Below are 55,402 nucleotides of genomic sequence, written 5' to 3' on the forward strand. Positions count from 1 at the left end.
GCCGGCCCCGCGTCCCGCGCCCCCGCCGCCCGAACCGTCGGGTGGCGGCAGCGAGATTTCGCAGGCCGACATCGACGCGCTGTTCGCCTGAGGCGCCGATGGCGAACGACGGCTCCCACAAGTCCCGGATACGCTTGAGCCAGGAGCAGCTGGACCGGGTGTGCGAGCGCCATGTCCGCTTCACCGAGGGGCGGCCCAACGGCGCCCGCGCCAACCTGCCTTTCTTCGACCTGACCGGACTCGACCTTTCGGGCCGCAACCTGACCGGCGCGCATCTGTCCGGCGCCATCCTGCGCGACGCCCGGATGCGCGGCACCATCCTCGACCACGCCGACCTCTACGGCGCGGACCTGCGCGGCGCCGACCTGTCGGAGGCGCGGCTCTACCGCACCGACATGCGCGGCGCCAACGTGCGCGGCGCCATCCTGGACGGCGCGGTGATGGTGGAGGTCGACCTGCGCGACGGCAGCGTCGCCAACCGCAGCGCGTCGGGCGAGCTGAAGGTGATCGGGTTCGAGCCGGGACCGGCGGACATGGCCTCGGCCAAGCTGACCAACGCCGACATGGCGCGGGCCAAGCTGTCGGGCAGCTTCGCGCGGGCGGCCGACTTCACCAACTCCCGCCTGTCCGGCGCGCGGCTCCAGCGCACCGACCTGCGCGACTGCAACTTCTCCGGCGCCGACCTCCAGGGGGCGGACCTGAACGGCGCCGACCTGCGCGGCGCCATCCTGGACGGCGCCAAGGTGTCGGAGCTGGACCTCGTCACCTCCATCCGCACCGACGAGGAGGCCGTGGCCGCCGCCCAGGCGCCGCAGCCTTCCCCGGAACCGGACGAGGAGCCGGCGGCCGAGCCCGCCCGCCCGGCGATCGCGGCGGCGGAGATCGAGGTTCTGCTGCACCAGCACCTGCTGTGGCTCGGCACCAGCGGCCAGCAGGGTCGCCAGCTCGACCTGACCGGCCTGAACCTCGACGGGGTGGACCTGTCGGGCAAGGTGCTGACGCTCGCCAAGGGCTCGGGCGTGCGGCTCCGCCACGCCCGGCTGACCGGCGCGCAGCTCCAGGCGGCCCAGTTCGACGGCGCCGATCTGCGCTCCGCCGATCTGCGCGGCGCCGACCTGCGCGGCGCGAAGCTCGACCGCGCGATCCTCATCGACGGTTGCCTGGACGGGGCCAATCTGGGGATGCTGCTGATCAGCGCCGGGGCGAAGATGATGCGCGCCTCGCTGGTGCGCGCCCGCATGGCCGGCGCCTCGCTCAGCGCCACGAACATGAAGGGCTGCGACCTGACGCTGGCCGACCTGACCGGCTGCGACCGCAGCGGCGCGATCTTCGACGAGGCCATCCTGGACGGCGCCCGGCTGGGCAACGCCTAAGGGTTTCCCCTTTCCGCAAAAGAAAAAGCCCCTTCCCGGCGGACCGGGAAGGGGCTTTCGGCGTGATGCGACCGGCCTGGGGCTCAGGTCGCTCCCTGGGGGGCGATCTGTCCTCCGGGAGCGACGCCCGGCTGGCCGGTGACCGGCTCCGTCGCGTGGTGGGCGATGGCCGTCGGGGCCGACTCCGGGCTCATCAGCGACATGCTGACGGTCGGGGTCTTCCATTCCAGGCTGTCGAAGGCGCCGCAATGGCCGCACAGGCCGCCCCAGCTCGGGCTGACCGCGTTGCAGGCGGTGCAGGTCCAGGCCGCGTCCGCCGGGGCGTTGGCCGCCTGGGCCAGCCAGGCGCGCGCCGCCTCCTCGTCCTGCCGCTCCGCCCGCTCCAGCTCGGCCAGGAGCTGGAAGACGCGGCGCGACGGCCGCATCTCCAGCGCCTTGGTCAGATGGGCGCGGGCCTCGCCCCACAGCTGGGCGTCGAGGGCGGCGCGGGCCACGGCGAGCAGCGACTCGACGTCGTTGGGGGCGTGGTTGCGCAGCTTCTCGAACATCTTGACCCGGGTCATCGGGTCGTAGCTCGACACCACCTCGCGGTAGGCCGAGGTCAGGTCCGGGTGCGGGTTGACGCGCCAGCAGCGCTCGATGGTCTTGGCGGCGTTCCGGTGCTTGCCGATGGCCATCTGCAGCCGCGCCGCGCGGGCCGCCGCCGGGACGAAGCCGGACAGCAGGTCGTGCGCCGCCTGGGCGTGCGACAGGGCCGAGTCGGACCGGCCGCGGCGCTCCGCCTCGAAGCTGCGCTCCAGAAGCAGGGTGGCGCGGTGGCGGCGGCCGTCGTCGGGGTTGATGGCGCCGGCCTGGACGGCCTGCTGCAGCGTGCCTTCCGCCGCCGCCCATTCGCCCGAGCGGGCTTCCAGGTCGTACAGCGTGCCGAGCAGCCAGGGCGTGTTGGGCTGGAGCGACTGGGCGCGGCGGGCGAGCTGCAGCGCCTCCACCCGGTCACCGGCCTTCAGCGACTGCGTCAACAGGCCGCGCAGGCCGAGGAAGGCGGTCTCCGGCCGGTCGAGCATCGCGGTGAAGTATTCCTTCGCCGCGCGGTCGTCGCCCTGGAGCTGGGCGGCCTGGGCCGACAGCAGCATGGTCAGCGGCGGCTCGTTGAGCAGCCCGTCGGCCTTGCGCGCCATCTTGCGGGCGGTCGTGGCGTCGCCGGCGGCGACGGCGACCATGCCGCGGGTCAGCGCCTGATAGCCACGCTCGCGCCGGCGCGACCGGCGGTAGCGGCCGAAGTTGCGCGGCGCGCCGAGGATGGCGCGGCCCAGCCGGTAGAGGACGATGCCGGCCGCCAGGGCCGCCACGCCGATCAGGATGGCGATGCCGATGCCGGTCTCGACGACGTAGCCCTGCCAGTTGATGGCGAGGGTTCCGGGATGGTTGGCCAGCCAGACCGCGATCGCGACGACGATGGCGACCTTGATGATGAACCAGATGGCGCGTGTCATTGGGCCGCTCCCTTGACCCCGGCGGACTGCGAGAGCAGGCCGATGGCGCGGTTGGTGAGCTGCTGGCCGGCCTCGTTGGCGGCCAGACGGGCCTTGGCGTCGGCGATCCACGGGGCGGCGACCTGCGCCGCCGGGCCCTTCAGGGCCGCCAGCTCCTTGACCGCGCCGCCGAGGTTGCCGGCCTGCAGCGCGGCCTCGGCGCGGGCGACCACCGCCGAGGCGCCGTCGCCGACCGCGTCGCCGCCCGAGCGGCGCACGGTGACCAGCGTGGCGATCTTGCCGGTGACCTGCTCCACCCAGTCGTTGCCCTCGCCCTGGTTGTCGGCGCGCACGATGTCTGAGGCCATGGCGGAGAAGCGGTCGGTGAGCTGCGGCTGCGTCGGCACGCCCTTGGCGGCGTAGCCGGCCACGGCCTCCAGCGGCTGCGTCACCTGGGCGTCGCCCGACGCCACGGCGCGGACGGCCTGGAGTTCCTGCTGGAACGGCTGCCCGGCGGCCAGGGCGGAGCGGAGCTGCCCGGCGGCGAGCACCAGCGTCTGGGCGGCGGTGGCGGCGTCGCGGCGGGTTTCCACCGCCTGGTTGACGGTGGACAGCTCCTGCTTCAGCGCGTCCACGTCCTGGCGGATCTGCCCGGCGGCCTGGACCTCGCTGCCGACCGCGTCGACGCGCTGCTGGACCTGGCCGAGCTGCTCGGTCAGCTGGGCGATGCGCGGGTCGGGCTCGGCCGGAGCGGCGGCTGCGGCGGCCTGAGGACGTTCCTCAAGCTGCTGGATGCGGGCGGCGAGCTGGCCGACGGCGTTGTCCAGCGTCTGCTGGTCGATGCCGGAAGCGGCCGCGTTGCCCTCGGCCGGGGCGGCGGCGGGGCGCTGCTCCAGCTTGGCGAGGCGCTCGGTCAGTTGTTGGATCTGGTTGCGCAGGGCCGGATCGGGCTGCGCCGCCGGGGCGGCCGCGGACGGGGCGGCGGGACCGCCGGCGGTGGGCCAGCCGGGAACGCGCGGGCCCCACCAGGGCTGCGACAGGGCGGCGGCGCCGACCAGCAGGGCGATCAGCGACACGGCGGTGGCGAAGCCGGCGCCCGACTTGCGCTCCTCGCGCGGCGCCTCGTAACGCGGCGGCTCGTAGGAGGAGGTCGTGTAGGCGGAAGCGGGGGGCTCCACCGGCGGCGGCGTCTCGCTCTTGACCTCGTCCGACGTGAAGGGGGCGGCCTTGAAGGGATCGGCCTTGGCCTCTTCCTTGCTCTCTTCGGAGCGGATCTCCTCGCCCTTGATCGTCTCGGCCTTCACGTCGCCGCCGGGCAGGGTGTCGGCGGCGCCCGGAAGAGTGTCCGCGGCGGGCGGCAGGGTGGCGGGCGGCAGGTCCGTGGCCGGCACCGGGCCACCGCCCGGCAGCGTGTCGGCGCCCGGCAGGGTGTCCTCGGCCTTGACGGACTCAACCTTGGTGGGCTCGGCCTTGAACGGCTCTGCGCCTTCGGAAAGGGGAGCGATCGGCGTGATGACGGGAGCGTCCGGCGGCGGCAGCGGCATCACCGAGCCGGCGGCGTCGGGAGCGTTGCGGTCCTCGCTCGGCGTGGCGGCTTCCAGGTCGGCTTCGCTCAGCTTGATCCGGTGCTTGGCGGCGGAGGCGCGGAGGTCGGCGTGGCGGGCCAGCGGAATGGCGCCGCGCTTCTTCCAGCCCTGCACCGTGGTGACCGGGATGTCCAGCTTGTGGGCCATGGGGCGGATGCCGCCGAAGCGTTCGATGATGCGTTCGACGGCGGGGCCGCCGGGCACCTGGTTCTGGTCGGCCAACGGGGTCTGGTTGGGCGTCTGGTTCTGGTCGGACGGCGTGTGGCCGTTCGGGTCAGCCTCGTGTTCGGAGCCTGGGCGAGAGGTCATTGGGTGCCTTCTGGTCGCAGTTGTTCTCAACGAACGCCACACAAGCCCCCAAGCGGATGCGCTCAAGCCCGGCCCGTGCCGCCGGACGGGTCCGGCAGCAGGCCGAGCAGAGAGTCCTGCTCCGGCCGTGGCGCCACCCGTACGTTCTGCCACGGTGTCACTCCCAGCTCACCGTACGCGCGGGCAGCCTCCGCGACCGCGGGGCTGAGGCAGAGCGCGTCCACTGTACGACAGCGGTCGATGAGCCCGGCCTCGGCGACAAGCCTAACAAACGAACGGGCGGTACGGGGAGAGAAAAACAACACGGCGTCCAGTGTTCCCGTACGCAGCAGCGCCGCCGTGCCGTCCGACAGCCGCGCGCTCGGAACGGCGTCGTACAGCGTTTCCCGCAGGATGGAAAATCCGGCCTCGCCCAGCATGGCCGACAGGTCGCCGGCGAGCTTGGTTCCTGCGACATGAAGTAGCGGACCCGCAGCCGCGCTACAGCGCCGGCGCACCAGATCGGCCAGCGCGTACACGTCGCCGGACGCGCTTTCAACCCGCGTGAAACCGGCCGCGCGGGCGGCGGTCGCGGTGGCGTCGCCGACCGCATAGACCGGACGGTCAAGCCGGCTCGTACGTCTGGTGTAGCCCCGTACGCCGTTTGCGCTGGTGAAGAGGAGGGCCTGTACGTTTCCGACGTCCGGCTCCGGCCCGTCCAGCCAGCGGATCTCCAGCATCGGCTCCGCCGACACGATGAAGCCCTGCGCGCGCAGACGGGCCGACAGAGGCTCGGAATCCTCCGCCGGACGGGTGACCAGGAGGTGGGGGGCCGCCATCGCCGGCCGCCGTCAGCTCTTGAAGAAGTCGGGCGGCAGGACCGCCTTGATCTCCGCCCCGGCGTCGGCGCCTATCGCCGCGGCGTCGGCGGCGCTGCCGCTGCGCTCGGCCCGGAAAACCTGCCGGCCGTCGTTGGACAGCACCTTTGCCTTCAGGTGGAGCCGGTCGCCGTCCAGCGTGGCCAGCCCGGCGATGGGGGTGCGGCAGGAGCCGTCGAGCATGGCGAGCAGCGCGCGCTCGGCCGTCACGCGGGCCGTGGTGGCGGCGCAGTTCAGCGGGGCGAGCAGGGCGCGGGTGGCGTCGTCGGCGCTGCGGATCTCGATGCCGATGGCGCCCTGGGCGACGGCGGGCAGCATCTCCTCATGCTCCAGCACGGCGGTGATGCGGTCGGTCAGGCCGAGGCGGCGCAGCCCGGCGAGCGCCAGCAGGGTGGCGTCGACCTCCCCGGCCTCCAGCTTGGCGAGGCGGCTCTGCACGTTGCCGCGGAAGGGCACGACGGTCAGGTCGGGCCGCCGCTCCAGGATCTGGGCCTGACGGCGCAAGCCCGCGGTGCCGACGACGGAGCCGGCGGGCAGCGTGTCCACCGTGTGGCCGCCGCGCGAGAAGAAGGCGTCGCGCGTGTCCTCGCGCGGCAGGAGCGTGGAAATCTCCAGCCCGTCCGGCATCCAGGTCGGCACGTCCTTCATCGAATGGACGGCGAGGTCGGCGCGGCCGTCGAGCAGCGCGTCCTCCAGTTCCTTGGTGAACAGGCCCTTGCCGCCGGCCTCGGCCAGCGTGCGGTCCAGGATGCGGTCGCCGGTCGTCTTGAAGACGACGATCTCGATGGCGCCGGGGGCGGCCAGATGCGGGTGCGCCGCGATCAGCCGGTCGCGGGTCTCGTGGGCCTGCGCCAGCGCCAGCGGGCTGCCGCGCGTGCCGATGCGGAGCGGTTGGGTCATGGGGCCAGTGTTCTAGGCGATCCACCGCGCTTTGCAAGCCCTGGTGACGCGCGCGCTACTCTTTGGTGAGGGGGGAGGCGCGGCGCGCCGTGACCACCATGCGGCGGCTGTCCACCGTCCAGGGGGCATCCTCGAAGTCGCCGGCCAGCCGTTCGATGGCGAATCCGGCGCCCTCCAGCATCAACTCCAGCTCGTAGCGGAAGATCATCCGCCAGGTGAAGCCGTACTCGGTCACCACGATCTTGCCGTCCGGCAACAGCTCGTCGTACCAGCCGTAAATGCGCTGGCACTGCCCCTCGTCCAGGCGGGTGGCCAGGCTGTTGCGGATGTAGCGGTTGCCGCTGTGCGGGCTGCGCCGCGGCTCCGACGGGCTGGGCTTGGTCTCGGCGTCCATCGGCATGGTCAGCGGGTTCATCACATCCAGCGCCAACACGCCGCCCGGGGCCAGATGGGCGGCGGCGGCGGCCAGGACGCGGCGCTCCGCCGTCAGGTCGGGGATCAGCATCAGCACGTTGAAGGGAATGATGGCCAGCCGGAAATCCCGCACCGGCAGGTCCAGCGCCGCGGCGTCCTGCCGCACCATGTGGACGCGGTCCCGCACCTCCGGCGCCTCGCGCGCCAGCTTGGCGCGAAGCTGGTCGAGCATGGCGTCGGAGACGTCCACCGCCCACACCGCGTGTCCGGCGCGGGCCAGCGGGATGGTCAGGCGGCCGGTGCCGCAGCCGATCTCCAGGATCGGACCGCCGGTCTCCGCCGCGCGCTCCGTGTAGAAGGGCACGTCGCCCAGCATGCCGAGCCGGGCGAGCGTCGCGGCGTTTTCCGCACGCGCCTCGCCGATCTCCAGCGACGGGTAATCGCCGTCGTAATAGACGATGCTGGCGTCGTGGTCGGGGACGTCCTTGTTCATGGAAGGGGAAAGTCCTGAAGAATCCGGGTCAAGACCCTATACCAGAGCGGTGGAGACGGCTAGTTTGACGGCCATCATGATCGTTCTTGGAATCGAAACGAGCTGCGACGAGACGGCGGCGGCCATCGTGACCGACGCGCGGGAGATCCGCGCCGACGTGGTGCTCTCGCAGCTGGACGACCACACGCCCTATGGCGGGGTGGTGCCGGAAATCGCCGCGCGCGCCCATCTGGAGCATCTGGACGGGCTGATCCGCCGCGCCATGGCGGAGTCCGGGCTGGGCTTCGCCGACATCGACGCCGTGGCGGCGACCGGTGGGCCGGGGCTGATCGGCGGGGTGATCGTCGGGGTGATGACCGCCAAGGCCATCGCCGCGGCGCGCGGGCTGCCCTTCGTCGCGGTGAACCATCTGGAAGGCCACGCGCTGACCGCCCGGCTGACCGACGATGTGCCCTTCCCCTACCTGCTGCTGCTGGTGTCCGGCGGGCACTGCCAGCTTCTGGTGGTCGAGGGGGTGGGCCAATACCGGCGGCTCGGCACCACCATCGACGACGCGGTGGGCGAAGCGTTCGACAAGACGGCCAAGCTGCTCGGCCTCGGCTATCCCGGCGGGCCGCTGCTGGAGAAGGCGGCGGCGCTGGCGACCAATCCGGGCCGCTTCGACCTGCCGCGCCCGATGGTCGGACGCCCCGGCTGCGATTTCTCCTTCTCCGGCCTGAAGACCGCGGTGCGGCGCCATGTCGAGGAGCTGGGAACGCCCCTCTCGGCGGAGGATCAGGCCGACCTCGCCGCCGCCTTCCAGACCACGGTGGCCGAGGTGATGGCCGACCGCTGCGCCCGCGCCATGCGCCGGTTCAAGGAGATGCACCCGCAGGGCGGCGCCCTGGTGGTGGCCGGCGGCGTGGCGGCCAACAAGACGCTGCGCGCCCGCCTGCAAAAGCTCGCCGACCGCGAGGCCATGCCCTTCGTGGCGCCGCCGCTGCGGCTGTGCACCGACAACGCGGCGATGATCGCCTGGGCGGGGATCGAGCGCTTCCGGCTGGGCCAGACCGACCCGCTGGACTTCGCGCCGCGCCCGCGCTGGCCGCTCGATCCGACCGCCAAGCCGGCCATCGGCAAGGCCGGGGTCGGCTCCGGCGTGAAGGCCTGAGGATGATCCTGCCATGGCCCTGACCTTCCGCACCGCCCGGCGCGAGGACGTGCCGGCGATCGTCCGGCTGACCGCCGACGATGCCCTGTCCACCGGCGGCGACGTCTACAGCGAACCGCTCGACCCGCTCTATTGGGACGCCTTCGACCGCATGGCGGCGCAGCCGGGCAATTCCATCGTGCTGGCGGAGTTGGACGGGCGCATCGTCGGCTGCTTCCAGTTCACCGTCACGCACGGGCTGGCCCGCCGGGGCGCGGCGCGGGCGACGGTGGAAGCGGTGAAGGTGGACGGCGCGCTGCGCGGCCAGGGGATCGGCAGCGCCATGATGCGGCACGCCATCGCGCTGGCCCGCGCCGAGGGCTGCGTGATGGTGCAGCTGACCAGCCAGACCCGGCGCACCGACGCCCACCGCTTCTACGAGCGGCTGGGCTTCCGGGCGAGCCATGTCGGGATGAAGCTCATGCTGACGCCGGAGGCGTGACCGTCCGGGTTGCGGACCGGGAACGCTCCGCCTAAACAGGCGGGCAAACTCTTCAAGACACATCCAAAAATCGGGGGGCATCCATGGCGGCAACGGACTTCCGGCGCATCGGCGTAATCGGTGGCGGGGCCTGGGGCACGGCGCTGGCTCTGGCCGCCCTGCGCGCCGGGCAGGAGGCCCTGCTGTGGGCGCGCGAGCCGGCGGTGGTCGAGTCGGTCAACGCCGGGCGGGAGAACCGCGATTATCTGCCCGGCGTCACCTTGCCCGCCGAACTGCGCGCGACCGGCGATCTGGCCGGGGTTGCCGCCTGCGACGCCATCCTCCTCGTCACCCCGGCCCAGCATCTGCGCAGCGCCTGCGCCGGCCTCGCCGCCCATCTGCGGCCGGGCACCCCGCTGGTCATCTGCGCCAAGGGGATCGAGCTGGACAGCCATGCCCTGATGAGCGAGGCGGCGGAGGCCGCGCTGCCGGCGGGGACGCCGCTGGCCGTGCTGTCCGGCCCGACCTTCGCGGCGGAGGTGGCGCGCGGCCTGCCGACCGCGGTGACGCTGGCCTGCGCCGACGCCGCGCTGGGCGGCCGGCTGGTCGAGGCGCTGGGCAGCCGCACCTTCCGCCCCTACCTGTCCGACGACGTGGTCGGCTCGCAGATCGGCGGAGCGGTGAAGAACGTGCTGGCCATCGCCTGCGGCGTGGTGGAAGGCCGCAAGCTGGGCGACAACGCGCGGGCGGCGCTGATCACCCGCGGACTGGCCGAGATCACCCGGCTGGCCTTGGCGCTCGGCGGGCGGCCGGAGACGCTGATGGGGCTGTCGGGGCTGGGCGACCTGACGCTGACCTGCTCCAGCCTGCAATCGCGCAACATGTCGCTGGGCGCCGCCCTCGGCGCCGGCCGGACGCTGGCCGAGGTGCTGGCGGAGCGCCGCTCCGTCGCCGAGGGCGTCTACACCGCCGCCGCGGTGGTCGGGCTGGCCGGGAGGAAGGGCGTGGACATGCCGCTGTGCGCCGCCGTGGACGCGATCCTGAACCGCGGCGCCGGGCTGGACGCGACGATCGACGGGCTGCTGTCGCGGCCCTTCCGCGAAGAGGGGCGCTGAGAGGCGGGCGGTTCGGCCGAATTCGGAATGGTTGCAAGATCGGATGGGTTGTGCGAGGCTTCGCGCCTTCACATTCGGAGTCCGTTCCATGTTCGCCCCGCCGCACCCGTTCGCCCTGCTGGCGCTTCGCGCCGCCGCATTGCTGGATGCCGGGCGGATGATCGCCGCCCGACGGAGCGGGGACGGGCGAAAACAGCGCGGCGCCTGAGCGAAGCCGCCGCGACACCGACCCTGCGCGTCCCAGGCGCCCGCCGCCGCTGCGCGCGCCCTTCCTCTGGCTGCACCGCTGACTCCTCCCCGTCCGTGGAAGGCCGCGCGTCGCGGCACCTTCCGCGGCGGTCGCGGCTGCGCTAGGCTCCCGCCCGACCGAACGGAAGGGGTTCCCCATGCTGTACATGTTCCATTGCACCGACAAGGCCGGCGCCGCCCAGGTGCGGGCCGACAACCGCCCGGCCCATCTGGCCTATCTGGAAGCGCACGCCGACCGTCTGTTCGCCGCCGGCCCGCTGCTGTCCGACGACGGCCAGGGCATGGCCGGCAGCCTGCTGATCGTGGAGTGCGCCGACGAGGCCGCCGCGAAGGACTTCGCCGCCAACGACCCCTACGCCCAGGCCGGGCTGTTCGAGAATGTGGAGATCCGGGCGTGGCGCCGGGTCTACCCGAAGTCCTGACCGGGGGCGGACGGCGATGGCCCGCTGGCTTCTGAAGTCGGAGCCCTTCAAATATTCGTGGGAGCGCATGGTTGCCGACGGCACCACCCATTGGGACGGCGTGCGCAACCATCAGGCGTCGAACAACCTGAAGGCCATGAAGGTCGGCGACCGCGCCTTCTTCTACCACTCGAACGAGGGGCTGGAGGTGGTCGGCGTCGTCGAGATCGCGCGGGAATACTACCCGGACCCGAGCGACGAGGCGGGCCGCTTCGGCATGGTCGACGTGCGGGCGCTGCTGCCCGTGAAGACGCCGGTCACGCTGAAGACGATGAAGGCCGACCCGCTGCTTCAGGGCATGGCCCTGGTCAAGCAGTCGCGCCTGTCGGTCTGCCCGGTGTCGGACGCCGAATGGGCGCATGTCTGCGCACTGGCCGGGATCGAGGCGTGAGGGTCGGTTCGATCGGCTGAAAGCGCGGCCGTCCGCGGCGGCGGATCACTCCGCCGGTTCGTGGATGGCCGCCTGGAAATCCTGCGTGGCCTGAAGCATTCGGCGGGCCAGCGCCTGCATCTCCGCCGCGGCTCCGGCGAAGCCCGCGTCTTCCCCGAACGGCGCCAGAGCGGCCGAGCCGGACGCATCCAGTTCGGCCAGAGACGCCGTGCGCAGGGCGGCGTCGATCACCATCAGGCTGGTGCGGCTGCCCATCTCCGACAGGCGTCCGGCCAGCTCCAGGCCCTGTCCGGCACCGCCGCCAGTCGTGCCGTCTCCGGTGGTGCCGTTTCCGGTGGTGCCGTCCGCGCTGGTCGTGCTGGCCATGCCGGTGCCCTGCTGTTGGGTGAACGCCATGCACGCTAACGATGCGCCGGTTAAGACCGGGTTAAGCGGCTTGCCGAAGGGCGTCATCATGCTTTCGTATTATGCGCGACAAATAGTCGCGCTGTCGTGTCGTCGCGGATGCCGGTGAATTCAAAAGAACGGGCGGTGCGCTGCAACAAAGTGGAACCGAAAGCCCCGATGGAGAGGACGGACAATCAGCCGTTCTGCTTGTGGTGACGGGAACTTGTGTGGATAATGTCCCGCAACAGGGGCGGCAGGAAGCCGCTCCCCAACAGCCCTTCAGGGCGTAACCAGAAGCACTACGGGGGAATCGCGAGCCAATGTCCGACAATTCGTTTTTTCCTGTTAAGCCGGAAATCGCCAAGACCGCTTACGTGGACGAAGCCGCCTACGCCCGCCTGTACGAGCAATCGATCAACGATCCGGAAGCCTTCTGGGGCGAGCAGGGCAAGCGCATCGACTGGATCAAGCCGTACACCAAGGTGAAGGACGTCAGCTACACCGGCGACGTCCACATCAAGTGGTTCTACGACGGCACGCTGAACGTCTCCGCCAACTGCGTCGACCGCCACCTCGCGACGCGCGGCGACCAGACCGCCATCATCTTCGAAGGCGACGATCCGGGCGTTTCCAGGCACATCACCTACAAGGAACTGCACGAGCAGGTCTGCCGCCTCGCAAACGTTCTGAAGAAGAACGGCGTCAAGAAGGGCGACCGCGTCACCATCTACCTGCCGATGATCCCCGAGGCCGCCTACGCCATGCTGGCCTGCGCGCGCGTCGGCGCCATCCACTCCATCGTGTTCGGCGGCTTCTCGCCGGACAGCCTGAAGGACCGCATCGTCGACTGCGACAGCCACTTCGTCATCACCTCCGACGAGGGTCTGCGCGGCGGCCGCAAGGTTCCGCTGAAGGCGAACGCCGACAAGGCTGTCGCCGCGGCGCCGGGCGTCAAGCATGTGCTGGTCGTCAAGCACACCGGCGGCAACGTCGCCTGGACCGAGGGCCGCGACCTCTGGTACCACGAGGAGATCGCGTCGGTCTCCGCCGATTGCCCGCCGGAGGAGATGAGCGCGGAGGACCCGCTGTTCATCCTCTACACCTCGGGCTCGACCGGCAAGCCGAAGGGCGTGCTGCACACCACCGGCGGCTATCTCGTCTACGCGTCGATGACCCACCAGTACGTCTTCGACTACAAGGACGGCGAGGTCTACTGGTGCACGGCGGACGTGGGCTGGGTCACCGGCCACAGCTACATCGTCTACGGCCCGCTGGCCAACGGCGCGACCACGCTGATGTTCGAAGGCGTGCCGACCTACCCGGACATCTCCCGCTTCTGGCAGGTGGTGGACAAGCACAAGGTCAACATCTTCTACACCGCCCCGACCGCCATCCGCTCGCTGATGCGCGAGGGCGAGGGGCCGGTGAAGAGCACCTCCCGCTCCTCGCTGCGCATCCTGGGGTCGGTGGGCGAGCCGATCAATCCGGAAGCCTGGCTGTGGTACTACAACGTGGTCGGCGAGGGCCGTTGCCCGATCGTCGACACTTGGTGGCAGACCGAGACCGGCGGCATCCTGATCACCCCGCTGCCGGGCGCCATCGGCCAGAAGCCGGGTTCGGCGACCAAGCCGTTCTTCGGTGTCAAGCCGGTCGTCGTGGACAACGACGGCAAGGAGCTGGAGGGCGAGACGGAAGGCAACCTCTGCATCGCCGACAGCTGGCCGGGCCAGATGCGCACGGTGTTCGGCGACCACGAGCGCTTCGTCCAGACCTACTTCTCGACCTTCGCGGGCTACTACTTCACCGGTGACGGCTGCCGCCGCGACGCGGACGGCTACTACTGGATCACCGGCCGCGTCGACGACGTGATCAACGTGTCGGGCCACCGCATGGGCACGGCGGAAGTGGAGAGCGCTCTGGTCGCCCACCCGAAGGTCGCCGAGGCCGCCGTCGTCGGCTACCCGCACGACCTCAAGGGCCAGGGCATCTACGCCTACGTCACGCTCAACGCCGGGGAAAGCCCGACGGAAGAGCTGCGCAAGGAGCTGGTGGCCTGGGTGCGCAAGGAGATCGGCCCGATCGCCTCGCCGGACCTGATCCAGTGGTCGCCAGGCCTGCCGAAGACCCGTTCGGGCAAGATCATGCGCCGCATCCTGCGCAAGATCGCCGCGAACGAGCACGACAGCCTGGGCGACACCTCGACGCTGGCCGATCCGACCGTCGTGACCGACCTGATCGAGAACCGCATGAACAACGCCTGACCGCGGCGTTCATCGGATCCTGTCACCGGACCGGGGGCCTTCGCGGCCCCCGGTTTCGTTTTGGGGCCGTTATTTGGGAGCGGTGTCCGATCCGCCGGAGGCGCCGCTGCCGGATTGGGTCTTCACGGACTCGGCGGTGCCGGGTTTCAGGCCGGACTCGCCGCTCGCCGCGTCGGGGACGGAGCCGATGCGCCCCTGCGCGCGGGTCTCCGCCGCGTTCTTCTGCTTCTCGGTGCGGCGCTCGCCCAGAGTCGGGTCCTGGGCGCCGGTCGATTCCATCCAGGCTTCGCCCTGGGACGGCGGGGCGGCGCCGAGTCCGCCCTCCATCGTCTTGGCGTCCTGCGCCACGGCGGCGCCGGACAGGGCGAGGCTGGCGGCCAGCAAGGCGATGGCGCCGGGGACGTAAGACGAGGCCTGGGTCGTCATGGTTCGCTCTCCTCCTTGGTGGGAGGGGCAACAGCGGAGCGAGACGGCGGGTTCCCGACTCACCCGTTGGTGGAGCCGGGTTAGCCCATGCCCGTCCCGTCGCACCAGGGCTGGCGCCGTTCGCCGTGATAGGGGCGGGCGAGCCCCGCCGCGATCAGCGCGGCCGACAGGTCGGCGCCTCCGCCGGTCAGCACGCGGGCGTGCACCCGTCCGCCGTACTTGTCGGGCTGGACGTCGAGCAGCCGCACCGGGGCGGTCCCGATCAGGCGGCGCGCGTGGTCGCGGGCGGTCTCCGCCAGTTCCCGCTCACGGGGGCAGCGGGCGCGCATCTCCGGCGCGTCCAGCCCATCCACCCGGACGTGGGTTTCCACCACCTGACCCAACCAGATGGTGGCGCGCACCAGCAACGTGTCGCCGTCCAGAACCTCCAGCACCTCCGCCGGGATCGGGCCGGGGAGGGCGGGCAGAGCAGCCTGGACGGTGCCGGCCAGCAACGTGGAAAGAAGCGCCAGCCAGAGCCCGGCGGAGCGGGGTGGGCATGGGGTGATGGTCTTGGGTGATCCCATGGCGGGCGATCCCATGGCGCGGCCTCTCCGGGCACCGGTCCGCGAAGGGGCGAACCGGTCACAGAGTAGCGCGCGAACCAGAACACATCAAGCACAACCTAGGTATTGTGTCCTGAATGTATATGTGTTCAATTCGCCGACGGGATTATAAAGGTAGGCTGTCCTAAGGGGTGCCGGCTTAGAAATCCGAGCATCGGCCCTTGAACTCCCAATCGCCGAAGCGGGTCGGCTCCGGCCCCTGCGGGCCGCCGATCTCGCCGGGCATCTGCTCGGGTCCCTTGGCGCCTTCCCCGGCCTTGGCGTCCGGGGTCCGGGCCTCGTCGGTCTTCGTCGCCTCGGAGGCGGGCTTCGCGGCGTCCTGCGGTCCCGGTCCGGTGGTCTTCGTCTCGGTCATGGCCGTCCTCTGGGGTCGGGTGCGGTGCTTGGCCATCTTGAACGATGCCTTCCGCCAAGCCCATATCACCAGACAGGTCCGGCGGAAAGCCCCGCCGGGCCGTCTCGTCCAACCAACAGTGACACCGTCCAGAAGATTGCCCGGAACATCGCCATGACCAGCTATGTGAAGACCACCATCCTCCTCGCCGGCCTGACCGCCCTGTTCATGGGCATCGGCTATCTGATCGGCGGCAAGGGCGGCATGATGATCGCCTTCGTCATGGCGCTGGGCATGAATCTGTTCAGCTACTGGAACTCCGGCGACATGGTGCTGTCCATGTACGGCGCGCGGGAGGTCGACGCCTACACCGCCCCCGAATATTACGGCATCGTCCAGCAGCTGGCCGAGCGCGCCGGCCTGCCGATGCCGCGCGTCTACATCATGGAGAACGACCAGCCCAACGCCTTCGCCACCGGGCGCAACCCGGAGAACGCCGCGGTCGCCGCCACCACCGGCCTGCTGCGCCTGCTCAGCCCGGAGGAGGTCGCCGGCGTCATGGCCCACGAGCTGGCCCATGTGAAGAACCGCGACACGCTGATCATGACGATCACCGCGACCATCGCCGGCGCCATCTCCATGCTCGCCAACTTCGGCATGTTCTTCGGCGCGTCGCAGGGCAACAGCCAGAACGGCCAGGGCGGCAACCCGCTGGGGCTGATCGGCGGCATCCTGATCGCCATCCTGGCCCCCTTCGCCGCGATGATCGTCCAGATGGCGATCAGCCGTACCCGCGAGTACGAGGCCGACCGCATCGGCGCGGAGATCTGCGGTCGCCCGCTGTGGCTGGCCGACGCGCTGACCCGCATCCACAACTACGCCCACCAGATCCCGAACTACGCGGCGGAATCCAACCCGGCCACGGCGCATCTGTTCATCGCCAACCCGCTGCACGGCCGCAGCCTCGACAGCCTGTTCTCGACCCATCCGAACATGGAGGAACGGGTCCGCCGCCTGCGCGGCATGGCCGGCCCCTCCTTCATGCCGCGCAGCCCCTGGGGGTGAGCCCGCCACGTCCATCGCCCGATCGGATGGGTGGTGAAGCCGGGGGCAAGATCGACGCGGATTTCACGGATTTGGGCACGGATTTCACGGAATTCCTGATCCGTGCCTCATATCAGCCGCAACCGGACCAGCCGCACTGGTTCGAGCAATTCCGTGAAATCCTGTTGTGATCCGTGAAATCCGTGTCGATCTTGCCCGCCTTCGCCGGACGCCGCGTTCAGACGGGCGTTTCCGGGCCGGACGGTTCGCGGTTGCACGCCGAAAGGTGCAAGTCTACTTTCCCTCCGCTTGCCGATTGTGGGGCGCTCAGGGGGAACACCGCATGTCCGACGTCACGAAATACCGCCTCGTCACCCGGTCCGACTTCGACGGGCTGGTCTGCGCCGTGCTCCTGAAGGAGCTGGGCATCCTCGACGAGATCAAGTTCGTGCATCCCAAGGACATGCAGGACGGCAAGGTCGAGATTTCCGACCGCGACATCACCACCAACCTGCCCTATGTGCCCGGCGTCCACCTCGCCTTCGACCATCATCTGTCGGAGACGATCCGCGTCGGCAAGCGCGACAACCACGTCATCGAGGCCGACGCTCCCTCTGCCGCCCGCGTCGTCTACAATTACTACGGCGGCAAGGAGCGTTTCCCGACCATCTCCGACGCGATGATGGCCGCGGTCGATCAGGCCGACTCCGCCCAGTACGGCATCGAGGACATCCTGAAGCCGCAGGGCTGGGCCCTGCTGAACTTCATCATGGACGCGCGCACCGGCCTGGGGCGCTTCCGCGATTTCCGCATCTCCAACTATCAGCTGATGATGGAGCTGATCGACTATTGCCGCAGCCATGGCATCGACGAGATCCTCGCCCTGCCCGACGTGAAGGAGCGGGTGGACCTCTACACCGAGCATGAGGCGAAGTTCTCCGACCAGCTCGCCCGCTGCAGCACGATCCGCGGCAACGTCGTGGTCATCGACCTGCGGCGGGAGGAGACCATCTACGCCGGCAACCGCTTCATGATCTACGCCATGTATCCGGAAGCGAACGTGTCGATCCATGTGCTGTGGGGGCTGAAGCAGCAGAACACGGTGCTGGCCTGCGGCAAGTCGATCATCAACCGCAGCTCCAGGACCAACATCGGCCCGCTGATGCTGGAGTACGGCGGTGGCGGACACGAGGCCGCGGGCACCTGCCAGGTGGACAACGACAAGGCCGAAACGGTGCTGGAGGAGATCGTCGGGCGCATGCGCGCCGACGGCTGACGGGAATCGTGCCGGACCTGTTTCTCGACAAGACCCCGCTGTTCGAGGCGGGGTGGCTGAGCGTTTCCACCGCCACCAGCCGGGATGACGTGCTCCTGCGCATCGCCGAGGCCGAACGCCGTGCCGAGGCGGCGCTGGAGCAACTCGGGCGGACGCTGACCCAGGGCATTGCCGCGCCGGACCGCGACCGGCGCATCGACGCCCTGCTGGCGCTGGAGACGCGCGGCATTCCCGCCTCCGGCGTTGCCGCGGACGGGGCGGTGGAGCGCGTCATGATGGAGGTCGGCTTCCGCAAGCGCGACCTGATGCCCCGTTTCCACGAACTGGCCGAGCATTGCCGCGCTGTCCACCGCCGCGCCCTGGCGATGGCGCGGGACGCCCGCTGGGCGCTGATGCTGGAGCGCGCCGCCGCCGACCCGGGCGGGCCGTCCAGCCCGATCCAGGGAGCCGGGACCCGCTACGTCAAGAGCGACCGCTACGACGCCCGCGCGGCGCGCAGCCTGCCGCCGGACGACCGCGTCCGCGCCGACCGTTTCCTCAAGCGGCTGGGCGAGGCCCCGGTGCCGCCGGAGCTGGAGCTGAGTCCGCTGGCGGGAACGGGGCTGGAGGGGACGGCGCTGTGGGCGATGAAGGCCGGCAACGGCAACCGTTTCATCCTGCGCCGGGGCGAGCTGCGCGGCGTCGCCTGCTTCTTCGTCGAGGACGTCGGCCCCTATCCCGACCACGAGGGCGGACGGCGGGGCGCGCTCGCCCGCTGAGGCGCCCCGCTGAGGGAGCCGGAATCCGTTCGGCCCGGCGCTGCGGCTACTCGACACCCGCCGTCCGGCGCGCTACATCCAGCGGCATGTCCGACGCCTCCCTTGCCGCGCGCTCCGCCGCGCTCGATCTTCTGCGCGACGTGCTGCGCAAATCCATTCCCTTCGACGATGCGTTCGACGCGCATCCGGAGTTGCGCGGGCTCGACCCGCGCGACCGCGGCTTCGTGCGGCTGCTGACCGCCACCGTGCTGCGCCGGCTCGGCCAGATCGACGCGCTGATCCAGGGCAGTCTCGCCAAGCCGGGCCTGCCCAAGGCCACCGTGCACGACATCCTGCGGCTGGGCGCGGCCCAGCTCGTCTTCCTCGGCACGCCCGCCCACGCCGCCGTCGACACGGCGGTGGAGCTGGCCGCGGCCAAGGGGGCGGAACCCTACAAGGGCCTGATCAACGCCGTCCTGCGCCGCATCGGCCGCGAGGGGGCGGAGCTGGCCGCCCAACAGGACGCCGGGCGCCTGAACACGCCGGACTGGCTGTGGCTGGCCTGGCGGCAGGCCTACGGCATCGGCCGCACCCGCGGCATCGTCGAGGCGCATCTGCACGAGGCGCCGCTGGACATCACCGTCAAGGCCGATCCCGCGGTGTGGGCCGAGCGGCTGGAGGCCCGGCTGCTGCCCACCGGCACGCTGCGCCGCGCCGCCGGCGGCAACCTGACGGAACTGCCGGGCTTCGCCGAGGGCGCCTGGTGGGTTCAGGACCTCGCCGCCTCGCTGCCGGCCAAGCTGTTCGGCGATCTGGCGGGCAAGAGCGTCTACGACCTGTGCGCCGCCCCCGGCGGCAAGACCGCGCAGCTCGTCGCGCAGGGCGCGCGGGTGACGGCGGTCGACCGCTCCGCCAAGCGGCTGGAGCGGGTGCGGGAGAATCTGGCCCGGCTGAACCTGTCGGCGGAGGTGCTGGCGACCGACGCCGCCACCTGGATCCCCGACCAGCCCGCCGACGCGGTGCTGCTCGACGCCCCCTGCTCGGCCACTGGGGCGATCCGACGCCATCCCGACATCCTGCGCGTCAAGACTCCGGAGGACATCGGCAAGCTGGCCAAGGCGCAGAGCCGCCTGCTGGCCCACGCCGTCGATCTGGTGAAGCCGGGCGGAACGCTGGTCTACTGCACCTGTTCCATCCAGCCGGAGGAGGGCGAGGCGCAGATCGACCGCATCCTGGCCCGCGACAAGCGGGTCGAGCGCCTGCCCATCACGCCGGCCGATCTGGGTGCCGATCTGGGTGGCGGCCATGCGGGGGATGGCAATTTGGCCGAGTTGATCAACGAGCGCGGTGAGGTACGATCCCTGCCGGGCATGCTCGGGGACCTCGGCGGCATCGACGGGTTCTTCGTGGCACGGCTGCGACGGCTGCACGATTAGGGCACCACCGGCTTGCGGGGGTCGAGGCGAATTTGATACGACAACAGGATGCATCCCCCCGATCGCCCGAATGCCTTCAGCGAAGCGCCGGCCATCGCCTCTCCCCGCCGTGTGACGGGGTGAGCCGATGAGCGCCGGGCGTGGGAAAATGGGCCGCTTGCGGGACGGCGTCGCGCAGATCGCCTTCGGCAACCCGATCTACAAGCTGACGCTGGGCGGCCGCGCGCCGACCGCCCTGTCCGCCGTGCCGCCGGACCCCTGGCCGGGCGACTCCGGGGACGGCTCGGCGATCCTGGCCGGCGTCTTCCGCTTCGGCGGGCAGGCCGGGGCGGCCGACGCCCACGGCGCGCCGAACTGGCGGGCGGGCAGCGCCGTCTGGCAGGACGCCCTGCACGGCTTCGAATGGCTGCGCGACCTGCGGGCGGTGGGGGGCGACACGGCGCGGCGGCGCGCCCGCGCGCTGGTGCTGTCCTGGCTGGACCACAACGGGAGCTGGAACGCCCAGACCTGGGCGCCGGAGGTGCTGGGCGGCCGCATCGCCGCCTGGATCGGCCTGCACGACTTCTACTGCGCCTCCGCCGACGACGAGTTCCGCGCCGCGGTCTTCGACAGCCTCGCCCGGCAGGTCAAGCATCTGACCCGCGTGGTGCCCGGCGCGCTGGACGGCAAGGCGCTGGTCACCGCGGCCAAGGGCCTCGTCTATGGCGGCTTCTGCCTGCCGGAGCATGAGCGGATCGGCCAGGACGCGCTGAAGCTGCTGGAGCGGGAATTGCCGCGCCAGATCCTGCCGGACGGCGGCCATGTCGAGCGCTGCCCCTCGGTGCAGCTGCGCATCCTGCGCGACCTGATCGACATGCGGTCGGTCCTGCGCACCGCCCGCGCCGACGTGCCGGAGGCGCTGCAGCACGCCATCGACCGCATGACTCCGGCCCTGCGCTTCTTCCGCCACGGCGACGGTGGCCTCGCCCTGTTCAACGGCGGGCGGGAGGAGGACGCGGCGCTGGTCGACACGGTGCTGGCCCAGGCCGACGCCCGCGGGCGCCCGCTGAAGAGCGCGCCGCACACCGGCTTCGAACGGCTGATCGCCGGGCGCACCATGGTGTTGATGGACACCGGCGTGCCGCCGGTCACCGGGCTGGACGCCACCGCCCACGCCGGCACCCTGTCGCTGGAGATGTCGGTCGGCAAGGAGCGGCTGATCGTCAATTGCGGCGCCCATCCGGTGAAGACCGGCCCGTGGCGCGCCGCGCTGGCCGGCACCGCCGCCCATTCCACCGTCGTGCTGGCCGAGACCAACTCGTCGGAGGTGATCGAGGCGGGCGGGCTGGGCCGCCGCCCTTCGCACGTCGGCTGCGAGCGGCAGGAGAACGACGGGGCGGTGCTGGTCGTCGCCACCCACAACGGCTACAGCCGCAACTTCGGCTATTTGCACCGCCGCCGCGTCTATCTGGCGGAGAACGGCGAGGATCTGCGCGGCGAGGACATGCTGGAGCCGGTGATCGGCGCCACGCCGGAGCCACGGCCCTTCACCATCCGCTTCCACCTGCATCCCGCGGTCCAGGCGAGCCTCGTCCAGGGCGGTCAGGTGCAGCTCAAGCTGCCGAGCGGCGCCGCCTGGCGGCTGCGCGCGTCGGGCGCCACGCTGGAGCTGGAGGAGAGCATTTATCTGGGCAGCGGCGACGAGCCGCGGCGGACCACCCAGATCGCCGTCTCCGGACATACCGGCCCCGCCATCAAGACGGTGAAATGGGCCTTGCGCCGCGAGCGCAAGGGGGGGTAAACCGCGCGCATCCGCGGCGGACAGGCCGTGGGAATACGGATCGGTGCCTGTTTCGAGAGTCTGTGGAGTGTTCGCCCTGCGACCGTGATCCCCGCCCGGGCGGGGGTGGCGAAGCGGGGTGTTTCGCTTTTCCGGCTTTCCGGGTCCCGTCTTCTCAGGCCCCGTCTTCCCATGCCCGGTTCGCCGCAGCCGGTTCCATGACAGCCAGGATGCCCCGATGAGCCCGCCGAACGTCGCCCACTCGCCCGCCCCCGATCTGGTCCGCATCACGCGCGCGCTGATCTCCGTGTCCGACAAGACGGGCCTCGTCGCGCTCGGTCAGGCGCTGGCGGCCAAGGGCGTGGAGATCCTGTCCACCGGCGGCTCCGCCCAGCGGCTGGCCGAGGCCGGCATCCCGGTGAAGGAGGTCTCCGACCACACCGGCTTCCCGGAGATCATGGACGGGCGCGTCAAGACGCTGCACCCGCGCGTGCACGGCGGCATCCTGGCCCGCCGCGACATCCACGCCGAGGCGATGACCACCCACGACATCCCGCCGATCGACCTCGTGGTGGTGAACCTCTACCCGTTCGAGGCGACGGTGTCGAAGGGCGCCGACTACGCCAACTGCGTGGAGAACATCGACATCGGCGGCCCGGCGATGATCCGCGCCGCGGCCAAGAACCACGACTTCGTCACCGTCGTCACCGACCCCGAGGATTACGAGGCGGTTCTGGACGAGCTGGCGACCCATGACGGCGCCGTCACGCTCAAGCTCCGCCGCACGCTGGCCCAGCGCGCCTACGCCCGCACGGCGTCCTACGACGCGGCCATCTCCTCCTGGCTGGCCGGCCAGCTCGGCGAGACCTTCCCGCCGCGCACCACCCTGTCGGGCAAGCTCAGCCAGACCCTGCGCTACGGCGAGAACCCGCACCAGCAGGCGGCCTTCTACGTCACCGGCGAGCAGCGTCCGGGTGTGGCGACGGCGATCCAGCTCCAGGGCAAGGAGCTGTCCTACAACAACCTGAACGACACCGACGCCGCCTTCGAGCTGGTCGCCGAGTTCGAGCGTCCGGCCGTCGCCATCATCAAGCACGCCAACCCCTGCGGCGTCGCCGAGGGGGCGAACCTGCTCGACGCCTACAAGCAGGCCCTGCTGTGCGACCCGGTCAGCGCCTTCGGCGGCATCATCGCCGTGAACCGCCCGCTGGACGCCGCCACGGCGGAGGAGATTTCCAAGCTGTTCGCCGAGGTGGTGATCGCCCCGGACGCCGACGACGCGGCCCGCGCCCTGCTCGCCACCAAGAAGAACCTGCGCGTCCTGCTGACCAAGGACGTGCCGAACCCGGCCGAGCCGGGGATGATGGTGAAGCAGCTGTCCGGCGGCTTCCTGCTGCAGAACCGCGACAACGGCCGCATCACGCTCGACGACCTGAAGGTGGTGACCAAGCGCGCCCCGACCGAGCAGGAGCTGGCCGACCTGCTCTTCGCCTTCCGCGTCGCCAAGCATGTGAAGTCGAACGCCATCGTCTACGCCAAGAACGGCGCCACGGTGGGCGTCGGTGCCGGCCAGATGAGCCGCGTCGACTCGGCGCGCATCGCCGCGATCAAGTCGGCGGAGGCCGCCAAGGCCGCCGGCCTGTCGGAGCCGCTGACCAAGGGGTCGGTGGTCGCCTCGGACGCCTTCTTCCCCTTCGCGGACGGCCTGCTGGCCGCGGCGGAAGCCGGCGTGACGGCGGTGATCCAGCCCGGCGGTTCGATCCGCGACAACGACGTCATCGCCGCCGCCGATGAGAAGGGGCTGGCGATGGTGCTGACGGGGATGCGCCACTTCCGGCACTGAGACGGGCGGGGGCGCATCCATTGCCCCCTCCCTAACCCTCCCCCGCTCTCGCAGGGGAGGGGACCATTCTCCCTCCCCTGCGAGAGCGGGGGAGGGTTAGGGAGGGGGCAAGGTTTTTACCCCCGCCGCGCCCCCATCAGCCGCGCCAGCAAGGCGGCGGCTTCGGCTTGGGAATTCCCGTCCGCATTGTCGTCCGGCTTCAGCCGCCCGGTCGCCGCCATGGCGATCAGCATCGCCGGATGCAACGCCGGGTGATGGGGCGCCGAATCGTCTTCCCCACGCGCCGCGGCGTGGTCGCGGGCCAGCGCCTCGTTGATGTGCGCGAAGGCCTCGATGTCCTTGATGTGCAACATGTCCGTTCCGCCCTCCGCGCAAAATTCGTTGTGCGTCGCAGCAAAAGGCAAGTTAGCAGCTTCCGCTGGGTGAATCCGCCGTCATGCCGCGGCGGACTGTCGCACCGTATTCGCATCGCCCGGTGCCGGCTCCCGAACCGCCAGCATAAGCCCAAAACCGATCACGAAGAAAGCCACAACGCTCGCCATGCCGGCCCGCTGGCTCTCGAACAGCGCGGTCGCCAGCCCGAAGGCGAGCGGCCCGACGAAGCCGGCCATGCGGCCGGTCAGGCTGTAGAGCCCGAACATTTCGCCCACCATGCCCGGCGGGGCCAGCCGCGCCATCATCGACCGTCCGGCCGCCTGCGCCGGCCCGAAGAAGGCGCCCAGACCCAGGGCCAGCACCCAGAACCACGCCTTCTCCGTCGCCAGCAGCAGCGGCACGCCGAAGGCGGTCAGGCCGATCAGGCTGACCAGGATGGTCGGCTTGGCCCCCATCCGGTCGTCCACCCAGGCGAAGCCGATGGCCCCGACGCCGGCCACCACGTTCAGCGCGATGGCGAAGAGCAGGATCTCCTCGAAACTCATGCCGAAGGCGTGGGCGGCGAAGATGCCGCCGAAGGCGGTGATGGTGTTGATGCCGTCGCGGTAGATCGCGCTGGCAATCAGGAAACGCAGCGTGTTGCGGTATTTGCGCGTCTCCGCCAGCGTCCGGCGCAGCGTCGCCACGCCCTCCCGCGCCGCCTGCCGGATGCCCAGCCCGGTCGCCGGCGCGTCCGGAACGAACAGGAAGAAGGGCAGGGCGAACAGCCCGTACCAGGCGGCGGCCAGCAGGGCGGTCGCGCGCACCGGCGCCTGCTCCGCCGTGTCGAGCAGGCCGAACAGGGGGGCGGGCGACTTCACGAAGACGAACAGGGCGACCACCAGACAGGCCAGCCCGCCGAAATAGCCGATGCCCCAGCCCCAGCCGGAAATCCGCCCGAGCATCCGCGGCGGCGCCAGCGCGGTCAGGCTGGCGTTGTAGAAGACATTCGCCAGTTCGAAGGCGACGGTGCCGACGACCACGCAGACCAGGGCGAACAAAGCGTGGGACGGGTCGGGCTTCACCCACCAGAGCGCGGCGCAGAAGACCACGGTCAGGCCGGTGAACAGCGCCATCCACGGCTTGCGCCGCCCCGTCCGGTCGGCCACCGCGCCCAGCACGGGGCTGAGCAGGGCGATCAGCAGCCCGGCGACGGTCAGCGCGGCGCTCCAGCGCGAGGCGCCAGCCACCTCGTCCCCGACCACGCCGCGGGCGAAATAGACGGAGAAGATGAAGGTCGTGATGATGGTGTTGTACGACGAGTTCGCCCAGTCGTAGAGGCACCAGGACGCGATGGCACGGCGGCTCGGCGCCTCGGCGGTGTGGGGCATGCTGAAGGATCGGCCGTCTGTTGTCCGGGATGGCCCACTCTAGGCAAAGCGGCCAGGAATGCCAACCGGAGCGGATCGGGCGCCCACTCCCCGCCCTACTCCCGGAGGAAAGGGTCGTCGACGGGCTGTGCCGCAGCCCACCGCGTCGCCCATTCGGTTGAGGCCTTCTCTTCCGCGCTCACGGCGTCCAGAAAGGCGAGGTTCGCCTTCCGCCGCCCGGCCTCATCACCGCGGAACGGATCTGTGAAGGTGGCTTCCTGGCTGATCGGGCCGTTGTAGAGCCCCATGGCCAGCCCTTCCTGCTGCGCCATGATCGATTGGGCGATGTCCTGCTCCTGCTTGCTGAACTGGCCGCCGGCGTTGCTGCGCACCGCCTCCAGCGAGCGGCGGTCGAGATCGCCCATCAGGGAATACCAGTCCCGGCCCTCGAAGCTGTCGAAGTCGAAGGGCTTGCCGCCCGCCTTCATGGCCTCGTACTGCGCGTCCATGCGGGCGCGGGCGTCCTTGGCGATGGCCGGCCCGCTCAGCCCCGCCGAGCTGGACACCGCGCCCGGATCGGACACCGCCTTGGCCAGCGCCGTGGCGTTCTTGCCGTCGCGCGTCGGGAAATAGGCGGCGTAGGGACCGTCGGACGTGCCGTTTCCGGTCTTGCCGGCCTTGGATGCGGTGGTGGTCGCCATGAAGGCCTGGGCTTCGACGGACAGGGTGACGAAGACGGCCGAGCCGCCGGCGGCCGGTTGGCCGGCGGGCGTGGTCGCGGAGCCTCCCTTGTCGGCGCCCCTCAGCACGGTCAAGGCCGCCTTGAGGCTGAAACCGGCGAGGCTGAAGCCGGACGCTTGCGCGTTTGGCGTCGTGATCGACATGCGAGGCCCTCCCGACCATCCCGGCGGGCGCCGTTGCGCTGCCCCCGTTCGTTGCCGGCAGCGTAACGCGTTCAGGCCAGGGTTGTCAAAAAGGGGCGATCTATTCTTTTTGGCGAATGGCCGCAGGCGCCCCGTCCGGCGGGGGGCCGTCGAGGTGGGTTGGGACGAGGTCGATGGTGGGGCGCCCGTCGTCCAACCGTTGGTCGATCCGGGCGCGCCATTGCGCCATCTGCGCCTGGATCGCCGCGATCTCCGCCTTTTGCCGTTCAAGATCCGACAGGTCGGGCGGCGGGACGGCAATGCCGCCGGTGCTGTCTTCGGTGCTCATGGGTCCACTCCGGTGCGGCGTCGGTTGGCTGGCGTCGGCTTGCGGGAAACCCCGCAGGCGCGCGTCCGCTCAGCCGCCCACGCCGAAGGAAATCTGGTTGTTGTCATAACGGGCGACAATGGTCAGCCGGTCGCCGGGGCGCACGCGGATCGGCGTCTCCAGATAGGTCATCGCCTGCTTCCAGTGGTTCGTCCGCGCCCGGCTTTCGGAGCGGTAGACGACCTCCTCGTCCATCTGCAGGTCGAACCAGAAGGCCACGCCGTGGCAGGTGCCCTCCGCCGTGATCTCCACGGCGATCTCGCGGCCGCCCTCCTCCGGCATGTTGCGGGTGAAGTCGAAGTCGAGCGCGGTGAAGGCGGCCGACAGCGGCGTGTGGGTGTCGGCGCCGAGGTCGATCTGCTGGTAGCCGGGGGAGCGGAACACGTCGAAGGCCGACATGTCGAAGCCGCCGATGCGCTTCACCGGGTTGATGCGGGCCAGCTCCGGCGTTTCCACCAGCATGGCGTAGACGGTCGAGGCGCGCGGGATGATCGCGCCGCCGGGCTTCACCAGATGGGTGCGCGCGTGCTGCAGCACCGACAGCATGCGCGGCGCCAGCATGCCGATGTTGATGAGCTCCGACACGAAGACGTCGGCTTTCTCCGGCAGGTCGCCGCCCTCGCCCACCGACAGGCGGGTGGACAGCTTCGGCACCACGTCGATGCGGTCGGCGTAGCCGTTGTTGGCGACGGTCTCGCGGGCGATGCGGGCGAGGATCGGGTTCACCTCGCAGGTCACCACCTTCCGCGCGCCGGCGCGCGCCGCCATCATGGCGACGATGCCCGAGCCGGTGCCGATCTCCAGGACCAGCGAGTCCGGGGTCACCGCGCGCTTCAGCGCCGCCTCGTAGGCGTCGTTGCGCTCGAAATCGTTGATCATCGGCAGGTGCCAGCCGGGGACGGCGTTGGAATGGATCAGCCGGCGGGTGAACTGGACCAGCGGGTGGTCCGGCGCGATGGCGCGGGCGGCCTCGATGGCCTCCACCGCCTCGTTGGCACGGTCGAGACTCTGCAGCGTGTGGGCGAGGCCGACATGGGCGGGGACGAAGCGCGGCGCCGCCGCGATCACCACGCGGAAGGCCTCCTCCGCCTCCTCCAGGGCGCCGCGGGTGCTCAGCGCCTCGGCGAGGTTGTAGCGGGCCTCCAGATACTCCGGCGCCCGTTCCAGAGCGGCGCGGAAGGCGGCCTCCGCCTCGTCCAGCCGGCCCAGCTCGCGCAGGGTGGTGCCCAGGAAATTGTGCATCTCCGGCGCGTCGCCGCGCAGGGCCAAGGCGGCTCGGAAGGCGCCCTCGGCGTCCTCCAGCCGGCCCAGCGCCTTCAGCGCGTTGCCCAGGTTGCCGTGAAGCTCCGGCAGGCGGTCGTTGAGAGCGATGCCGGCGCGGAACGCCGCCTCGGCTTCGTCCGCGCGGCCGAGCTGGAAGAGCAGGCTGCCGCGGCTGTTGTGGAAGGACGGGTCCTTGCCGTCCTCGGCGATGGCCAGCGCGAAGAGGTCGAGCGCGCCGTCGGGATGGCCGGTGTGGGCGGCGACGACGCCCAGCAGGTGCAGCGCCTGCGCGTTGTGCGGGTCGGTCGCCAGAATCGCCCGGCAGGCCGCCTCCGCCCCGCCCAGATCGTTCGTCCGCAGCAGGCGGATGGCGTCGTTCAGGGTCGGCTGGGGGTCGGTCATCGCGGCGGGCTCCGGTTGGGCGGACAATCCTTGGATTGGCCGCACCATAGCCGGAAAGCGGGCGGAACGCATGGGAAACCCTCGTCCGGACCCGCCCGAAGGGGGCCGGACGAGGGGTTTTCAAGGCCCTTACCCCGCCGTCAGGCCGCGAAGCTGCCGGTTCGCCACCGCCAGCATCGACAGGTCGACGTTGGGCTGGGTGCGCAGCTCGGACAGCAGCTGCTCCACCCGCTCCACCACCGGGCGGCGGTTGGCGATCCAGGCCTCCACCGGGGCGTCGGCGGGAAGCTGGTCCACCGCCTCCAGCACGCGGGTGGTCAGCGCGGTCTGGTGGGCGAACAGGTCGTCCACCAGGGCGGCCACCGCCTGCTTCTGCCAATGGTTCTCCGCCTTCGCCGCGGCGGCCTTGTCGCGCAGCCACTCCAGGCCGAAGCGGCGGCCCAGCATGAAGTAGACCGCGGCGACGTCCGCGACCCCGCGCCCGGTGCGCCCGGCGATGCGGACGAGGTCGGGGGCGGCGGCCAGCACCGGCAGCGCCGCCATGCGGCGGGCCAGCTCGGCGGGAACGCCCTGTTCCTGGTAGGAGACGACGCGGGCGGTCAGGCGGGCCGTCTCCTCGGCGTCCAGCACGCTGTCGAGACCGGCGAGAAGCGTCTCGATGCCGGGCCGGAAAGCCTCCGTCTCGCGGGCGATGTCCAGCGGCTGCGGGCAGCTCGCCAGGAACCAGGCGGCGGCGCGCTCCATGTGGCGGACCGTCTCCAGGATCATGCTGGTCTGGAGCGCGGCCGGGACCACGTTGTCGAGGTCCTCGATCCCCGTCCACAGCGAGCGCAGGCCGAAGGCGTCGCGCACGATGGTGTAGGCGCGGGCGACGTCCGCCGGCCCCATGCCGGTCTTCTCCATCATCTCCTTGACGAAGGTCGGGCCGGTGCGGTTGACGAGGCTGTTGGTGACGCTGGTCGCGATGATCTCCCGCCGCAGCCGGTGCCGCCCGACCGCCTCCGCGTGGGCCTTGCGCAGCGGCTTGGGGAAGTAGCGGGTGAGGTCGTCGGCCATGAAGGGATCGTCCGGCAGGTCCGACGCCAGCAGATCGTCGTAGAGCGTGATCTTGGCGTAGGCCAGCAGCACGGCCAGCTCGGGCCGGGTCAGCCCCTCGCGGTTGGCCATGCGGGCGGACAGCTCCTCCTCGTCGGGCAGATATTCGATGGCGCGGTTCAGCCGGCCCGCCTTCTCCAGCGAGCGGATCAGCCGGGCCTGCGCCTCCAGCGCGTCGGGGCCCTGGGCGCGGGCGACGGTCAGGGCCTGGCTCTGCAGGTAGTTGTCGGCCAGCACCAGACCGGCGACCTCGTCGGTCATGGCGGCGAGCAGCTGGTCGCGCTGCTTCAGCGTCATGTCGCCGCGCACCACCACGTCGTTCAGCAGGATCTTGATGTTCACCTCATGGTCGGAGGTGTCGACGCCCGCCGAGTTGTCGATGGCGTCGGTGTTCAGCCGCACCCCGTGCTGCGCCGCCTCGATGCGGCCGCGCTGGGTGACGCCCAGGTTGGCGCCCTCGCCGATCACCTTGGCCCGCACGTCGCGCCCGTCGATGCGCAGCGCGTCGTTGGCCTTGTCGCCGACCTCGGCGTTGGTCTCCTCCGCCGCCTTCAGGTAGGTGCCGATGCCGCCGAACCACAGCAGGTCCACCTCGGCCTTCAGCAGGGTCTGCATCAGCTCCAGCGGGGTGACGTGGTCCTTGGCGATGCCGAAGCGCTGGCGGATCTCCGGTGTCAGCTCCAGCGACTTGGCCGAGCGGTCGAAGACGCGCCCGCCCGCGGACAGCAGCGACGCGTCGTAGTCCGCCCAGGAGGAGCGGGGCAGGTCGAACAGGCGCTGCCGCTCCTGCCAGCTCCGCGCGGCGTCGGGGTCGGGATCGATGAAGATGTGCCGGTGGTCGAAGGCGGCGAGCAGGCGGATGTGCTTCGACAGCAGCATGCCGTTGCCGAACACGTCGCCCGACATGTCGCCGACGCCGACGACGGTGAAGTCCTGCGTCTGGGTGTCGTGCCCCAGCTCGCGGAAATGGCGCTTCACCGATTCCCAGGCGCCGCGGGCGGTGATGCCCATCTTCTTATGATCGTAGCCGGCGGAGCCGCCCGACGCGAAGGCGTCGCCCAGCCAGAAGCCGTGGTCCACCGACACCGAATTGGCGATGTCGGAGAAGGTGGCCGTGCCCTTGTCGGCGGCGACCACCAGATAGGGGTCGTCCTCATCGTGGCGCACCACCTCGGGCGGCGGCACCACCGCGCCCTGGGCGTCCAGGTTGTCGGTGATGTCGAGCAGGCCGCGCATCAGCGTCTTGTAGCACTCGATGCCTTCGGCGAGCTGGGCCTCGCGCCCGGCGGACGGCGGCGGCGGGCGCTTGACCACGAAGCCGCCCTTGGAGCCGACCGGCACGATGACGGTGTTCTTGACCATCTGCGCCTTCATCAGCCCAAGAATCTCCGTGCGGAAATCCTCGCGGCGGTCGGACCAGCGGATGCCGCCGCGCGCCACCTTGCCGCCGCGCAGATGGACGCCCTCCATCCGCGGGCTGTAGACGAACACCTCGACCATCGGGCGGGGCAGCGGCAGGTCGTCGATGTTGCGGCTGTCGATCTTGAAGGAAATGTAGGTCTTGGTCCGCCCGTCCGCGCCGTTCTGATAGGCGTTGGTGCGCAGCGTGTTGCACAGCAGGTTGAGGAAGCGCCGCAGGATGCGGTCCTCGTCCAGATTCTTTACCCCGTCGAGCGCGCGTTCGATCTCGGCGGCCAGCCCCGGATCGTTCTGCGACCGGCGGGCCGGGTCGAAGCGGCTGTGGAACAGGGCGACCAGCTTGCGCGCGATGGCCGGATGGCCGGCCAGCGTGCTTTCCACCACGTCCTGCCCGTAGGGGATGCGGGCCTGGCGCAGATACTTGGCGTAGGCGCGCAGCACCGTCACCTCCCGCGCGGTCAGGCCGGCGCGAAGGACGAGGCGGTTGAAGCCGTCATCCTCCATCCGGCCGTCCCAGACGGCGGCGAGGGCGTCCTGGAACTTCTCCTTCACCATCGCGCAGTCGATGGGCAGCCCGTTCTGGGAGCGCGCGGTGAAGTCGTGGATCCACACCGGGGCGGCGTGGCCGGCGATGGCGATCTCGAAGGGCGCCTCGGTGATCACCTTCAGGTCCATGTGCTCCAGCATGGGCAGCACGTCGGACAGCGGCACCGGACGGCCTTCATGGTAGATCTTGACGTGCAGCTCGTCCCCTTCCGCCTCCAGCGGGCGGTAGAGGTTGATGCCGAGCGCGCCCTGGGCCGTCGCCTTCTCGATCCGCTCGATGTCGAAGACCGCGGCCTCGGCGTTGAACTCCTCGCGGTAGGCGGTGGGGAAGGCGTCGGCGTAGCGGCGGAACAGGGTGCGGCCCTGCTCCTCGCCGTGGGCCTCGACCAGCGCGTCGCGCAGATGGTCGTCCCAGCCACGCGAGGCCTGGACCAGCCGCGCCTCCAGATCGGTCGCGTCGACGGCGGGCACGCGCCCCGGCTCGGTCCGGATGATGAAATGCAGGCGCGCCAGCACGCTTTCGGTGAGCTGCGTGGTGAAGCCGGTGCAGGTGCCGTCGTAGGCGGCCTCCAGGATGGACTGGATGCGCCGGCGCAGCGTGGTGTCGTAGCGGTCGCGCGGCACGTAGACGAGGCAGGAGGCGAAGCGCTCGAACGGGTCCTTGCGCACGAACAGGGCCAGCCGCTGGCGTTCCTGCAGGTGCAGGATGCCGACGGCGATGTCGAGCAGCTCCGGCACCTGGATCTGGAACAGCTCGTCGCGCGGGTAGGTCTCCAGGATGTGCAGCAGCGCCTTGCCGTCATGGCCCTGCGGGTCGAAGCCGGCGAGATCCATCACCTCGGCGACCTTGCGGCGGAGGTAGGGGATCTCGCGTGGGCTGCGGTTGTAGGCGACGGAGGTGAAGAGGCCGGCGACCAGCCGCTCGCCGATGATCCGCCCCTCGGCGTCGAAACGCTTGATGAGGAAGGCGTCCATCGGCACCGCGCGGTGCACGGGGGAGGGGCGGTTGCCCTTGGTCACCATCAGCACGCGCGGGTTGCGCAGGAAGTCGCGCACGTCGGGCGGCAGGGTGGCGTAGTTGCGCAGCCCGTCGAAGACGGTGACGGAGTCGTCGCGCAGGATGCCCAGACCGCTGCCGGCGACCAGCCCCAGCGAGGAGTCCGCCCCGTCGGCGCCGCTCTCGAAGCGGTATTCGCGGTAGCCGAGGAAGGTGAAATGGTCGTCGTCGGCCCAGGACAGGAAGGCCTTGGCCTCGTCCACCTCGTCGTCGGGGATGATGGCCGGGACGGCGGCGCGGGCGCAGTCGGCCTCCACGATGGCGGCGCGCACCTGCTGGCGCATGGCCCGCCAGTCGGCGACGGCGGCGCGCACGTCGGCCAGCACGCGCTCCAGCCCCTCGCGGGCCTGGTCGAGCGCGGCGGCGCCGGTGACCGCGCCGACCTCCACATGCATGAAGGATTCGGGGGTCGCGTCGGTGGGGGCCGCCGCGGGCTCGTACAGTTCGGCGAGCTGGCCGTCGGCGTCGCGCTTGACCCGCACCACGGGGTGGATGACCAGATGGACGGTCAGCCCCTGGCGGTTCAGCTCCGCGGTCACCGAGTCGACGAGGAAGGGCATGTCGTCGTTGACGATCTCCACCACCGTGCGGTGGGATTGCCAGCCATGCTCCTCGACCCGGGGGTTGTAGACGCGGACCTTGGCGCGGTCGGTCGCCTCGCGCTGCTGGCCCCATTGCCACATGGCCAGGGCGGCGCCGTAGAGCTGCTCCGCGGGGGCCTGGATGATGTCGTCGGGCGGGACGTTGTCGTAGAACTGCCGTACGAAGCGCTCCGCCGGTGCCGCGCGGCTGCGGCCCAGCCGCTCGCGAACCTGCCGCACGACCTCCTCGGTCAGCTCGTCCTTGAGCTGTTCGGCCCTGAGAGCCATCGCTCCAATCCTTCCCTGATTTTTTGCGGCGGTTGGCCGCCGTTGTAGGGAGAGGGTAGCCGATTTGCCGCGACAGGCAACAGGCGGAGGGGCGTAACCGGAAGAGGCGGTTAGTACGGAGCGGCCCTTCGTGTCCAAATCGATGAAAGTTGAATGAGTCCGGAAGTGGGCGTATTTTTCGTGCCGTCGCGCTTCAAGAGCGCAACCATCGAGACGATCATGCCCAGCGACGACGCCCGCCTTCCGGAGGCCACACCGGTTCCGCCCGCCAAGCCCCGCCTGCACGTCCTCGTGGTCGATCCCGATCCGGCGCTGGCCGGGCTGACGCGCGCCGCGCTCGACGGCTTCGCGCTGGACGGGGCGCCGGTGACGGTGCTGACCGCCGCCACCGCCGCCGAGGCGCGCGAGGCGCTGTACCGCAACCCCGGCACCGCCGCCGTCCTGCTGGAGCCGGTGCTGGACCCCGCGGCGGATGGGGTGCCGGAAGGGCTCGGCCTCGTCGACCACATCCGCAAGGATCTGGGGAACAGCCGCGTCCGCATCCTGGTCTGCACCGCCCACCCCGGGCGGGCGCCGGAGGAGGAGGTGGTGGAGGGCCACGACGTCAGCGACTACCGCCTGAAGGACGGGCTGACGGCGCGCACGCTGCGCACCGCGGTGGTCCCACGGCTGCGCGCTTTCCTCAACCTGCAGACCCAGGCGGCCGGGCGCAAGGCGCTGGCCCGCATGCTGGTGGCGACCACCGGCCTGCTGGAGATGCGCACCCCGGACGTGCTGTTCCCCAACATCCTGCCGCGCGTCGTCGGGCTGCTGGGCATCGGACGGCACGCCCTGCTGTGCATCCAGGGCGACACGCTGCCGCGCGACCGCCGCATCCGCGTGCGCGCCTCCACCGGGCGCTTCGCCAAGTGGAAGGACGTGGACGTCGCCGAGCTGGGCGAGCCCAACGTGGCCGCCGCGCTGGAACGGCTGAGCCCGAGTTCCGAGACCATCGTGGAGCCGGGCTACTGCGCCCTGCGGCTGCGCGCCCATGGCGGGATCATCGGCATGATCTACGTCGAGGGCCACAACAACGAGGGCACCGCGCGCGAGTGGCAGCTGCTGGAGCTGTTCCGCAACAAATGCTCCATCGCCTTCGAGAACGCCCTGCTGTTCGAGGAGCTGAACACCGCCCAGAAGGCCACCGTCCTGGCCATGGGGTCGCTCGCCGAATACAAGGACAACGCCGCCGCCGGCCATCTCCAGCGCATCGAGCGGCTGGTCGGCGACATCGCGCGCGAGCTGCGCCTTCATGGCCGCTTCGCCGACGAGCTGGACGAGGAGCTGGCGGAGAAGGTCGGGCTGGCCGCCCTGCTGCACGACGTCGGCATGCTGAGCGTGTCGGACGAGACGCTGGGCATCCCCGGCGAGCTGGCCAACAACGACATGGCGGCCATCCAGCGCCACACGCTGATCGGCCACCGCATCCTCAGCGAGGCGGCGCTGCCCCTGCGCGGGCGCAGCCTGCTGTCCATCGCCGCGGAGATCGCCCGCTACCACCACGAGCGCTACGACGGGTCGGGCTACATGGAAGGGCTGCGCGGCGGGGCCATTCCGGTGTCGGCGCGGATCATGGCCGTGGCCGACGTGTTCGACGCCCTCATCACCGACCGCCAGTACCGCAAGGCCTGGGGGGTGGAGCACGCCATCACCTGGATCGCCGAGCGGGCGGGCAAGGACTTCGACCCGCTGGTGGTCGAGGCGTTCCTGACGGTGGTCCGCCGCATCCAGGCCGAAGAGCCGGACTGGTTCCCCAAGCCGGAGGGCGGCAACCAGGGCCTGCTGGTGGCGGCCATCGGGCGCAAGCTGCGCGCCCTGTTCGGCAACCGCGCCGAACCGATCAACTGAACCCCGTCTTCGGATGACGGGAGTGGAGCGAACGGCCTTTCCCAAGTGGAAAGGCCGTTTCGCCATCGCCCTGCGGTGATGCCGGCCGGTGCGACGCTGTGTCCGTCGCTCTCATTATGGTTGCACCATAAATACTATAGTGTACAAAAAATCGTGTTACTATGAATTGTGCAACCGATGCCGCGGGTGCGCTCCTTGGCGGCGCTCCGTTGTGGTGATCGGGCGGCAGCATTTGGCGGAGCCGACCATGAAAGCCAGACATTTCTTTTCAAGCCTTCTGACCTCTTGCGCCCTGCTGTTGGGTGCGACGGCGGCCCAGGCCGCCTATCCCGAGAAGCCGATCACCATGATCGTCGCCTACGGGGCGGGCGGATCGACCGACGTGACCGCGCGCATGCTGGCGCCCTTCATCGAGAAGTATCTGGGCGGCGGCGCGCGGATCGTGGTGATGAACCGCGGCGGCGCCGGGGGGGAGATCGGCTTCGCGGCCATCGCCGACGCCACGCCGGACGGCTACACCATCGGCTTCATCAACACGCCGAACGTCGTCACCATCCCGATCGAGCGCAACGCCCGCTTCACGCTCGACCGGCTCGACCCGCTGGTCAACGTCGTCGACGATCCGGGCATCATGACGGTCCACGGCGACAGCCCCTACAAGACGGTGGAGGATCTGGTCGCCCAGGCCAAGGCCAACCCGAACACCATCACGCTGGGCTCCACCGGCGTCGGGTCGGACGACCATCTGGCCATGCTGCTGCTCCAGCGGCAGGCGAATGTCCGCTTCACCCATGTGCCGTTTCCCGGCAGCGCGGAGAACTACCGCTCCATGCTCGGCCGCCACACCCAGGTCTGCGGCCAGAATCTGGGCGAGGGGCTGCGCGGCAAGGCCGGCGGCGACAACATCCGCATCCTCGGCGTGATGAGCACGCAGCGCTGGGACATGGCGCCCGACCTGCCGACCTTCAAGGAACTGGGCTACAACATCACCATGGCGTCGCTGCGCGGCGTCGGTGCGCCGAAGGGGCTGCCGCCGGAAATCCGCGCCAAGCTGATCGACGCGGTGACCAAGGCCGCCAACGACCCGGAGTTCCAGAGCAAGGCCCGCGACACCTACCAACCGCTGCGCATCCTCGATTCGGAAGCCTTCTCGGCCGAGCTGAAGGAGCTGGACGGCGATTTCCGCACCCTGTGGGGCGAGTTCCCCTGGTTGAAATGATCGGGTGAGGCGGACGGGACAGGCCGCATAGGAAAGGCCCCTCTTCCACATGGAGGAGGGGCCTTTTTCATGGGCGGAGCCGGAGGACGCCACGGCGTCCTCCCCGCATCGGGCCGGGTCAGGCCGCGGTGATGCGGGTGATGAAGGCTTCGATCTCGTTGTCCAGGCGGTTGAAGCTGCGCGACAGCTCCTCCGTCGTGGTCTGGACGGCGCCGGCGGAATGGCCGGTGGTCTCCGCCGCCTGCTGCACCAGCCGCATTTCCTGGAGCACGGCCACCGTGTCGGTGGCGGCGCGCTGCGAGCGCTCGCTGATATCGCGGGTGGCGGCGTCCTGCTCCTCCACCGCCGCGGCGACGGTGCTGAGCGATTCGTCCACCTGCCGGATGGTGTTGACGATGGCGCGGATGGCGTTGACCGCCGCGGTCGTCGCCGCCTGGACCGCCGCGATCTCCGCGCCGATCTCGTCGGTAGCCTTGGCGGTCTGGTTGGCGAGGCTCTTGACCTCCTGCGCCACCACGGCGAAGCCCTTGCCCGCTTCACCGGCGCGGGCCGCCTCGATGGTGGCGTTCAGCGCCAGCAGGTTGGTCTGGCCGGCGATGTTGTTGATGAGGCCGACCACCTCCTCGATCTTCCGGCTGGCCTCGCTGAGGCCCTGGACGATGGAGTCGGTCCGCCCGGCCTCGTCCACCGCGCCGCGGGCGAGCTGGGTCGACTGGGTGATGGACCGGGTGATCTCGTCGATGGAGGCGCGGAGCTGCTCGGCGCCGGCGGCCACGCTCTCCACCTCGCTCGTCGCCTCCTGCACCGCGTGGGCGACCGAATCGCTGTGGTGGCTGGTCTGCCGGGCGTTCTCCAGCATGACGTTGGCTTCGCCGCGCATGGAGTCGGCGGAGCGCACCACCTCGCCCATCATCGCCTTGACCGACGCCTCCAGGTCGGCGGCGAGGCTGTTCATGGCCCGCCGCTGCTCCTCCATGGCGCGGGTGCGCATGGCCTCCTGCTCGCGCGCCATCTCCTGGACGCGCAGCGCGTTCTCCTTGAAGACGCGGACGGTGCGGGCCATCTGGCCGATCTCGTCGCCACGCTCGGCGGCGGGCACCTCGTCCTCCAGCCGGCCCTGGGCCAGCCGCTCCATCACCGTGGTCAGGCGGACCACCGGACGGGCGATGTTGAAGCCGATGAACAGCGCGACGCCCACCGTGATCAGCAGGGCGACGATCGCCGAGGCGATGAAGGCCTGGGTGGTCGCGTCGACCGACGCGTTCACGTTGGCGTAGGCGTCGGCCGACTGCTGGCGCTGGTAGGTCAGGTAGTCGCGGGCGGTGCCGTTCAGGCGCCCGTAGGCCGCCTGGACCTCCTGCAGGAAGTCGAGCGGATCGACGCCCATCTTCAGCAGGTCGAGGAAGCTGGTCACCTTCGCCTGATAGGCCGCGGTGTCGGAGCCGAAGCGCTGAAGGATCTGCCCCTCCTCCTCGGAGGCGGCGGACTGGCCCTTCATCTTGTCCGCCTGGCTCTTCAGCTTGGTGATCTGTTCGGTCAGGGCCTTCGATTCATCCTCGACCGCCTTGGGGGAGGCGTTGGCGGTGCTGAGGATCACCGTCCGGTAGAGGCCGGCGTGGGCGACGGTCAGCGTGTCGGTCAACGCCTGGACGTCCGCTTCCCGCGTGAAGGAGCGGTTGAACAGCGTGTCCAGCAGGCGTGACTGTTCCGTGATGGCGGAGCCGCCGAGCAACGCGATGGCAAGCATGCCCAGAATCGCTGTCGCCGCCGGGATTCCCATTTTGGTGGGAATGTGGAGGTGATTGAGGAAAGTCATGGAGCACCTGCTTCAACCATTGGCCGGTCCGTTGGCGCCGGATGGTCAGGGGGGCTTGAACCGCACCCGCCGCAGGCCGGTCGGCCGGCGGCGGGTGGTTTCACGGATGGGCCGGACCCGGACGGACCAGCCCGCCCGGGTCGCGTCAGCCCCGGATCACTTCAGCCAGGGCGACGACTGCCACAGCGACTTCAGCTCGGTGTCGAGCTGCTTCAGCTCCGCCGCGAAGGCGTCGGGGCCGAGGACGCGCAGCGGCTGGAAGGTTTCCTTGGCCTCGGCCTTCACCACGAACTCCGGATCGGTGGCGGCCTTGGTGACGGCGTCCACCAGCTTGGCGCGGACGTCGGCAGGCAGGCCCTTCGGCGCGCAGACGCCGCGCAGCGACGCCATCAGCACCGGGTAGCCCTGCTCCGCGAAGGTCGGGATGTCCGGGGCGGCCTTCCAGCGCTCCTTGCTCATCACGCCCAGCACGTGGACCTGGTCGGAGGCCTGGCCGCGCAGCCCCTCGCCGAGGTTCTGGCCGCTGATCTGGATCTTCTTGGCGAGCATCGCCTTCTGGTTGGCGGCGGAGCCGGAGAAGGGCACATGGGTGAACTGCACGCCGGCCTGGCGCTGCACCAGCAGCATGGCGAGCTGGTCGTCCGACCCCACGCCGGTGGTGCCGACGGTGACGGTGTTCGGGTTGGCCTTGGCGTGCTCCACGACGTCCTTCAGCGTCTTGAAGGGGCTGTCGCCGGGAACGCTCCACACGCCCGGATCGTCGACGACGTTGACCAGCGGGTCCAGCCGGTCCGCCGAGAAGCGGGCCTGACGCTCGATCGGGATCGACACCATGTTCGGCGTGTTGCAGAAGCCGATGGAGTAGCCGTCCGGCGCGGCGTCGGCGATGGCCGCGAAGCCGATCTCGCCGCCGGCGCCCGGCTTGTTCACCACTTCGATCCGGGTGCCGCCCAGATGCTTCTCGATGAAGGGGGCCAGCAGGCGCGCGGTCACGTCGGTCGAACCGCCGGCGTCGTAGGCGACGACCATGGTGATCGGCTTCTCGGGATAGGCGGCCTGGGCCGTCGACAGAGCGGTCGTCGACATGGCCAGCGCCAGGGTCCCGGTCGCCAGCGCCAGGAACTTGCTGCGAATGATCATCTGGATGCCCTTCTTTCCTGCGTTATTGCGGAAGACCCCCTTGGCCGCGGAGGCGGCGGGGTCCCGGGAGATCCCGCCCGTCCCGATGCGGACACAGGCTGGGCCTCCTTTTCTGAAATTCTCGTAAAGATCGATGGTCATTGATTTCGACAGCATTGGATTGTCGGGTCACGAACGAAACGAAGAGCCATTCTGGCTTTGCTCAGGATGGATGCATACTTCAGTATGTCTGTCTTCGTGGGTGATCGATCCCGTCGCCGGAGCGGCGGCGGAGTTCGGTCGTCTTTCTCGCAAAAAGGAGCGGTTCATAGACCCAACGCTGTCAAATCAACCCTGATAAAGCGGTTTTGACGCTTCAAAGTGGAAGATACAGCGTCTCTATTCGTGTATCAATCGTGCTAACCGAACCGGATATCCGGAAATCACAGCGATTTTCGTCGAATGCTTTCCATCTGGCGTGGTCCCCTGGAGTTCCGCGCGCTTGGGCTTGCATGGAAAGCGTCAAATGGACGCACAATGAAAGTTGCCTGCGTCGAAATGACCGCGTCAGCCCATCGCCACCATGAAGGCGACGGAAATCGAGATCGGGGACATCAGGGTGGACAGCAGCAGCGACATCGACACCAGCTCCCGCCCCGTCTGATAGCGCTCGGCGAAGGCGTAGACGTTGACGCCGATGGGCAGCGCCGCCGCGGTCACGGCGGGGGCCAGCCAGTCCGGCGGCAGGTGGAACACCTCCACCGCCAGGACCCAGGTCAGCACCGGGTGCAGGACCGTCTTCATCACCGCCAGGACGAGCGCCTGGCCGAACTTGCCCGACAGCTTCCCGAAGGACAGCGAGGTGCCCAGCGTGAAGCAGGCGCAGGGCAGAACGGTGGCCGCGGCGTAGTCGGCCGCCTTCATGACCGCGTCCGGCACATGGACGCCGCTCAGGTTGAAGCCCATGCCGACGACGATCGACAGGATCATCGGGCTGAGCAGGGTCGCCTTGACGGCGTTCACCGCGGCGACGACCGGCCGCCCGCCCGCCGTCCGCTGCGCCTCGGCGATCATCGTCGCCGTGGTGAAGAGCAGCGGCGACTGGAACAGGATCAGCAGCATCACCGGGATGGCCACCGACGATCCATAGGCGTCCATCAGGATCGGCGCGCCGAGCAGACCGATGGAGGAGAAGGACGGGGCGAAGCCGCCGATCGCCGCCTCGTCCCGCCGCCGGATGGACAGCATCCAGGCGGCGCCCAGCCCGAAGATGATGAAGGCCGCGACGAAGAAGGACGCCACGAAGCCCCATTCGATGGGATCGGGGATCTTCGCCTTGGCCATCGCCGCGAACAGCAGGGCGGGCAGGGCGTAGATGCCGAGAAAGCGCGACAGCCCCTGAGCCGCCGTGTTGCTGAAATTGCCCGATTTCCCGGCGTAGAAGCCGAGCGCGACCAGGACGAACATCGGCAGCACGATTTGAAAGATGAGCGTCATGGCGGCGGAAACCGGTCTTGGGGCGGCATGAGGGGCTGTGCGGGTCGCCGGCGCGCGTGGTCCGGCGGATGCCGGGGGTCAGCGCCCAGGGGTCAGCGCAGGGTGGGCGTCTCGACGATTTCCGGTTCCGGCACGCCCAGCACCTCCATCAGCGACTTGCCGGCGTCGAGCTGCTGCGACCAGATCTTCTCCTTGGCCATCAGCTCCAGGCAGCGCCGCAGCACCTCGTCCATCACGGCCAGCGGCACCACGGTCACCCCGTCGTCGTCACCGATGATCAGGTCGCCCGGGTTGACCACCATGCCGCCGACGCCGGCCGGGACATCCATCTTGCCGCCGAAGGCCTTGTGCGGGCCGCGCGGGACCGAACCCTTGGCGAAGACCGGGAAGCCGATGGTCCGGATTTCCTGGAGGTCGCGGACGGAGCCGTCGATCACCAGACCGCCCAGGCCGCGCGACTTGCAGCCGCGGACCACCCATTCGCCGGCCAGCGCCACCTCCTCCAGGCCGGCGCCGGCGACCACCACCACCTCGCCCGGCTCGGCCAGGCTGCAGGCGGTCAGCAGCATGCTGTTGTCGCCCGGCATCGACACGGCGGTGCGGGCCTGCCCGCAGATGCGCATGCCCGGGGCGCAGGGCTTGATCCGGGCGTCCATGCTCTGGCAGCGGTTCTGCACGTCGGACGCGATGCTGCTGGGGACCGTCTTCCAGATCTCCAGCATGTCCGGGGACAGGCGCGGAAAATTCACGATGTAGCGTTGCATAGCCATGGGGGGACCTCTCGTCGTCTGGATGGGTTGCCGTCTGGGCTGGCTTATCGTCTGGGCTGTACGAAGCGGGGCTTGGAAGCGCGACCAGCGGCACCGCCGGTCGCAGCGCGACGACAGCGGAGCCGATGACGATCAGGCGGGGGAGGGCCGGTGTTGCCGGAGCGGCGGACGCCGGCCGGACAGGAACATCCTATCCGGGAAAGTCACGGGCTCGGCCCGTCCGACGCAACCAGACCATCCATGGTGCATACAACCCTAATCGGATAAAAGTTCTATTTGTTTCGTCTTTGAAGCTTAGTCATTCCGGAGGTCATACGCAAGTAGGTTGCCAACAAGTAAATTTGTTCACGTCTTCATATGGGGTATGTGCGCGGGGAATGACCTACATAGGCATGTCATTTGCGGGGTTTTGCGCCTCTGGATTGTGCCTTTTGGCGGAGCGCGCGCTGTATGGCTGCGCTGGTCCGGGGACGGGCCGTCCGGAAAGCGAGACGCCGGTCACGGCCGGCGGAAGCGGGCGGCGCAGACTCGGTTTCGAAAACGAAGGCGCCGGTTGCGGAATCGCAACGCGCGAGAAGGCGGAGGGGAAAACGAAAGAAGGGAAAAACGAAAAAGGCCGGCACCCGGAGGTCCAGCCTTTCCATTCACCGTTCTGACTCCCGTCGGGAGGGTCACCGCCTCCGCCGGGAGAATGGAGCGGGCGAAGGGATTCGAACCCTCGACCCCAACCTTGGCAAGGTTGTGCTCTACCCCTGAGCTACGCCCGCGCTCCGTTTCGCTGCCGTTCGGACCGTTGTTCGGTGCCGTCCGGCGGCGTGCGGCGGACTATACTCATGGATCGGCGCAATGCAAGCGTCATGTTTCACTTTTTTCCGGTGCCTGGACGAATTTTCCCGACACCGTTATTTTCCCGACACCGTTAAAGATGGCTCCATGGACACCCGCGACACCCCCGAGGGCAGGGCCGAGGAGCCGCTGCCGACGAGCCCGGAGCAGCTCCTGGAGCATCTCGCGGCGCTCGGCATCCGCACCGTGACCCACCGCCACCCGCCGCTGCACACGGTGGAGGAGAGCAAGGCGCTGCGCGGCGCGCTGCCCGGCGGCCACTGCAAGAACCTGTTCCTGAAGGACAAGAAGGAGCAGCACTGGCTGGTCGTCGCGCTGGAGGACGCGCGGGTGGAGTTGAACCGCTTCGACAAGGTGATCGGGGCGGCGCGGCTGTCCTTCGCCTCCGCCGACCGGCTGTGGCGGCATCTCGGCGTGCGGCCCGGCTCGGTCACGCCCTTCGCGCTGGTCAACGACCGCGAGCGGCGGGTGAGGGTGGTGCTGCAGGAGCAGATGCTGGCCCACGACCCGCTGAACTACCACCCGCTGCTGAACGACCGGACCACGGCCATCGCCGCCGCGGACCTGCTGCGCTTCCTGCGGGCCGGCGGGCACGAGCCGCTGATCGTGCCCTTCGGCGAGGAGCCGCCGGACTCTCAGCCGACGCTTGCTTAACGCGCCCCGTGCGCTCATCTATCACGCGAGATCGCAAAGGGATACGTGACCGCCATGTTCTCCATTCCGCCCGCCAACAAGCCCGTCGCCGCCGGTGCCGCCCCTGCCGCCGGTGACCTGATCAAGGACAGCAGCGACCGCGCCTTCATGGCCGACGTCATCGAGGCGTCGCAGTCCGTGCCGGTGATCGTCGATTTCTGGGCGCCCTGGTGCGGCCCGTGCAAGCAGCTCGGCCCAATCCTGGAAAAGACGGTGCTGGCCGCGAAGGGCAAGGTGCGGCTGGTCAAGATCGACACCGACAAGGACCCGATGATCGCCTCGCAGCTCCGCGTGCAGTCGATCCCGGCGGTCTACGCCTTCTTCCAGGGGCGTCCGGTGGACGGCTTCATGGGCGCCCTGCCGGAATCGCAGATCAAGGCCTTCGTGGAGAAGCTGGTGAAGCTGGCCGGCGCCGCGGGCGGCGCCGAGGGCGACATCCTGGAGGAGGCGATGGCCCAGGCCAAGGAGGCGCTGGAGGCCGGGGACACCCAGACCGCGTCGGAGATCTACGGCGAGATCCTGCAGGCCGATCCGGAGAACCTGAACGCCGCCGCCTACGCCGGGCTGGTCCGCTGCCTGATCGTCAACGACGACCTGGCCCGCGCCAAGCAGATGCTCGACAAGGTGCCGGACCAGATCGCCAAGGACAAGGAGATCGCCGCGGTGCGCAGCGCGCTGGAGGTCGCCGAGCAGGCCGCCAACGCCGGCCCGATCCCGGAGCTGATGGAGAAGGTCGCCCGCAACGAGGACGACCACGAGGCCCGCTTCGACCTCGCGCTCGCGCTGTTTGCCGCCGGCAAGCGCGAGGCCGCGGTGGACGAGCTTCTGGAGCTGGTGCGCCGCGACCGCGCCTGGAACGACGAGGCCGCCCGCAAGCAGCTCGTCAAGTTCTTCGAGGCTTTCGGCCCGACCGATCCGCTGACGGTGCAGAGCCGCCGCCGGCTGTCCTCGATCCTGTTCCGCTGATCGCGCGGCAAGCGGCCGCGAGCCTTTTCGTTCGCGGCCGCTTCGTTCGTGACCACTCTGTTCGCCGTGTCCGGGGGTTCTATATTCGTCGCATGAGCCGGAACCCCATCGACCCGTCACCGGACCGCCTGCCGCGGCAGCTCCCGATCTTCCCGCTTGCGGGGGTCCTGCTGCTGCCGCGCGGGCGTCTGCCGCTGAACATCTTCGAGCCGCGCTACCTCGCGATGGTCGAGGACGCGCTGGCCGGCGACCGCATGATCGGCATGGTCCAGCCGACCGACCCCGCCTGCCGCCTGCGCGAGCCGGCGGTCTATGGAACCGGCTGCGCCGGGCGGATCACCAGCTTCGCCGAGACCGAGGACGGTCGTTACCTGATCACCCTGACCGGGGTCAGCCGCTTCGCGATCATGCGGGAGCTGGAGGTCCAGCGCGGCTACCGCCGCGTCGCCGCGGACTGGGACCGCTTCTCCGGCGACCTGATCGACCCGCTTGAGCGCGGCGGGGCCGACGGCGGCGGGCTGGACCGTCCGCGTCTGCTGGCCGGGCTGAAGGGCTATTTCCGGATGCAGGGGCTGTCGGTCGACTGGAAGGCCATCGACGGGACGCCGGACGAGCGGCTGGTCACCTCGCTGGCGATGATCTGCCCCTTCTCGGCCAGCGAAAAGCAGGCCCTTCTGGAGACGCCAGACCTGCCGGAGCGCGCGAAGCTCTTGATCGCCCTGGTCGAGATGGCCATTCTCGACGGCCATGAGGGCGACGGCGGCAACGCGCTGCGTCACTGACCGTTCCCTTCGACCGACACTGCACTTTCCGACTGCGAGGCCCGATCCATGAGCGCCCACCCCCACGACGACACGCCCGCCGACGGCAAGACGCAGGCGCGCGTCGATCCGAAGCTTCTGGAGATCCTCGTCTGCCCGCTGACCAAGGGGCCGCTGCGCTACGACGCCGAGCGCGCCGAGCTGATCAGCGACCGCGCCGGGCTGGCCTATCCGATCCGCGACGGCATTCCGATCATGCTGATCGACGAGGCCCGCAGCCTCGACGGGAAACCGGGAGCCGCCTGATGTCCGACGAGCAATTCGCGTCGGACGCCTTCGGCACCAGGCACTGGCCGGTGGAAGTCCGGCTGAAGAAGGAGGAGAAGCGGCTGGAGGTCGATTTCGACAACGGCCAAACCTTCTCCTACCCGGCGGAGTTCCTGCGCGTTCACAGCCCGAGCGCCGAGGTGCAGGGCCACGGTCCCGGCCAGAAGCAGACCGTCTCGGCCCGCCGCCACGTCGGCATCATGAGCCTGGAGGCCATCGGCCATTACGCCCTGCGCATCGTCTTCGACGACCTGCACGACAGCGGCATCTACTCCTGGAAGCTGCTGTATGAACTGGGCGAGGACCAGGACCGCCTGTGGGCGGAGTATCTGGCGGAGCTGGAGGCCAAGGGCCTGAGCCGCGACCCGCGCGGCCGGCGCTGACGGCACGGAAGGCGGGGCGCGGCATTCGGTCGCGGCCCTGCTTCCATCCGTGTGGCCTTTCCGGGTGCCGGGGTGCGGCGTGTTGCGCTTTCATGAAAAGGGCGTAGATAACGGAGCATCGACCGTTCCTCCGCCGCAGGATGACCGCCGTGACCGCGACCGACCCGCCCGGCGCGACCGCCCGCCCAATCTCTTCTCCTGACGCCGATTCGCTACCCACGGGCGGCGCCGGACTGCCGGTTCCCACCACGCCCGCGCCGGACGCGGCACCGGACGAGGCACCGCCGCCGACTGGCGGCTGGGGCTGGGCGGGCGGCTACGGGCGGCGCGGCAACGCTTTGCGGCAAAAGCTGGCCGCCCATCTGGCGGCCCGGCGGCGCAAGCGGCGCGCCTGGGCGCGCGACGTCGCGCGGGTCGTCCTGGTGGTGTCGATCATGGCGCTCGCCGCGCTCGCCGTGGAGATCGGGCGCAAGGCGGTCGTCATTCTGAACCGCGCCGATCTCGGCGCCGTCCATCTGTTCGGGGAGCGTGGCTAAAGCGCTTGGTGTTCCCTCTCCCCTCTGGGGAGAGGGTTAGGGTGAGGGGGGTGCGCTTTTGCCGAACTTACCGCCACGCGCATCCCCCTCACCGGCCCTTCGGGCCACCCTCTCCCCGGAGGGGAGAGGGCTGAGGATGGCGTGATCTCCTCAGGGCAGGATGACCACATAGCGTTTCGTCGTGGTCTCCAGCACCTCCCACACGCCCTCGAAGCCCGGCTCCAGCGTGAAGCGGTCGCCGGGGCCGACCAGCCAGCGGCGCCCGTCGGCGTGGCTGATGGCGCTGCTCCCTTCCAGGATCTCGCAATGCTCCCACTCGTCGTAGGCGATCCGCCAGGAACCGGGGGTGGAGCGCCAGACGCCGGCGAAGCGCTTGCCGTCCGCCGATTCGTACTCGTTCCAGGTGGTGAAGACCGGCGCGCCCGACAGGACGCGGTCGGCGGCCGGGCCGCCGGTCTCGGGCTCCACGGCGGGGCGGGCGGGGTCGGTCAGCAGGGCGAAGCTCATCTCAGGTCTCCCATTCACCAGGCGGCGAGCAGAGGCGGCAGGCCGTGCAGGCTGTCGATGCGGCGGTAATTCTCGGTGGGCGGCTCGGCCACCTCGTGCGCCCAGGTGACGTGGTAGGGCACATGGACGGCGTGGCCGCCGACGGCCAGCACCGGCAGGATGTCCGACCGCACGGAATTGCCCACCATGACGAAGCGCGCCGGGTCCACCCCGTGGCGGTCGAGCAGGCGGCGGTAGGTGGCCGGGTCCTTCTCGCTGATGATCTCGATGGCGTCGAAGTGCCCGGCGAGGCCGGAGCGGGCGATCTTGCTTTCCTGGTCGAACAGGTCGCCCTTGGTGACGAGCAGCAGCCGGTAGCGCCCGGCCAGACTCTCCACGACCTCCTGCACCCCGTCGAGCAGATCGACCGGGTGTTCCAGCATCGCCTTGCCGAATTCGACGAGGCTCTGGATGTCCCGCCCGCCGATGCGGCCGTCGGTCAGGTCCACCGCCGTCTCGATCATCGACAGGACGAAGCCCTTGATGCCGTAGCCGTAGACGCGAAGGTTCTCGCGCTCGGCCTGCAGCAGCCGCCGGTCGATGTCCGCCGGGTCGGCCAAGTGGTTGGCGAGCAGCGCGCGGAAGCGGTCCTGCGTCATCGAGAACAGGGATTCGTTGTGCCACAGCGTGTCGTCGCCGTCGAAGGCGATGGTGTCGATCATGGGAAGAACTCGGTGTCGGACAACGGTCGGGACCAGAGGTAGGACGCGCCGCGGCGGCTGTCCAGCGCTCCGTTTCAAACCCGGTTTGTTGGGTGACTGCACAATTTGTGGCGCCCAAAAGCTGTGCAATCGTCCATTATTCTTGCATCGGTGATATTCCTACGACAGCTATCGAGAAAGCTCACGGCTCGCATACCCACATGGCGGTGGCGGGTTTGCGCGGGATGAGCAATATTCTTTCTCACAAAGCGAGGGCGCGGCGGCCACTTCCGGCAGGCCCCCTCGGGACCTTCAAAGATAGGATGACCACCATGGCAATCGCTCTGCGCACGGCCCCCGCCGGCCGCACCCTGCGCCCTGCTCCGGTGGCGTATGTGCTGGACAGCGTTCTGGACACGTTCGCCCTGTGGCGGCAGCGCACCATCACCCGCCGCGAGCTGGCTCGGCTGGACGACCGGATGCTGCACGACATCGGCATCTCCCAGATCGACGTCGAAGGCGAGATCAGCAAGCCGTTCTGGAAGGCTTGATGCCGCCGTCACGGCTGCGGGAGACCGCAAGGAAAAGGGCCGCCCCCGTGTAAGGGAGCGGCCCTTTTCGCATTCGGGTCCCGTTTTCGGCGTCTGCCCCCTCCCCGGCCCTCCCCCTCTGCGAGGGAGAGGGTGCCTTCTGCGAAGCGGCGGCCAGTCCCCTCCACCTCGAAGAGGGGGAGGGTTAGGGAGGGGGCAGCAGAAGCTGGACATGAAAAAGGCCACTCCTCCCGAAGGAGGAGTGGCCTTTTTCTTGGCCGAAACGCCACCCGATCAGATGCAGATCTGCTGGAGCGGGGCGAAGCCGTTGAAGCAGACCGCCGAGTAGGTCGTCGTGTAGGCGCCCGTGGCGTGGATGCGCACGCGGTCGCCGGCCTTCAGGTCCATCGGCAGCTTGTACTCGGCGCGCTCGTAGAGCACGTCGGCGCTGTCGCAGGTCGGGCCGGCCAGAACGACCGCTTCCGTGTCGCCTTCCCCGTCATCGCCCATCACCTGGATCGGGTACTGGATCGCCTCGTCCATCGTCTCGGCGAGACCGCTGAACTTGCCGATGTCCAGATAGACCCAGCGCTTCACGTCGTTGGCCGACTTGCGGGAGACGAGGACGACCTCGCTCTCGATGATGCCGGCGTTGCCGACCATGCTGCGGCCCGGCTCCACGATGGCTTCCGGCAGGCGGTTGCCGAAGTGGGTGCGCAGGGACTCGAAGATGGCCTGGCCGTAGGCGGTGGTCTCCGGCACGTCGGTGCGGTAGCGGGTGGGGAAGCCGCCGCCCAGGTTGATCATGCCGAGGTCGACGCCCAGCACCTCAAGCTCGCGGAACAGCTGCGCCACCTGGAAGATGGCGTGGTCCCACTGCATCAGGTCCTTCTGCTGCGAGCCGACGTGGAAGGACACGCCGTAGGGAACGACGTTCATGCCCTTGGCCTTCAGCAGCAGCTCCCGCGCCATGGCGAGGTCGCAGCCGAACTTGCGCGACAGCGGCCACTCGGCGCCCTCGCCGGAGGTCAGGATGCGGCAGAAGACGCGGGCGCCGGGGGCGGCGCGGGCGATCTTCTCCAGCTCCGCCTCGCTGTCGAAGGCGAACAGGCGCACGCCCAGCTCGAAGGCGCGGCGGATGTCCGCTTCCTTCTTGATGGTGTTGCCGTAGGAGATGCGCTCCGGCGCGCAGCCGGCGGCCAGGACCATCTGGATTTCCGGGACGCTGGCGGTGTCGAAGGCGGAGCCCAGACGGGTCAGCAGGCTCAGGACCTCCGGCGCCGGATTGGCCTTCACGGCGTAGAAGATCTTGGCGTCCGGGAGAGCTTCCTCCAGGTCGTGGTAGTTCGCTTCCACGACGTCCAGATCGACGACGAGGCACGGGGTCTGCGGACGCTGCTCTTCGAAAAAGCGCGCAATCTTTTCGGTCATCTCAGTCTCCCGGACGCAAGATGAAGGTGTCGGACGAATTGTGAAAAAGCAGGGGCGGAGCGGCCGCGCGCTGCTGACCGGTCAGAAAGAAAAGACGGTCAGGCGCTCAGGCCGCCCATACTGGACTGCCGTGTCGCCTTGCGGGGAAGAGCTGAACGGGACAGAACCGGAAAGAGTCGGAGACGGGTGAGCCGGCGCCCACCCACAACAACATGAACCATCGTAACCTCCAAGACGCCGCCTTGCTTAAGGGACGGTCGGGGATCACGCGTTACGTCGTTGCATAACCACATCTCGAAAAGGACGAGGGGCGGGCCAGCGGCACGTGCGCTTGCGAGTTGCGGTTACATAGATCGAACCGGGCGCCTTTTAAAGTGAAAAATGCGACCGGGCGCAAAAAAGTAGCAAGCGTTACGCAAAGGTAAAAATAGGGAGGAATAACATGGACTTGAGTACGGCCATTCCGGTCTGGGACATGGCGGCCCGGCTGGCCGCGGCGGCGGTTTGCGGGGCGGCGCTGGGACTCGACCGCGAGATCCGGGGCAAGGCGGCGGGGCTGCGCACCCACACGTTGGTGGCCATCAGCGCGGCGGTGACCACCCTGGTTGCGCTGGAGCTTTACTGGGGCATGGCCGGGAAGGGGACGGGCGGGGGCGACATGGACCCGACCCGCGTCATCCAGGGCATCGCCCAGGCCATCGGCTTCATCAGCGCCGGGGTGATGTTCCGCGCCGGGACCACGGTGCGCGGCGCGACCACCGCGGCGGTGATCTGGATGGCCGGCGCGCTGGGCATCGCCTGCGGGGCCGGATTCTACGTGCTGGCGGGGATGGCGCTGGCGCTCTGCCTCGCCGTCACCATCGTCTTCTCCTACGTCCTGCGCTGGATGCCGGACTCGGTCAAGTCCGAGGAGTGACCAGGAGCCGGTGCGCCAGCGCGCCGCCGAGCGCGACCAGCCCAATCGCCGTCATCATCGGAAGCGGGCTGTCCGCGTGGCTGTGGCCGAGCGCCACGCCGATCAGCGCCGCCACGGTCATCTGCACGAAGCCGACCAGGGAGGAGGCCAGCCCGGCCATCATCGGGTAGGGGCCGACCGCCCCGGCCATGGCGTTGGGCAGGGTCAGCCCGGCGCCCAGCATGAACAGGAAGACGGGCCCCACCACCGCCGCCAGATGCAGCACCCCGCCCAGCGCCAGCCCCACCCCGAGCAGCCCGCCCGCCAGCGAGACCGCCGTGCCGGTGCGGATCATCCGCGGACCGCCCAGCCGCACGCTCAGCCGCCCGGCGAGGAAGGAGCCCACCGCGTAGCCCAGCACCACCGCGGCGAAGCTTCCCCCGAACTGGGCGGGCGTCAGGTGCAGCCGCCCGATCAGCACGAAGCTGGACCCGGAAATGAAGGCGAAGATGCCGCTGTAGGCGAAGGCCACCGTCAGCATCTGCCCGACGAAGCCGCGGTCGCGCAGCAGCAGCGCGTAGTTGGCGAGCAGCCGGCCGGGCTGGAGCGCCGTCTCGTCGCGGTTGGCGTTGGTCTCGCCCATCAGGGTCCAGGTGGCGGCCAGGATCAGCGCGGCGAAGCCGGTCAGCAGCAGGAAGTTGCTCCGCCAGCCGAACCACTCCGTCAGGACGCCGCCGAGGATTGGGCCGGCGGCGGGGGCCAGCGTCATCGCCATCGCCATGTAGGCCAGCACGGTGGCCGCCCGGTCGCGCCCGAAGACGTCGCGCACCACCGCCCGCGCCACCACCGGGCCGCAGCAGGCGCCCAGCGCCTGGAAGAAGCGCGCGACGATCAGCGTCTCGATGTCGTCGGTCAGCGCGCAGGCGGCGCTCGCCACCAGATAGATGAGGATGCCGCCGAGCAGGGCGGGCCGCCGCCCGAAGCGGTCGGACACCGGCCCGTAGACGAGCTGCGACACCGCGAAGCCGGCGAGGAAGACCGACAGGGTGAGCTGCACCGTGGCGATGTCGGTGTCGAACACGGTGACCAGTGTGGGCAGGGAGGGAAGATACAGGTCGGTGGACAGCGGGCCGAAGGCGACGAGCGCCGTCAGCAGCACGCGGACGGTCAGGGAATCGGGACGGGGCATGGAAGGAGTCGAGCCGGGGGACGGAGGGAGGGGCGCACTCTAGCAGAGGCTTGACGCGACCCCGTCACGGCGTTTCAGCATGACCGTCATTTTCGGGTGAAACCATTTCCGCGTCCTCGCCGCTTCCCTCGCCGTAGCGCAGCAGCCGCGCCCCGTTGGCCTTCAGCCAGAGGCGCGGCGTGCGGACGTCGCCGGTCAACTGCGCGCACAGCGTCCAGAAGCGCTGGGAGTGGTTCATCTCGCGCAGATGCGCGACCTCATGCCCCACCACGTAATCCAGCACGGACTCCGGCGTCAGGATCAGCCGCCAGGAGAAGGAGAGGCGTCCGGTGGCCGAACAGCTTCCCCAGCGGCTCTTGGTGTCGCGCACGGTGACGGCGGCGACCCGCGCGCCGATCAGCGCCGCTTTGGCGCGCGACCGCTCGGCCAGCTCGCGCCGTGCCTCCGCCATCAGGAAGTCGCGCACCCGGCGGGCGACATGCTCGGCCCGGCCGCCGACCAGGATCGCGCCGTCTTCGCGCCGGGTCGCCCCGCGCAGGTCCGGGGCGTGCCGGATGACGTGGTCGATTCCCAGATAGGGCACCACCGCCCCGTGGGTGAAGGGAAGCTGCGGCGGCAGCGCGGCCAGCCGTGCCCGGACCCAGCCGTCGTGCCGTCCGACGAAGCGCAGGGCCTCCGCCTCCGGAACGCCCACCGGGATCACCACCTGGATCAACCCGCGTCCGGCGTCCACCCGCAGGGTCATCCGGCGGGCGCGGGCGCTTTCCCGCAACTCCAGCGGCACGGGCAGGCCGGCGACGGCCAGGGCGCGCGGGGCCTTCGGGCGCGGGGCTTGGGTTTTGGTGGGGTGGGTTTTGGCGGTGTGGGATTTGCGGCGGCAGAGCATACCTGACTTATAGCCCCTGCGGCCGGCCGGGGCCAATGGGGGCGTTCTCCTTCACATTCAAACGGAATTTGTCCCAAGTGAGTTTTGCATGTGATATTTGACTTCGATGCCCAAATGGCCGGATAAATGTGCTCTGATCTCAGTTTTTGCGGTGAAGTTGTGGCCGAGTATACCCAGAAGAACTCAACCGAAAGTCATATGACGGATCGTGCGATCTGGCTTGAGGCTCTGGTCTCCGCCAACGGCGCCGCTCACGCTCTGCTTGGGCTGGACGCGCGGCTTCTCGTGGTCAATCAGGCTTTTGCCGCCGCCTTCGGCCGCCTGCCGGAGGAGGCGGACGGCAGGGATCTGACCGAGCTGGGCGTTCCGGCGGCCATTGTGTCCCAGGTGGAGGCGCAGGTCCGCCGCGTCGTCCTCACCGGGACCCCGGTGTCGGCCTTCGGCCTGCTGCTCCGGGGCGAGATGGTGCTGAGCCCGGTGCGCGACGCGGACGGGGTCGTCACCGCTGTCGCCGCCATCGCCGACACCAACGCCGCCGCCCTGGCCGCCGCCCGCGCCGAGGCCGAGCGGGCGAAGGCCGAGACCGAGCGGGTCCGCCAGGAGGCCGAGACGGGCCGCACCGCCATCGGGCGCTTCCTGTCCGCCGCCAGCCACGACCTGCGTCAGCCCTTCCAGGCCATGCACCTGTTCCACCATCTGCTGATGGGCCGCCTGACCGATCCCGGCGCGCGCGACCTCGGCGAGAAGCTGGAGATGTCGATCGAGGCGGCGGAGGGGCTGCTGCGCGCCCTGCTGGACGTGTCGAAGCTGGAGGCCGGGCTGGTCCGGATGCAGGAGCAGACCTTCCCCATCGACGAGACGCTGGGCCGCCTGCTCAACGAGTTCGCCCCGGAGGCCGACGCCAAGGCCCTGCGCTTCAACGTCCGCCCCGCGGACGCGGAGGTGAGCACCGACCCGGTGCTGCTGGAGCAGCTTCTGCGCCCCATCCTGTCCAACGCCCTGCGCTTCACCGAGTCGGGCGGCGTGCTTCTGGCGGCGCGGCGGCGCGGCGCGGCGCTGCGCATCGAGGTGTGGGACACCGGAATCGGCATCGCCCCCGCCGACCAGTCGGCGATCTTCGACGACTTCCGCCAGCTCGGCAACCCGAACCGCGACCGCCGGCACGGGCTGGGGCTCGGCCTCGCCATCGTGCGGCGTCTGGCGACTCTGCTGGGCCTGACGGTGTCGCTGCGCTCGGTGCCCGGCCGGGGCTCCGTCTTCGCGGTGGACGTCCCGCTGGCGGCGGAGAGCGCCGCGGAACGGCCGGTCGAGAGCAGCAGCGCGGCGTGACGGCGTGTCCGGTGGACAGCGAAGCCGCTGCGCAGCCACAGTGTTTCTGCTATGCTCTCTCCAGTCCAATGGGCTTCTGGACCAGCGTTGATCGGATTCGGACGACAGCCATGGGAACCACCGGCGCGGCTCATCCGCGATACGATGACATCCGCCGCCGACGCCTTGCCGAACGGCGCGCTGCGGCGTTGCGGGCGCTGAAGCAGGCCGATGCCGTGGCGCGCCGTGCCGGCGGGCGGCTCGTCGTGTTCGGATCGCTGGCCGAGGGAGGGTTTCACGAGCGGTCCGACCTCGACGTTGCGCTGATTGGCGTGCCGGCTGGGATGGACAGCGACGTGGCGGCGGATGTGGACACCCTGCTGACCGTCGCCGGATTCGAGGCGGATGTCATTCCGGATCGTTTCCTGTCGCCATCCCTCCGGGACCGTGTGATGCGCCATGGCTGCGAACCCGGCGCTCTGGGCTGACATCCAGCGGGACCTGGACGCCGCGCGGACCAACATCCGAAACGCGGCGATGCGGGCCGACGCCCTTCAGGCGGGGGAAGGGCTTTCCGGCGATCTGCGCATGGATCGCGAGTACGCGATCGGCCTGATGTTGCACAATGGCTATGGCGCCATGGAGTGCGCCTTGGAACGGCTGGTGCAGGCGGTGGATGGCGGCTTGCCCAGCGGAGCGGCCTATCATGCCGAGTTGATCCGCCGTGCCGCCGCGCCCGTCGCGGGGCTGCGTCCGGCCATGATCACGTCGGAAACGGCTGGTCGTCTTCAGAAGCTGAGATCCTTCCGGCACGCCTTGCGCCATGCTTACGACGGTTACGATTACACCCGTGCCGCCGAGAATGTTCCGGTCGCCGTCGCGGTCGAGGACAGCTTCCGTACGGACATGACGGCCTTCGCGACGTCGATGGGCATCCTGCCGGAATAGCCTGAGCGCTCCCTCCCACCGAACGAACAGAGAGCGCCGTCCTCGCTTGCGCTTGCCGACCCGTCCATCGGCGCTGCGCCGGGCGTCGATGGAGCGCGCATACTTCCTCCGAAGGCCGGGGCCGTTCACGGCCCGCCGGCCCCGGCGTCATGGTCTGGGTGCGCCACAGGCGCGGCCTGGGATCGGAGGGGAGCATGCATCGCGAAGCGGGGTGCCGGCTGGCCGGTTGTCTGGCGGGGATGACGATGGCCGCCTTCGTCGTCCTGCCCGCCGCCGCGCAGACGACGAGCTTGGACTGGGACCAGCGCGGCTGCGTCTTCGGTCCCCGGCCCGGCCTGGACCGGCTGGTGCCCGGCTACAACCCCGGTGCGCAGCCCTATTACTGCCCGCCGCCCGCCGCGCTGTATCCCGCGCCGCCGGTCGCGGCCCCGACGGCGTCGCACTATCTGTCGGCGCCGAGCCGGTCCTACTGCCTGCTGCGCTCCTCCGGCCTGATGGGGAACAGCCTGTCGCAACTGGCCGGGTCGCTGTGCCGGGACGATACCGCGCTGTGGGCGCTCGCCCAAACATGGCACCCCGAGAGATGACGTAAGGGTGATAGTCCGTACTGATACGTACGGCTGATTGACAGCCTCCCCCTCTATCCTTAAGGCTTGCAAAAAAGAAACACATGCGGGGAGGAAAACCATCGATGCCGGCGCAACATCCGCCACCGACTTAAGTCCCGTTCCATGCCTTCCGCAGGACCGACGTTGCAACCGCGAGGAGCGGATGCGGCGCGCCCCTGCGCGCGTGTTCCGGACACGTCACCAAATCTTCACAAGACCGTCGCGGGACCGCAACCCGCGCCCTGCATGTCAGCACATCACGCAATCGATTGGTTCCAGGGAGAGACCACCATGCTGACCCGCCGCACGCTCGCCGTCTCGACGGCCGCCTTCGCGCTCGCCGCCGGTTTCACCGGCGCCGCCCATGCCCAGCAGAAGACCGTCATCGAATTCTGGCACGGCCTGCCCCAGCCGCTCGGCGGCCAGCTCGAGCAGGTGGTGAAGGGCTTCAATGACAGCCAGGACAAGGTCCAGGTCAACCCGACCTTCAAGGGCAGCTATCCGGAGACGATGCAGGCGGCCATCGCCGCCTTCCGCGCCGGCAACGCCCCGCACGTCGTGCAGATGTTCGAGGTCGGCACCGCCACCATGCTGTCGGCCGGCCCGGCCATCAAGCCGGTGCACCAGCTGATGAGC

The 55,402-nt window shown here is 69.9% G+C and carries 53 protein-coding genes and 1 tRNA gene (1 of these 54 cut by a window edge); 29 read left to right on the top strand and 25 right to left on the bottom strand.

The window, feature by feature from the left end:
- Positions 1–134: 134 nt before the first annotated feature.
- Positions 135–1,373 (top strand): pentapeptide repeat-containing protein, encoded by a 1,239-nt coding sequence (locus DXK32_RS09885; RefSeq protein WP_247877080.1) that lies wholly within the window; start codon positions 135–137, stop codon positions 1,371–1,373.
- A gap of 83 nt (positions 1,374–1,456) precedes the next feature.
- Here DXK32_RS09885 and DXK32_RS33435 read toward each other — a convergent pair whose 3' ends face one another.
- The 5 genes from DXK32_RS33435 to DXK32_RS09910 all read right to left on the bottom strand — a co-directional run bounded on the left by DXK32_RS33435 (position 1,457) and on the right by DXK32_RS09910 (position 7,404).
- A complete protein-coding gene (locus tag DXK32_RS33435; RefSeq protein WP_114858357.1) occupies positions 1,457–2,866 on the bottom strand; it encodes a heme biosynthesis protein HemY in 1,410 nt (469 codons plus the stop codon).
- On the bottom strand, positions 2,863–4,740 hold the full coding sequence (locus DXK32_RS09895) for a COG4223 family protein (protein WP_114858358.1): 1,878 nt from the start codon (positions 4,738–4,740) through the stop codon (positions 2,863–2,865). Before DXK32_RS09895 ends, DXK32_RS33435 begins: the two co-directional genes overlap by 4 nt.
- A gap of 62 nt (positions 4,741–4,802) precedes the next feature.
- A complete protein-coding gene (locus DXK32_RS09900; protein WP_114858359.1) occupies positions 4,803–5,558 on the bottom strand; it encodes a uroporphyrinogen-III synthase in 756 nt (251 codons plus the stop codon).
- A 12-nt stretch (positions 5,559–5,570) separates the two neighbouring features.
- Positions 5,571–6,497, bottom strand: coding sequence for a hydroxymethylbilane synthase (gene hemC / locus DXK32_RS09905; RefSeq protein ID WP_114858360.1), 927 nt, complete (start codon positions 6,495–6,497; stop codon positions 5,571–5,573).
- Between the two features lie 55 nt (positions 6,498–6,552).
- Positions 6,553–7,404: a class I SAM-dependent methyltransferase gene (locus DXK32_RS09910; protein ID WP_114858361.1), complete on the bottom strand. Its 852-nt coding sequence runs from the start codon at positions 7,402–7,404 to the stop codon at positions 6,553–6,555.
- Between the two features lie 76 nt (positions 7,405–7,480).
- Here DXK32_RS09910 and tsaD point away from each other — a divergent pair, with 76 nt between their 5' ends.
- The 5 genes from tsaD (at position 7,481) to DXK32_RS09935 (ending at position 11,230) form a co-directional block, all read left to right on the top strand.
- The gene (tsaD, locus tag DXK32_RS09915) at positions 7,481–8,554 is read left to right on the top strand and encodes a tRNA (adenosine(37)-N6)-threonylcarbamoyltransferase complex transferase subunit TsaD (protein WP_114858426.1); all 1,074 of its coding nucleotides are present in this window, start codon (positions 7,481–7,483) and stop codon (positions 8,552–8,554) included.
- 13 nt (positions 8,555–8,567) lie between these two features.
- On the top strand, positions 8,568–9,035 hold the full coding sequence (locus tag DXK32_RS09920; protein WP_114858362.1) for a GNAT family N-acetyltransferase: 468 nt from the start codon (positions 8,568–8,570) through the stop codon (positions 9,033–9,035).
- A gap of 83 nt (positions 9,036–9,118) precedes the next feature.
- The gene (locus DXK32_RS09925) at positions 9,119–10,129 is read left to right on the top strand and encodes an NAD(P)H-dependent glycerol-3-phosphate dehydrogenase (protein ID WP_114858363.1); all 1,011 of its coding nucleotides are present in this window, start codon (positions 9,119–9,121) and stop codon (positions 10,127–10,129) included.
- A 386-nt stretch (positions 10,130–10,515) separates the two neighbouring features.
- Positions 10,516–10,800, top strand: a complete 285-nt coding sequence (locus DXK32_RS09930; RefSeq protein WP_114858364.1) for a YciI family protein — start codon at positions 10,516–10,518, stop codon at positions 10,798–10,800.
- A gap of 16 nt (positions 10,801–10,816) precedes the next feature.
- The gene (locus DXK32_RS09935; RefSeq protein ID WP_035669391.1) at positions 10,817–11,230 is read left to right on the top strand and encodes an EVE domain-containing protein; all 414 of its coding nucleotides are present in this window, start codon (positions 10,817–10,819) and stop codon (positions 11,228–11,230) included.
- Positions 11,231–11,275: 45 nt separating this feature from the next.
- On the opposite strand, the gene DXK32_RS09940 is transcribed toward DXK32_RS09935, so the two are convergent.
- Positions 11,276–11,626 carry a hypothetical protein gene (locus DXK32_RS09940; RefSeq protein WP_114858365.1) on the bottom strand — a complete coding sequence of 117 codons (351 nt, stop codon included), beginning with the start codon at positions 11,624–11,626 and terminating at the stop codon, positions 11,276–11,278.
- Positions 11,627–11,937: 311 nt separating this feature from the next.
- On the opposite strand from DXK32_RS09940, the gene acs reads away from it, so the two are divergent.
- Positions 11,938–13,878: an acetate--CoA ligase gene (gene acs / locus DXK32_RS09945; protein ID WP_114858366.1), complete on the top strand. Its 1,941-nt coding sequence runs from the start codon at positions 11,938–11,940 to the stop codon at positions 13,876–13,878.
- Between the two features lie 69 nt (positions 13,879–13,947).
- Here acs and DXK32_RS09950 read toward each other — a convergent pair whose 3' ends face one another.
- The 3 genes from DXK32_RS09950 to DXK32_RS09960 form a co-directional block, all read right to left on the bottom strand.
- Positions 13,948–14,304 carry a hypothetical protein gene (locus tag DXK32_RS09950; protein ID WP_041810823.1) on the bottom strand — a complete coding sequence of 119 codons (357 nt, stop codon included), beginning with the start codon at positions 14,302–14,304 and terminating at the stop codon, positions 13,948–13,950.
- 80 nt (positions 14,305–14,384) lie between these two features.
- Positions 14,385–14,870, bottom strand: a complete 486-nt coding sequence (locus tag DXK32_RS09955; RefSeq protein ID WP_114858427.1) for a thermonuclease family protein — start codon at positions 14,868–14,870, stop codon at positions 14,385–14,387.
- 178 nt (positions 14,871–15,048) lie between these two features.
- The gene (locus DXK32_RS09960) at positions 15,049–15,264 is read right to left on the bottom strand and encodes a DUF1674 domain-containing protein (RefSeq protein WP_114858428.1); all 216 of its coding nucleotides are present in this window, start codon (positions 15,262–15,264) and stop codon (positions 15,049–15,051) included.
- Between the two features lie 153 nt (positions 15,265–15,417).
- Here DXK32_RS09960 and htpX point away from each other — a divergent pair, with 153 nt between their 5' ends.
- From htpX to purH, 7 genes are all read left to right on the top strand, one after another.
- Positions 15,418–16,308: a zinc metalloprotease HtpX gene (gene htpX / locus DXK32_RS09965; RefSeq protein ID WP_114858367.1), complete on the top strand. Its 891-nt coding sequence runs from the start codon at positions 15,418–15,420 to the stop codon at positions 16,306–16,308.
- Between the two features lie 26 nt (positions 16,309–16,334).
- A complete protein-coding gene (locus tag DXK32_RS32080; RefSeq protein WP_162801128.1) occupies positions 16,335–16,478 on the top strand; it encodes a hypothetical protein in 144 nt (47 codons plus the stop codon).
- A 152-nt stretch (positions 16,479–16,630) separates the two neighbouring features.
- Positions 16,631–17,563 (top strand): exopolyphosphatase, encoded by a 933-nt coding sequence (locus tag DXK32_RS09970; protein WP_114858368.1) that lies wholly within the window; start codon positions 16,631–16,633, stop codon positions 17,561–17,563.
- A gap of 8 nt (positions 17,564–17,571) precedes the next feature.
- Positions 17,572–18,321 carry a hypothetical protein gene (locus DXK32_RS32085; protein WP_162801129.1) on the top strand — a complete coding sequence of 250 codons (750 nt, stop codon included), beginning with the start codon at positions 17,572–17,574 and terminating at the stop codon, positions 18,319–18,321.
- Between the two features lie 86 nt (positions 18,322–18,407).
- Positions 18,408–19,736: an RsmB/NOP family class I SAM-dependent RNA methyltransferase gene (locus tag DXK32_RS09980; protein WP_114858369.1), complete on the top strand. Its 1,329-nt coding sequence runs from the start codon at positions 18,408–18,410 to the stop codon at positions 19,734–19,736.
- A gap of 148 nt (positions 19,737–19,884) precedes the next feature.
- The gene (locus DXK32_RS09985) at positions 19,885–21,516 is read left to right on the top strand and encodes a heparinase II/III family protein (RefSeq protein WP_114858370.1); all 1,632 of its coding nucleotides are present in this window, start codon (positions 19,885–19,887) and stop codon (positions 21,514–21,516) included.
- 217 nt (positions 21,517–21,733) lie between these two features.
- Positions 21,734–23,338: a bifunctional phosphoribosylaminoimidazolecarboxamide formyltransferase/IMP cyclohydrolase gene (purH, locus tag DXK32_RS09990; protein ID WP_114858371.1), complete on the top strand. Its 1,605-nt coding sequence runs from the start codon at positions 21,734–21,736 to the stop codon at positions 23,336–23,338.
- 116 nt (positions 23,339–23,454) lie between these two features.
- Here the strand turns inward: purH and DXK32_RS09995 are convergent, their stop codons facing one another.
- From DXK32_RS09995 to DXK32_RS10020, 6 genes are all read right to left on the bottom strand, one after another.
- Positions 23,455–23,691, bottom strand: coding sequence for a hypothetical protein (locus tag DXK32_RS09995; RefSeq protein ID WP_114858372.1), 237 nt, complete (start codon positions 23,689–23,691; stop codon positions 23,455–23,457).
- An 81-nt stretch (positions 23,692–23,772) separates the two neighbouring features.
- Positions 23,773–25,083, bottom strand: a complete 1,311-nt coding sequence (locus tag DXK32_RS10000; RefSeq protein ID WP_114858373.1) for an MFS transporter — start codon at positions 25,081–25,083, stop codon at positions 23,773–23,775.
- Between the two features lie 95 nt (positions 25,084–25,178).
- Complete coding sequence (locus tag DXK32_RS10005; RefSeq protein ID WP_114858374.1) at positions 25,179–25,946, bottom strand: hypothetical protein; 768 nt, start codon at positions 25,944–25,946, stop codon at positions 25,179–25,181.
- A 100-nt stretch (positions 25,947–26,046) separates the two neighbouring features.
- Entirely contained in the window at positions 26,047–26,274 is a 228-nt protein-coding gene (locus tag DXK32_RS10010) for a hypothetical protein (RefSeq protein WP_114858375.1), read from the bottom strand.
- Positions 26,275–26,343: 69 nt separating this feature from the next.
- Entirely contained in the window at positions 26,344–27,978 is a 1,635-nt protein-coding gene (locus DXK32_RS10015; protein ID WP_114858376.1) for a tetratricopeptide repeat protein, read from the bottom strand.
- Between the two features lie 129 nt (positions 27,979–28,107).
- Positions 28,108–32,964 (bottom strand): NAD-glutamate dehydrogenase, encoded by a 4,857-nt coding sequence (locus DXK32_RS10020; RefSeq protein WP_114858377.1) that lies wholly within the window; start codon positions 32,962–32,964, stop codon positions 28,108–28,110.
- 153 nt (positions 32,965–33,117) lie between these two features.
- On the opposite strand from DXK32_RS10020, the gene DXK32_RS10025 reads away from it, so the two are divergent.
- Complete coding sequence (locus tag DXK32_RS10025) at positions 33,118–34,851, top strand: HD-GYP domain-containing protein (protein ID WP_247877081.1); 1,734 nt, start codon at positions 33,118–33,120, stop codon at positions 34,849–34,851.
- A 247-nt stretch (positions 34,852–35,098) separates the two neighbouring features.
- Entirely contained in the window at positions 35,099–36,070 is a 972-nt protein-coding gene (locus DXK32_RS10030; protein ID WP_114858430.1) for a Bug family tripartite tricarboxylate transporter substrate binding protein, read from the top strand.
- 118 nt (positions 36,071–36,188) lie between these two features.
- On the opposite strand, the gene DXK32_RS10035 is transcribed toward DXK32_RS10030, so the two are convergent.
- The 5 genes from DXK32_RS10035 to DXK32_RS10055 all read right to left on the bottom strand — a co-directional run bounded on the left by DXK32_RS10035 (position 36,189) and on the right by DXK32_RS10055 (position 42,039).
- Positions 36,189–37,817 (bottom strand): methyl-accepting chemotaxis protein, encoded by a 1,629-nt coding sequence (locus DXK32_RS10035; protein ID WP_247877082.1) that lies wholly within the window; start codon positions 37,815–37,817, stop codon positions 36,189–36,191.
- Positions 37,818–38,042: 225 nt separating this feature from the next.
- On the bottom strand, positions 38,043–39,026 hold the full coding sequence (locus tag DXK32_RS10040; RefSeq protein WP_114858379.1) for a Bug family tripartite tricarboxylate transporter substrate binding protein: 984 nt from the start codon (positions 39,024–39,026) through the stop codon (positions 38,043–38,045).
- A 546-nt stretch (positions 39,027–39,572) separates the two neighbouring features.
- Positions 39,573–40,502 carry an AEC family transporter gene (locus DXK32_RS10045; protein WP_014238572.1) on the bottom strand — a complete coding sequence of 310 codons (930 nt, stop codon included), beginning with the start codon at positions 40,500–40,502 and terminating at the stop codon, positions 39,573–39,575.
- Positions 40,503–40,594: 92 nt separating this feature from the next.
- Complete coding sequence (locus DXK32_RS10050; RefSeq protein ID WP_014238571.1) at positions 40,595–41,272, bottom strand: RraA family protein; 678 nt, start codon at positions 41,270–41,272, stop codon at positions 40,595–40,597.
- 692 nt (positions 41,273–41,964) lie between these two features.
- Positions 41,965–42,039: transfer RNA gene (locus DXK32_RS10055), tRNA-Gly, on the bottom strand.
- Positions 42,040–42,205: 166 nt separating this feature from the next.
- Between DXK32_RS10055 and DXK32_RS10060 the strand changes: the two genes are divergently transcribed.
- The 6 genes from DXK32_RS10060 (at position 42,206) to DXK32_RS10085 (ending at position 45,784) form a co-directional block, all read left to right on the top strand.
- The gene (locus DXK32_RS10060; RefSeq protein ID WP_114858380.1) at positions 42,206–42,772 is read left to right on the top strand and encodes a prolyl-tRNA synthetase associated domain-containing protein; all 567 of its coding nucleotides are present in this window, start codon (positions 42,206–42,208) and stop codon (positions 42,770–42,772) included.
- Positions 42,773–42,826: 54 nt separating this feature from the next.
- Positions 42,827–43,777 (top strand): thioredoxin family protein, encoded by a 951-nt coding sequence (locus DXK32_RS10065; protein WP_114858381.1) that lies wholly within the window; start codon positions 42,827–42,829, stop codon positions 43,775–43,777.
- 92 nt (positions 43,778–43,869) lie between these two features.
- On the top strand, positions 43,870–44,559 hold the full coding sequence (locus DXK32_RS10070) for an LON peptidase substrate-binding domain-containing protein (protein ID WP_114858382.1): 690 nt from the start codon (positions 43,870–43,872) through the stop codon (positions 44,557–44,559).
- Positions 44,560–44,607: 48 nt separating this feature from the next.
- On the top strand, positions 44,608–44,844 hold the full coding sequence (locus tag DXK32_RS10075; RefSeq protein WP_014238566.1) for a Trm112 family protein: 237 nt from the start codon (positions 44,608–44,610) through the stop codon (positions 44,842–44,844).
- On the top strand, positions 44,844–45,248 hold the full coding sequence (locus tag DXK32_RS10080) for a gamma-butyrobetaine hydroxylase-like domain-containing protein (protein ID WP_035669310.1): 405 nt from the start codon (positions 44,844–44,846) through the stop codon (positions 45,246–45,248). The genes DXK32_RS10075 and DXK32_RS10080 overlap by 1 nt, the downstream gene beginning before the upstream one ends.
- Before the next feature lie 149 nt (positions 45,249–45,397).
- Positions 45,398–45,784, top strand: a complete 387-nt coding sequence (locus tag DXK32_RS10085) for a hypothetical protein (protein ID WP_162801130.1) — start codon at positions 45,398–45,400, stop codon at positions 45,782–45,784.
- 150 nt (positions 45,785–45,934) lie between these two features.
- Here DXK32_RS10085 and DXK32_RS10090 read toward each other — a convergent pair whose 3' ends face one another.
- The gene (locus tag DXK32_RS10090; protein ID WP_114858384.1) at positions 45,935–46,291 is read right to left on the bottom strand and encodes a cupin domain-containing protein; all 357 of its coding nucleotides are present in this window, start codon (positions 46,289–46,291) and stop codon (positions 45,935–45,937) included.
- A 14-nt stretch (positions 46,292–46,305) separates the two neighbouring features.
- Positions 46,306–46,992 carry an HAD family hydrolase gene (locus tag DXK32_RS10095; RefSeq protein WP_114858385.1) on the bottom strand — a complete coding sequence of 229 codons (687 nt, stop codon included), beginning with the start codon at positions 46,990–46,992 and terminating at the stop codon, positions 46,306–46,308.
- Between the two features lie 311 nt (positions 46,993–47,303).
- On the opposite strand from DXK32_RS10095, the gene DXK32_RS10100 reads away from it, so the two are divergent.
- Entirely contained in the window at positions 47,304–47,522 is a 219-nt protein-coding gene (locus DXK32_RS10100; protein WP_014238561.1) for a DUF1127 domain-containing protein, read from the top strand.
- A 273-nt stretch (positions 47,523–47,795) separates the two neighbouring features.
- On the opposite strand, the gene DXK32_RS10105 is transcribed toward DXK32_RS10100, so the two are convergent.
- Complete coding sequence (locus DXK32_RS10105) at positions 47,796–48,932, bottom strand: type III PLP-dependent enzyme (protein WP_114858386.1); 1,137 nt, start codon at positions 48,930–48,932, stop codon at positions 47,796–47,798.
- Positions 48,933–49,374: 442 nt separating this feature from the next.
- Here DXK32_RS10105 and DXK32_RS10110 point away from each other — a divergent pair, with 442 nt between their 5' ends.
- Positions 49,375–49,848 (top strand): MgtC/SapB family protein, encoded by a 474-nt coding sequence (locus tag DXK32_RS10110; protein WP_114858387.1) that lies wholly within the window; start codon positions 49,375–49,377, stop codon positions 49,846–49,848.
- Here DXK32_RS10110 and DXK32_RS10115 read toward each other — a convergent pair.
- Both DXK32_RS10115 and DXK32_RS10120 read right to left on the bottom strand, forming a co-directional pair.
- On the bottom strand, positions 49,832–51,016 hold the full coding sequence (locus DXK32_RS10115) for a multidrug effflux MFS transporter (RefSeq protein WP_114858388.1): 1,185 nt from the start codon (positions 51,014–51,016) through the stop codon (positions 49,832–49,834). The two genes, DXK32_RS10110 and DXK32_RS10115, sit on opposite strands and share 17 nt — an antisense overlap.
- 64 nt (positions 51,017–51,080) lie before the next feature.
- The gene (locus DXK32_RS10120; protein WP_114858389.1) at positions 51,081–51,902 is read right to left on the bottom strand and encodes a M48 family metallopeptidase; all 822 of its coding nucleotides are present in this window, start codon (positions 51,900–51,902) and stop codon (positions 51,081–51,083) included.
- A 198-nt stretch (positions 51,903–52,100) separates the two neighbouring features.
- On the opposite strand from DXK32_RS10120, the gene DXK32_RS10125 reads away from it, so the two are divergent.
- The 5 genes from DXK32_RS10125 to ugpB all read left to right on the top strand — a co-directional run.
- Positions 52,101–53,231 (top strand): sensor histidine kinase, encoded by a 1,131-nt coding sequence (locus tag DXK32_RS10125; RefSeq protein WP_114858390.1) that lies wholly within the window; start codon positions 52,101–52,103, stop codon positions 53,229–53,231.
- 110 nt (positions 53,232–53,341) lie between these two features.
- Positions 53,342–53,698, top strand: a complete 357-nt coding sequence (locus DXK32_RS10130) for a nucleotidyltransferase family protein (protein WP_162801131.1) — start codon at positions 53,342–53,344, stop codon at positions 53,696–53,698.
- Positions 53,670–54,158 carry a hypothetical protein gene (locus tag DXK32_RS10135; RefSeq protein ID WP_114858392.1) on the top strand — a complete coding sequence of 163 codons (489 nt, stop codon included), beginning with the start codon at positions 53,670–53,672 and terminating at the stop codon, positions 54,156–54,158. The genes DXK32_RS10130 and DXK32_RS10135 overlap by 29 nt, the downstream gene beginning before the upstream one ends.
- A 194-nt stretch (positions 54,159–54,352) precedes the next feature.
- Positions 54,353–54,745, top strand: coding sequence for a hypothetical protein (locus tag DXK32_RS10140; protein ID WP_162801132.1), 393 nt, complete (start codon positions 54,353–54,355; stop codon positions 54,743–54,745).
- Positions 54,746–55,057: 312 nt separating this feature from the next.
- A protein-coding gene (ugpB, locus tag DXK32_RS10145) for a sn-glycerol-3-phosphate ABC transporter substrate-binding protein UgpB (RefSeq protein WP_114858394.1) crosses the window boundary here: on the top strand, positions 55,058–55,402 show its 5' portion. 993 nt of this gene lie beyond the right edge of the window; the window shows 345 of its 1,338 coding nt (coding positions 1–345); it begins with the start codon at positions 55,058–55,060; its stop codon lies off the right edge, out of view.

Source organism: Azospirillum brasilense, from assembly GCF_003349955.1.
Lineage (GTDB): Bacteria > Pseudomonadota > Alphaproteobacteria > Azospirillales > Azospirillaceae > Azospirillum > Azospirillum brasilense_B.

Excerpts from the sequence above, each read along its gene's own strand:
- DXK32_RS09940 (WP_114858365.1), bottom strand. The coding sequence starts at position 11,626 with ATGGCGTTCACCCAACAGCAGGGCACCGGCATGGCCAGCACGACCAGC.
- DXK32_RS10030 (WP_114858430.1), top strand. The coding sequence starts at position 35,099 with ATGAAAGCCAGACATTTCTTTTCAAGCCTTCTGACCTCTTGCGCCCTG.
- DXK32_RS32080 (WP_162801128.1), top strand. The coding sequence starts at position 16,335 with ATGGGTGGTGAAGCCGGGGGCAAGATCGACGCGGATTTCACGGATTTG.
- DXK32_RS10045 (WP_014238572.1), bottom strand. The coding sequence starts at position 40,502 with ATGACGCTCATCTTTCAAATCGTGCTGCCGATGTTCGTCCTGGTCGCG.
- DXK32_RS09995 (WP_114858372.1), bottom strand. The coding sequence starts at position 23,691 with ATGTTGCACATCAAGGACATCGAGGCCTTCGCGCACATCAACGAGGCG.
- DXK32_RS10095 (WP_114858385.1), bottom strand. The coding sequence starts at position 46,992 with ATGATCGACACCATCGCCTTCGACGGCGACGACACGCTGTGGCACAAC.
- purH (WP_114858371.1), top strand. The coding sequence starts at position 21,734 with ATGAGCCCGCCGAACGTCGCCCACTCGCCCGCCCCCGATCTGGTCCGC.
- DXK32_RS09970 (WP_114858368.1), top strand. The coding sequence starts at position 16,631 with ATGTCCGACGTCACGAAATACCGCCTCGTCACCCGGTCCGACTTCGAC.
- DXK32_RS10060 (WP_114858380.1), top strand. The coding sequence starts at position 42,206 with ATGGACACCCGCGACACCCCCGAGGGCAGGGCCGAGGAGCCGCTGCCG.
- DXK32_RS10050 (WP_014238571.1), bottom strand. The coding sequence starts at position 41,272 with ATGGCTATGCAACGCTACATCGTGAATTTTCCGCGCCTGTCCCCGGAC.
- DXK32_RS10010 (WP_114858375.1), bottom strand. The coding sequence starts at position 26,274 with ATGAGCACCGAAGACAGCACCGGCGGCATTGCCGTCCCGCCGCCCGAC.
- DXK32_RS10100 (WP_014238561.1), top strand. The coding sequence starts at position 47,304 with ATGGCAATCGCTCTGCGCACGGCCCCCGCCGGCCGCACCCTGCGCCCT.
- DXK32_RS09935 (WP_035669391.1), top strand. The coding sequence starts at position 10,817 with ATGGCCCGCTGGCTTCTGAAGTCGGAGCCCTTCAAATATTCGTGGGAG.
- DXK32_RS10110 (WP_114858387.1), top strand. The coding sequence starts at position 49,375 with ATGGACTTGAGTACGGCCATTCCGGTCTGGGACATGGCGGCCCGGCTG.
- DXK32_RS10140 (WP_162801132.1), top strand. The coding sequence starts at position 54,353 with ATGCATCGCGAAGCGGGGTGCCGGCTGGCCGGTTGTCTGGCGGGGATG.
- DXK32_RS10130 (WP_162801131.1), top strand. The coding sequence starts at position 53,342 with ATGGGAACCACCGGCGCGGCTCATCCGCGATACGATGACATCCGCCGC.
- DXK32_RS09980 (WP_114858369.1), top strand. The coding sequence starts at position 18,408 with ATGTCCGACGCCTCCCTTGCCGCGCGCTCCGCCGCGCTCGATCTTCTG.
- DXK32_RS10115 (WP_114858388.1), bottom strand. The coding sequence starts at position 51,016 with ATGCCCCGTCCCGATTCCCTGACCGTCCGCGTGCTGCTGACGGCGCTC.
- DXK32_RS10125 (WP_114858390.1), top strand. The coding sequence starts at position 52,101 with ATGACGGATCGTGCGATCTGGCTTGAGGCTCTGGTCTCCGCCAACGGC.
- DXK32_RS10120 (WP_114858389.1), bottom strand. The coding sequence starts at position 51,902 with ATGCTCTGCCGCCGCAAATCCCACACCGCCAAAACCCACCCCACCAAA.
- acs (WP_114858366.1), top strand. The coding sequence starts at position 11,938 with ATGTCCGACAATTCGTTTTTTCCTGTTAAGCCGGAAATCGCCAAGACC.
- DXK32_RS10025 (WP_247877081.1), top strand. The coding sequence starts at position 33,118 with ATGAGTCCGGAAGTGGGCGTATTTTTCGTGCCGTCGCGCTTCAAGAGC.
- DXK32_RS09920 (WP_114858362.1), top strand. The coding sequence starts at position 8,568 with ATGGCCCTGACCTTCCGCACCGCCCGGCGCGAGGACGTGCCGGCGATC.
- DXK32_RS10005 (WP_114858374.1), bottom strand. The coding sequence starts at position 25,946 with ATGTCGATCACGACGCCAAACGCGCAAGCGTCCGGCTTCAGCCTCGCC.
- DXK32_RS09955 (WP_114858427.1), bottom strand. The coding sequence starts at position 14,870 with ATGGGATCACCCAAGACCATCACCCCATGCCCACCCCGCTCCGCCGGG.
- DXK32_RS09950 (WP_041810823.1), bottom strand. The coding sequence starts at position 14,304 with ATGACGACCCAGGCCTCGTCTTACGTCCCCGGCGCCATCGCCTTGCTG.
- DXK32_RS09895 (WP_114858358.1), bottom strand. The coding sequence starts at position 4,740 with ATGACCTCTCGCCCAGGCTCCGAACACGAGGCTGACCCGAACGGCCAC.
- DXK32_RS33435 (WP_114858357.1), bottom strand. The coding sequence starts at position 2,866 with ATGACACGCGCCATCTGGTTCATCATCAAGGTCGCCATCGTCGTCGCG.
- DXK32_RS10000 (WP_114858373.1), bottom strand. The coding sequence starts at position 25,083 with ATGCCCCACACCGCCGAGGCGCCGAGCCGCCGTGCCATCGCGTCCTGG.
- DXK32_RS10070 (WP_114858382.1), top strand. The coding sequence starts at position 43,870 with ATGAGCCGGAACCCCATCGACCCGTCACCGGACCGCCTGCCGCGGCAG.
- DXK32_RS10105 (WP_114858386.1), bottom strand. The coding sequence starts at position 48,932 with ATGACCGAAAAGATTGCGCGCTTTTTCGAAGAGCAGCGTCCGCAGACC.
- hemC (WP_114858360.1), bottom strand. The coding sequence starts at position 6,497 with ATGACCCAACCGCTCCGCATCGGCACGCGCGGCAGCCCGCTGGCGCTG.
- DXK32_RS10090 (WP_114858384.1), bottom strand. The coding sequence starts at position 46,291 with ATGAGCTTCGCCCTGCTGACCGACCCCGCCCGCCCCGCCGTGGAGCCC.
- DXK32_RS09930 (WP_114858364.1), top strand. The coding sequence starts at position 10,516 with ATGCTGTACATGTTCCATTGCACCGACAAGGCCGGCGCCGCCCAGGTG.
- DXK32_RS09925 (WP_114858363.1), top strand. The coding sequence starts at position 9,119 with ATGGCGGCAACGGACTTCCGGCGCATCGGCGTAATCGGTGGCGGGGCC.
- DXK32_RS10020 (WP_114858377.1), bottom strand. The coding sequence starts at position 32,964 with ATGGCTCTCAGGGCCGAACAGCTCAAGGACGAGCTGACCGAGGAGGTC.
- DXK32_RS10075 (WP_014238566.1), top strand. The coding sequence starts at position 44,608 with ATGAGCGCCCACCCCCACGACGACACGCCCGCCGACGGCAAGACGCAG.
- DXK32_RS10040 (WP_114858379.1), bottom strand. The coding sequence starts at position 39,026 with ATGATCATTCGCAGCAAGTTCCTGGCGCTGGCGACCGGGACCCTGGCG.
- DXK32_RS09900 (WP_114858359.1), bottom strand. The coding sequence starts at position 5,558 with ATGGCGGCCCCCCACCTCCTGGTCACCCGTCCGGCGGAGGATTCCGAG.
- DXK32_RS10080 (WP_035669310.1), top strand. The coding sequence starts at position 44,844 with ATGTCCGACGAGCAATTCGCGTCGGACGCCTTCGGCACCAGGCACTGG.
- DXK32_RS10135 (WP_114858392.1), top strand. The coding sequence starts at position 53,670 with ATGGCTGCGAACCCGGCGCTCTGGGCTGACATCCAGCGGGACCTGGAC.
- DXK32_RS09985 (WP_114858370.1), top strand. The coding sequence starts at position 19,885 with ATGGGCCGCTTGCGGGACGGCGTCGCGCAGATCGCCTTCGGCAACCCG.
- DXK32_RS09960 (WP_114858428.1), bottom strand. The coding sequence starts at position 15,264 with ATGACCGAGACGAAGACCACCGGACCGGGACCGCAGGACGCCGCGAAG.
- DXK32_RS10015 (WP_114858376.1), bottom strand. The coding sequence starts at position 27,978 with ATGACCGACCCCCAGCCGACCCTGAACGACGCCATCCGCCTGCTGCGG.
- DXK32_RS10065 (WP_114858381.1), top strand. The coding sequence starts at position 42,827 with ATGTTCTCCATTCCGCCCGCCAACAAGCCCGTCGCCGCCGGTGCCGCC.
- tsaD (WP_114858426.1), top strand. The coding sequence starts at position 7,481 with ATGATCGTTCTTGGAATCGAAACGAGCTGCGACGAGACGGCGGCGGCC.
- htpX (WP_114858367.1), top strand. The coding sequence starts at position 15,418 with ATGACCAGCTATGTGAAGACCACCATCCTCCTCGCCGGCCTGACCGCC.
- DXK32_RS09910 (WP_114858361.1), bottom strand. The coding sequence starts at position 7,404 with ATGAACAAGGACGTCCCCGACCACGACGCCAGCATCGTCTATTACGAC.
- DXK32_RS10035 (WP_247877082.1), bottom strand. The coding sequence starts at position 37,817 with ATGCTTGCCATCGCGTTGCTCGGCGGCTCCGCCATCACGGAACAGTCA.